Origin of the sequence: Cytobacillus sp. S13-E01 (genome assembly GCF_029193815.1) — a bacterium.
Lineage (GTDB): Bacteria > Bacillota > Bacilli > Bacillales > Bacillaceae_L > Bacillus_BV.
Map to the genome: position 1 here is coordinate 1 of NZ_JARFVC010000035.1, position 44,485 is coordinate 44,485.

The 44,485-nt window shown below is 34.0% G+C and carries 41 protein-coding genes and 5 pseudogenes; 11 read left to right on the plus strand and 35 right to left on the minus strand.

Annotated features, from left to right (window positions below):
* Window positions 1–778, plus strand: a pseudogene (locus PY093_RS17305) (IS1595 family transposase); the annotation flags it as partial.
* 183 nt (window positions 779–961) lie between these two features.
* Here the strand turns inward: PY093_RS17305 and PY093_RS17310 are convergent.
* The 8 genes and pseudogenes from PY093_RS17310 to PY093_RS17345 all read right to left on the minus strand — a co-directional run bounded on the left by PY093_RS17310 (window position 962) and on the right by PY093_RS17345 (window position 6,198).
* On the minus strand, window positions 962–1,222 hold the full coding sequence (locus PY093_RS17310) for a hypothetical protein (protein WP_275647070.1): 261 nt from the start codon (window positions 1,220–1,222) through the stop codon (window positions 962–964).
* A gap of 16 nt (window positions 1,223–1,238) precedes the next feature.
* Window positions 1,239–1,499 (minus strand): hypothetical protein, encoded by a 261-nt coding sequence (locus PY093_RS17315; protein WP_275647071.1) that lies wholly within the window; start codon window positions 1,497–1,499, stop codon window positions 1,239–1,241.
* A gap of 528 nt (window positions 1,500–2,027) precedes the next feature.
* Entirely contained in the window at window positions 2,028–2,408 is a 381-nt protein-coding gene (locus tag PY093_RS17320) for a DUF6262 family protein (protein WP_275647072.1), read from the minus strand.
* Window positions 2,401–3,985: pseudogene (locus PY093_RS17325) on the minus strand (tyrosine-type recombinase/integrase); the annotation flags it as partial. The gene PY093_RS17320 and the pseudogene PY093_RS17325, both read right to left, overlap by 8 nt.
* 138 nt (window positions 3,986–4,123) lie before the next feature.
* Complete coding sequence (locus PY093_RS17330; RefSeq protein ID WP_275647073.1) at window positions 4,124–4,654, minus strand: hypothetical protein; 531 nt, start codon at window positions 4,652–4,654, stop codon at window positions 4,124–4,126.
* 13 nt (window positions 4,655–4,667) lie between these two features.
* Entirely contained in the window at window positions 4,668–5,120 is a 453-nt protein-coding gene (locus PY093_RS17335; protein ID WP_275647074.1) for a LytTR family DNA-binding domain-containing protein, read from the minus strand.
* 453 nt (window positions 5,121–5,573) lie between these two features.
* Complete coding sequence (locus tag PY093_RS17340) at window positions 5,574–5,954, minus strand: retropepsin-like aspartic protease (protein ID WP_275647106.1); 381 nt, start codon at window positions 5,952–5,954, stop codon at window positions 5,574–5,576.
* Entirely contained in the window at window positions 5,938–6,198 is a 261-nt protein-coding gene (locus tag PY093_RS17345; protein ID WP_275647075.1) for a hypothetical protein, read from the minus strand. The genes PY093_RS17340 and PY093_RS17345 overlap by 17 nt, the downstream gene beginning before the upstream one ends.
* Window positions 6,199–6,400: 202 nt before the next feature.
* On the opposite strand from PY093_RS17345, the pseudogene PY093_RS17350 reads away from it, so the two are divergent.
* Window positions 6,401–7,561, plus strand: a pseudogene (locus PY093_RS17350) (IS3 family transposase).
* Between the two features lie 679 nt (window positions 7,562–8,240).
* Here PY093_RS17350 and PY093_RS17355 read toward each other — a convergent pair.
* Both PY093_RS17355 and PY093_RS17360 read right to left on the minus strand, forming a co-directional pair.
* Window positions 8,241–8,519 (minus strand): hypothetical protein, encoded by a 279-nt coding sequence (locus PY093_RS17355; protein WP_275647076.1) that lies wholly within the window; start codon window positions 8,517–8,519, stop codon window positions 8,241–8,243.
* A 164-nt stretch (window positions 8,520–8,683) separates the two neighbouring features.
* A complete protein-coding gene (locus tag PY093_RS17360; protein ID WP_345774248.1) occupies window positions 8,684–8,839 on the minus strand; it encodes a PspC domain-containing protein in 156 nt (51 codons plus the stop codon).
* A gap of 282 nt (window positions 8,840–9,121) precedes the next feature.
* On the opposite strand from PY093_RS17360, the gene PY093_RS17365 reads away from it, so the two are divergent.
* Window positions 9,122–9,892 (plus strand): class I SAM-dependent methyltransferase, encoded by a 771-nt coding sequence (locus tag PY093_RS17365; protein ID WP_275647077.1) that lies wholly within the window; start codon window positions 9,122–9,124, stop codon window positions 9,890–9,892.
* Between the two features lie 323 nt (window positions 9,893–10,215).
* Here the strand turns inward: PY093_RS17365 and PY093_RS17370 are convergent, their stop codons facing one another.
* The gene (locus PY093_RS17370; protein ID WP_275647078.1) at window positions 10,216–10,680 is read right to left on the minus strand and encodes a coiled-coil domain-containing protein; all 465 of its coding nucleotides are present in this window, start codon (window positions 10,678–10,680) and stop codon (window positions 10,216–10,218) included.
* 153 nt (window positions 10,681–10,833) lie between these two features.
* Between PY093_RS17370 and PY093_RS17375 the strand changes: the two genes are divergently transcribed.
* Window positions 10,834–11,187 carry an MFS transporter gene (locus PY093_RS17375; RefSeq protein ID WP_275647079.1) on the plus strand — a complete coding sequence of 118 codons (354 nt, stop codon included), beginning with the start codon at window positions 10,834–10,836 and terminating at the stop codon, window positions 11,185–11,187.
* Between the two features lie 214 nt (window positions 11,188–11,401).
* Window positions 11,402–11,515, plus strand: a complete 114-nt coding sequence (locus tag PY093_RS17380) for a LysM peptidoglycan-binding domain-containing protein (RefSeq protein ID WP_275647080.1) — start codon at window positions 11,402–11,404, stop codon at window positions 11,513–11,515.
* Between the two features lie 315 nt (window positions 11,516–11,830).
* Here the strand turns inward: PY093_RS17380 and PY093_RS17385 are convergent, their stop codons facing one another.
* Window positions 11,831–12,538 (minus strand): DNA alkylation repair protein, encoded by a 708-nt coding sequence (locus PY093_RS17385; protein ID WP_275647081.1) that lies wholly within the window; start codon window positions 12,536–12,538, stop codon window positions 11,831–11,833.
* Between the two features lie 391 nt (window positions 12,539–12,929).
* Between PY093_RS17385 and PY093_RS17390 the strand changes: the two genes are divergently transcribed.
* Window positions 12,930–13,817: an AraC family transcriptional regulator gene (locus tag PY093_RS17390; protein ID WP_275647082.1), complete on the plus strand. Its 888-nt coding sequence runs from the start codon at window positions 12,930–12,932 to the stop codon at window positions 13,815–13,817.
* Window positions 13,818–14,077: 260 nt separating this feature from the next.
* Here PY093_RS17390 and PY093_RS17395 read toward each other — a convergent pair whose 3' ends face one another.
* The 9 genes and pseudogenes from PY093_RS17395 to PY093_RS17435 form a co-directional block, all read right to left on the minus strand.
* A complete protein-coding gene (locus tag PY093_RS17395; protein ID WP_275647083.1) occupies window positions 14,078–14,620 on the minus strand; it encodes an RNA polymerase sigma factor in 543 nt (180 codons plus the stop codon).
* A 113-nt stretch (window positions 14,621–14,733) separates the two neighbouring features.
* Window positions 14,734–15,945, minus strand: a complete 1,212-nt coding sequence (locus PY093_RS17400; protein ID WP_275647084.1) for a hypothetical protein — start codon at window positions 15,943–15,945, stop codon at window positions 14,734–14,736.
* A 12-nt stretch (window positions 15,946–15,957) separates the two neighbouring features.
* Entirely contained in the window at window positions 15,958–16,791 is an 834-nt protein-coding gene (locus PY093_RS17405; protein ID WP_275647085.1) for a hypothetical protein, read from the minus strand.
* Window positions 16,788–17,477 carry an ABC transporter ATP-binding protein gene (locus tag PY093_RS17410; protein WP_275647086.1) on the minus strand — a complete coding sequence of 230 codons (690 nt, stop codon included), beginning with the start codon at window positions 17,475–17,477 and terminating at the stop codon, window positions 16,788–16,790. Before PY093_RS17410 ends, PY093_RS17405 begins: the two co-directional genes overlap by 4 nt.
* Window positions 17,478–17,479: 2 nt before the next feature.
* Window positions 17,480–17,860 (minus strand): GntR family transcriptional regulator, encoded by a 381-nt coding sequence (locus PY093_RS17415; RefSeq protein WP_275647087.1) that lies wholly within the window; start codon window positions 17,858–17,860, stop codon window positions 17,480–17,482.
* A gap of 280 nt (window positions 17,861–18,140) precedes the next feature.
* Window positions 18,141–18,647, minus strand: a pseudogene (locus tag PY093_RS17420) (IS3 family transposase); the annotation flags it as partial.
* Window positions 18,648–19,193: 546 nt separating this feature from the next.
* Window positions 19,194–19,757, minus strand: coding sequence for a GNAT family N-acetyltransferase (locus PY093_RS17425; RefSeq protein ID WP_275647088.1), 564 nt, complete (start codon window positions 19,755–19,757; stop codon window positions 19,194–19,196).
* Window positions 19,758–19,862: 105 nt separating this feature from the next.
* A pseudogene (locus tag PY093_RS17430) lies at window positions 19,863–20,424 on the minus strand (MFS transporter); the annotation flags it as partial.
* Between the two features lie 121 nt (window positions 20,425–20,545).
* Window positions 20,546–21,307, minus strand: coding sequence for an MBL fold metallo-hydrolase (locus PY093_RS17435; RefSeq protein ID WP_275647089.1), 762 nt, complete (start codon window positions 21,305–21,307; stop codon window positions 20,546–20,548).
* A 131-nt stretch (window positions 21,308–21,438) separates the two neighbouring features.
* Between PY093_RS17435 and PY093_RS17440 the strand changes: the two genes are divergently transcribed.
* The gene (locus tag PY093_RS17440; protein ID WP_275647090.1) at window positions 21,439–21,849 is read left to right on the plus strand and encodes an Lrp/AsnC family transcriptional regulator; all 411 of its coding nucleotides are present in this window, start codon (window positions 21,439–21,441) and stop codon (window positions 21,847–21,849) included.
* A gap of 895 nt (window positions 21,850–22,744) precedes the next feature.
* On the opposite strand, the gene PY093_RS17445 is transcribed toward PY093_RS17440, so the two are convergent.
* The 13 genes from PY093_RS17445 to PY093_RS17505 form a co-directional block, all read right to left on the minus strand.
* Entirely contained in the window at window positions 22,745–23,854 is a 1,110-nt protein-coding gene (locus PY093_RS17445; RefSeq protein ID WP_275647091.1) for a DUF4145 domain-containing protein, read from the minus strand.
* A gap of 297 nt (window positions 23,855–24,151) precedes the next feature.
* Entirely contained in the window at window positions 24,152–24,454 is a 303-nt protein-coding gene (locus PY093_RS17450; protein ID WP_275647092.1) for a hypothetical protein, read from the minus strand.
* A gap of 129 nt (window positions 24,455–24,583) precedes the next feature.
* Window positions 24,584–25,231 (minus strand): hypothetical protein, encoded by a 648-nt coding sequence (locus tag PY093_RS17455; RefSeq protein WP_275647093.1) that lies wholly within the window; start codon window positions 25,229–25,231, stop codon window positions 24,584–24,586.
* Window positions 25,224–25,931, minus strand: coding sequence for an OmpA family protein (locus tag PY093_RS17460; protein WP_275647094.1), 708 nt, complete (start codon window positions 25,929–25,931; stop codon window positions 25,224–25,226). The genes PY093_RS17455 and PY093_RS17460 overlap by 8 nt, the downstream gene beginning before the upstream one ends.
* Complete coding sequence (locus PY093_RS17465) at window positions 25,931–26,770, minus strand: hypothetical protein (protein ID WP_275647095.1); 840 nt, start codon at window positions 26,768–26,770, stop codon at window positions 25,931–25,933. Before PY093_RS17465 ends, PY093_RS17460 begins: the two co-directional genes overlap by 1 nt.
* Window positions 26,771–26,902: 132 nt before the next feature.
* Window positions 26,903–27,481, minus strand: a complete 579-nt coding sequence (locus PY093_RS17470; RefSeq protein WP_275647096.1) for a MotA/TolQ/ExbB proton channel family protein — start codon at window positions 27,479–27,481, stop codon at window positions 26,903–26,905.
* A gap of 606 nt (window positions 27,482–28,087) precedes the next feature.
* Window positions 28,088–30,223 carry a DUF262 domain-containing protein gene (locus PY093_RS17475; protein WP_275647097.1) on the minus strand — a complete coding sequence of 712 codons (2,136 nt, stop codon included), beginning with the start codon at window positions 30,221–30,223 and terminating at the stop codon, window positions 28,088–28,090.
* Between the two features lie 138 nt (window positions 30,224–30,361).
* The gene (locus tag PY093_RS17480; RefSeq protein ID WP_275647098.1) at window positions 30,362–31,264 is read right to left on the minus strand and encodes a phospholipase D-like domain-containing protein; all 903 of its coding nucleotides are present in this window, start codon (window positions 31,262–31,264) and stop codon (window positions 30,362–30,364) included.
* 32 nt (window positions 31,265–31,296) lie between these two features.
* Window positions 31,297–33,120: an ATP-binding protein gene (locus PY093_RS17485; RefSeq protein WP_275647099.1), complete on the minus strand. Its 1,824-nt coding sequence runs from the start codon at window positions 33,118–33,120 to the stop codon at window positions 31,297–31,299.
* A complete protein-coding gene (locus PY093_RS17490; RefSeq protein WP_275647100.1) occupies window positions 33,107–34,735 on the minus strand; it encodes a DEAD/DEAH box helicase in 1,629 nt (542 codons plus the stop codon). Before PY093_RS17490 ends, PY093_RS17485 begins: the two co-directional genes overlap by 14 nt.
* Window positions 34,736–34,912: 177 nt before the next feature.
* Entirely contained in the window at window positions 34,913–35,719 is an 807-nt protein-coding gene (locus tag PY093_RS17495) for a hypothetical protein (RefSeq protein ID WP_481769317.1), read from the minus strand.
* A complete protein-coding gene (locus PY093_RS17500) occupies window positions 35,716–39,162 on the minus strand; it encodes a hypothetical protein (protein ID WP_275647102.1) in 3,447 nt (1,148 codons plus the stop codon). Before PY093_RS17500 ends, PY093_RS17495 begins: the two co-directional genes overlap by 4 nt.
* On the minus strand, window positions 39,159–40,034 hold the full coding sequence (locus PY093_RS17505) for a DUF4007 family protein (RefSeq protein WP_275647103.1): 876 nt from the start codon (window positions 40,032–40,034) through the stop codon (window positions 39,159–39,161). The genes PY093_RS17500 and PY093_RS17505 overlap by 4 nt, the downstream gene beginning before the upstream one ends.
* A 740-nt stretch (window positions 40,035–40,774) precedes the next feature.
* Between PY093_RS17505 and PY093_RS17510 the strand changes: the two genes are divergently transcribed.
* Window positions 40,775–40,972 (plus strand): hypothetical protein, encoded by a 198-nt coding sequence (locus PY093_RS17510; protein WP_275647104.1) that lies wholly within the window; start codon window positions 40,775–40,777, stop codon window positions 40,970–40,972.
* A gap of 159 nt (window positions 40,973–41,131) precedes the next feature.
* Here the strand turns inward: PY093_RS17510 and PY093_RS17515 are convergent, their stop codons facing one another.
* Window positions 41,132–41,416: a hypothetical protein gene (locus PY093_RS17515; protein WP_275647105.1), complete on the minus strand. Its 285-nt coding sequence runs from the start codon at window positions 41,414–41,416 to the stop codon at window positions 41,132–41,134.
* Window positions 41,417–42,110: 694 nt separating this feature from the next.
* On the opposite strand from PY093_RS17515, the gene tnpA reads away from it, so the two are divergent.
* The 3 genes from tnpA (at window position 42,111) to tnpC (ending at window position 44,433) form a co-directional block, all read left to right on the plus strand.
* On the plus strand, window positions 42,111–42,437 hold the full coding sequence (tnpA, locus tag PY093_RS17520) for an IS66 family insertion sequence element accessory protein TnpA (protein WP_275645859.1): 327 nt from the start codon (window positions 42,111–42,113) through the stop codon (window positions 42,435–42,437).
* On the plus strand, window positions 42,431–42,787 hold the full coding sequence (tnpB, locus tag PY093_RS17525) for an IS66 family insertion sequence element accessory protein TnpB (protein ID WP_275645858.1): 357 nt from the start codon (window positions 42,431–42,433) through the stop codon (window positions 42,785–42,787). Before tnpA ends, tnpB begins: the two co-directional genes overlap by 7 nt.
* Before the next feature lie 68 nt (window positions 42,788–42,855).
* Complete coding sequence (gene tnpC / locus PY093_RS17530; RefSeq protein WP_481769292.1) at window positions 42,856–44,433, plus strand: IS66 family transposase; 1,578 nt, start codon at window positions 42,856–42,858, stop codon at window positions 44,431–44,433.
* Window positions 44,434–44,485 lie beyond the last annotated feature (52 nt).

The window sequence follows — 44,485 nt, forward strand, 5'->3', positions numbered from 1 at the left end:
TTTGAAACAAAAACGCGTAAGCACAAGCTTTATGAATGTAAAAAGTGCCGGTATCAAGCTACTGTCACTGTCGGAACTGTGATGGAAAAAACAAGAACTGACTTAATTAAATGGTTCTTAGCCATCTATATGATCGCTCATGATAAACGTGGTGTATCTGCGACAAGGCTTTCAGTAGAACTTGAAGTAACGTATAAAACCGCTTGGCTTATGCTTCATAAGATTCGCCAAGCAATGAGAAAACGTGATGCAAACTATACGCTAGCAGGAATCGTAGAGCTAGATGATGCCTTCTTTGGTGCGCCGTCCGAAGGCGGAAAGCGCGGGAGAGGCACAGACAAAACCAAGGTATTAGTAGGTTTATCCTTGAACAAACAAGGACATCCTCTTTTTCTAAAAATGAAGGTCGTCCCTAACATAAAGCGGGAAACCTTGATTGATTTTGCAGAGAACAACATCCAAAAAGGTTCAACAATTAGCAGCGATGCCTATCATTCGTACCGATCACTCAAAGGTGCTGGTTTTAAACATGAGTATCAAGTATTCAATGCCAAAGAAAGTCCAGACCATCTTCACTGGCTACACACTGTTCTTTCAAATGCTAAAGCATTTGTTGGTGGAACGTATCACGGACTTGACTCCAAGCATCTCCAATCCTACCTAGACGAATTTTGTTATCGATTTAATCGAAGAAAATTCAAAGGTGAATGGTTCCATCGTTTAGGGGCAACTCTGTGCATCAACAAAAACAGTTACCTATTCTGAGCTAGTGGGATAATCATTAAAAAATAAATAAATGAAAGGACATAACATATTTAATATGACTAATATGTTATGTCCTTTCTTGTTCAACTAACGCTCCCGATAGTTTAAGTGTAACACTTCACAAAATAATTGTTTCCTTTCGGGTTATAGTAAAACAAAAATAAAAAATGCCATCCTTTGCATAGTAAAGGATAGCTTAATAATTTTGACTAGAGTGTTTAAAATATTCTATAAAACACGTTTGTTTGTCATCGGAAAACGAGTAGTAGATAATAAATTTATCTATTAGAGCTTTATGACTTCCTTTCCATTCAGGTTTATCTGCTCTTGTACTTGTACCTAGTGTAATAATTTTATCTTCAATACGCTCTAACAAGTTTAATTTGTATTCAATGGTTTCACTATAAGAAAAATGCTTACTTTTAATATTTTCAAATGATTCCTTTGTGTTCTCCAACCAAATAAACCTCATATTATACTTGACCGACCCGTATCATTTCTCGCATTTCTTCCGAAGTATAATAATTACCTTCTTCTATATCCTTTTTAGCCTGTAACAATTTCCGCTTTAACTCTGGGTCTCTGTCAACATCTTCAGCTACAGTTGTTTCAGAGTCATCTTTATTATCAATCGCTACAATCTTATACTTTCGCCCGTTTAATTCAAAGGACTGGTCTTTATCTTGAAAAATATCTTCCAATACCTTTGCTGCCTGTGCATCCACTTTTTTCATACAATCGCCTCCTTACTTTCATTTTACCACTTTTTCAATGATTTCATAAATGACTTCTATACGTTCTGCCGGATCGACAACTCCTTGTTCAGCTCTCGCTCCCGTTAATTAAAAAGTGGAAACAACGGATAGAATAACAAGTTACCTACATAAATCACCATAAGGAATCCAATTAAAACTCCTAAACAAAGAAAAAGGATGCTGTGCATTTTGTTTTTTATCCAACCGAAAGAATATCCAATAGCCAAAGTTAAAGGTATAAAGGTCAAACCAACTGTCATTTGTCCAATCGAAAAACCTGCTAAAAAGCTAAAAATTAAATTCCAACGGCTGAAAACCAGTAAAATTGATACTTACCTCTGATAGCAAAAAATATTGACACTATTGCAATAAACAAGGATGAAAATGCGATTACAGAAAAAATTAGCATAATGCTCCCCCCTAATCCCAAATATTTTACATTCACCTCGATATTCCTTGTTGTACTAACCTGCCCGTTAGTTGAAGAAGGGAGAACGCTGTTCTCCTTTATAACTTTTTATAGACATCTGCATATGCTACTTTCAGTTGCTCTCTTAATTGCCTGTTTTCCTCTTCCAATTTTTTATTTTTTCTTTTTAGGGATGCAATGAGAGCATCTTTGTTGTTTTCGTTCATTTCTCGCTTTACTTGTTTAGGAGTAGGTACTTGTGGCTGTTGATTTCGTAATGTTTCAATTCTCGAACGGAAGTCCTTGTTGTTATACAGTGTTGCTTTTGATACATCAGCTTCACTGGATACACTGTTAAAGTTTATTTTTTCATTAGCCTTTATAAGCCTTTTAATGGCTTCATCTACCTTTTGATAGGTATTAGCTTTACGATTGACATGAATGGCTTTCAGGTGGGCAGAACGGTCATATTTAGCCATTCTTAGCACCTACTTTCCGTTTCATGCGTTCTTGTCTACTAAAGATAACATTTCCTTCTTGTAAGGTACTTAAGATGTTTTGATAGCGTAGAAGATTCTTTTCATTTTTCACTGCAATATCTTCTCGACCTCTTTGTTTCGCTATCTCAATAGCTTTTGTAGCTGTTTTGACATGAAGTTCATACTTTTGTTGATCTAACTCTGAAAAACCTACCGCTAAGTCTTTACAAGGGGTTTGATTATCACCACACGTAAGACAAGGAGGGGCTTCCATTATGAGGGCAACTTCCGTTCAAACGAGCGTGACACGTACCATAAGGGTTGTCCATCGCATTTAACTTATGGTCTTGCAATAAGGCATCTAATATGTCTGTTGGAATATCTTCTCCTACTTTAATTTCTTGCACTTCACCGTTTAAGTCAAAACTGAATACTCCTTGCTTTATGACTGACTCGAATGCCTTTCTCTTTGTATCATCCAATAACTTAGCATATCGCAAGGTCATTTCTGGAGAGGCGTGAGCCAATAACTCTTGTACTGTCAGAATACCTGCACCGCCATTCAACATTTTCACTCCATAAGTATGTCGAAACTGGTGTGTTGTGAAATGAAACAGGTTGCCATTCTCGTCAGAAATATTCTTTTGTTTAGCTAATTTATTTAACTGACCACTAATAAATCCTTGTGAAAACGGCATACCTTTCCTTATCCCTCGATAGCGAACAAAAATATACCCTTCGGGATTATTGTCTTTATTGCTTTGTTCCTTTGAATTCTCGATAAGAACCGCAATAATTCCTGCTAATTGTTCATCAATCGGGGTTCGGTGACCTTTTACATACACTTTTTCAATATCAGTTACAATTGAATATTGACCATTTAGTTTAATTAAGCAATCAGAAGTTAACTCTAATACATCTGATATTCTTAACCCTGTTTTAAAGGCAACCCATACAACAGACTGAGCATCTTTATGCAAGTAATCAATATAAGTAAAGAGTTGCTCTAATACATGGTCAGGAATATAGTCAATATCGTCAATTGGTTTTTTTCGCGGCTTCGGTCTATCATCAGGGAAAATTAACAACCGAGCGTGCTTTTCAGGAGCTATCTTATATTCGAAGCGTTGAATATCTTCTAAAAACTTTTGTAAGATTGATAAGGCTAATCCTACAAATTCTTCTGGGTTAGAGTCAGAACGCTTATTTAATTTTGTTAATTGAAGTAGAGATTCAATGTACTTCTCAATATGTGAACGTTTTAATAGTTTAATGTCATCCCATGATGATTCAATTGAAAAGATAAAGTTAAAAAACTTAGAAAAAAAATTCAAATAATTCCTTGCTGTTGACCATGAAAACTGGTTATTACTTGTAAGTCGTTGCTTAAAGTACCTCTTAACCCCTTCTCTTATTTTTACGTCAATTGAATTAAAATTCAAGTAATAATGACCAGATGTTCTGTTATATTTAATTCCATACTTATCGTGTAAATTGCGAACATCCCATTTGTCTTTCTGCCATTCTTCCCTTGTGTCAGTAAACTTAAAAAGTTCTAAGTAAATATTCCTAAAAAAAATCCCAATGAAAGTAAATAAAAGAGAAATGATTAGCTGATAATTCACCATATTGTTGCCATAAGCAGGGCATAACAACCATCTTTTCTTTTCCACTACATCACCCCCTATGACAATGGTATTGTTCGGAACACAAGGTTATTTCTTTTCAGATAATAGCTGAATTTTGAAGATATTTGTAATGCCTGTGCGGTCGGTTAAAAGTGTGATTGAAATCAAATCACCTTCTGACAAATCAGAAAGTCGGATAACAGCATCCTGCCGATATATACTCACTTCTCCCCATACCTCATATTGAAACTCACCTCTATAATTCTCATCATTGAGAGAAATACCTTCAACCAATATAGAGTTCTCGCCAACTTCTTTTACTTCTGCATAGAATGTCTGAATATCAGAATGTGACATCACCCATATATCTTCTTCGTAATCTTTATAGGCATTAACATATCCCGCAAAATAGCTAATCAATATGGCAATGAGTAAAACTATTATGGTCATAACAATTGCGACTACTGTATTTGGAGGAACCATTGAAGTACGTTTGCCCTCGGTTGCTCCTAAAGCCTTATTGATATGGCGTTTATAGACTTGAAAATAGACAATAATGGTAGCGACTAATATAATTAGAATTGCAAACAGTGCGAGAAAATAAATAGGAAAACCCATGTAATTGCCTCCTCTATATTCCGAAATATTCTTTAAAGATGTAGTAATAGCTTCTTGTTACATCAACACTTTTACCATTAGTCATTGTAAGGATGAACTTCGACGAAAGAGTAGGTGTAATTCGTTTAACCTTATTTCTAGCAATTACAACAGAGTTACTTATACGCAAAAAATCCGTTGGGTCAAGCAAACTGACAATTCGGTATAATCGGTCGGTAGCTTGATATAGTGCTTCTTGCGTTTGTACCTCAACTGCATGACCGAACGATTCGATACAAACAATATCCTCTACCGATAAAATGATCCGCGCATTTGTTCCTTTTTCTCTCACAGTCAGATTATCAATGAAGCTGTTGGTTTCGCTTAATACCAAGTCGGCAGTATCATCTATTTCAATTCCTCTTTTTTCGAGTGCGGATTTGACTTCATCATAACGCTCATTACTAATGTCAAGTTTGATTTTCAAATTGCAACCTCCTTTCGTTCATCGTGATACATAGCCATGTTTCAAAAGTAGTGTAACAATCAGATTTTCGTATTTCAATATAAGAGGAACACTTTACAGATATAGCCACATAGATTACACAACTAAGTTGTTATTAAATAAAAAAATGAATTCCTAAATAATTGGAAGCTCTATTTCGTATTATAATCTTCTTCAACTAAAGGCTATCCGTTTTTCAACAAGAACTTAGCATCGACTTAACTTAATTCTCCTATAAACCAGAGTTCTCCTGAATGGAGTGCATAACTTAAGAGAGCTGTCACAATTCACAACAGCACCATTCTGGAACCTCTAACTATTCTTTAGCAAAAAGTATTATCTATTTCAGAAATGCACCCTTTAAGTTTATTTTCTAAAGTAGTTAAACAAACTTAACATAAAAGGGACCCCATATCTAAATAATACCTAGGTCCCTTAGTTGCTTTTATTCATTTGTAGTTGTGACAAGTCAATAATATAACCTGACTTCATCAATAAATCTAATCCAAGTAAACCATTAATATCATCATATCCAAAATCATTAAAATCTAACTCCATCTCTTCTACAGTAAATTCACCAACTTGGATTTTGTCTACTCTTTTCCTAAAAGCGTGCTCTTTTCCACCGATTCCGTAATAGGTTACAATCCTATCCTCCAAATCCACTCCCAGACCAATTTCTTCCACAACATGCTGTGAAATAAGAGTTCTAGCTGCACCTGTATCAACTACCATATTTTCAATCACTATACTCTTTCCTTTGAAAGTCAAACTAATACCTACTAAAAGTAATCCATATTTATATTTGATTTTCATTGTAGTCAAATCTCCTCAGCCCAACGTCTTGGCGGATTTCAAGAACAATATCCTCGTGTATTGTATGATAGACTAATTCATCACCTTTTGATTTTAATAGTTCCTTGGTTGCCATTTCATCCGATACTGGTGAAATAACAGCCATGTCATCAATAACTTCTTGCCCATTCTTTATATGAGAAGATAACGATTTTAATTTTACAAATTGATTCGGATATAACTTTCTAACTTCGGACCATTTCACATTGAGCACCGCCTTTCTAATTACTATTATTATAACATCCGCTATCTAAATTTTGTATATGCGTCTTCCTCTATTCAATAGATAGTTGTAGAAGTGACAGCCCGGTTCTGCTATCGCTCCCTTTAGCTTTATATAAGAAGAATATAATGTATCCGTACCATTGGACACTAAAAAAACAATAAAATAAGATAAAGATAATGGTATGAGCAAAAAACGAAGAACTTACAAACCTGAAGAAAAAGCGAATATCGTTTTAGAAATATTAAGGGAAGAAAGTACAGTTAATGAGATTGCCCAAAGTACGGTGTAAGCCCCCAGTTAATTAGCAGATGGCAGACAGAGTTTTTGGACAATATGCCCGCGGTCTTTGACAAAAAAGCTTCGGAAACAGAAAAACTTAAACTAGAACATGAAACCGAAAAGGAGGAACTTATCAATCAAATTGGCCAACTTACGGTTGAGTTGAATTGGCTCAAAAAAAAACAACAACAGGCCTCGGATTGGAGGAAAAAAAGGAACTAATTGAGTTTGAAAATAGTAAGTTATCCATCAAACGTCAATGTGAATTGCTAGATTTGTCAAGGTCTACAGCTTATTATCCCATTCAAATTAAGCAACCGACTCAGGAAGAAATCGACATCAAAAATGCTATAGATCAAATACATTTTAATGAGCCAGCATATGGTTGTCGCAGAATCCAAAAGAATTTGGAAGGGCTTGGTTTTACTATTGGTCTAAAACTAACCCGCAGATACATGCAAGAAATGGATATCGTAGCTTTTTATCCTGGTCCAAACCTGAGTAAACGGGATTTAAAGGAACGAACTTATCCCTACCTCCTTCGGAATGTTAGCATCACTCGTAGGAATCAGGTTTGGGGGATTGATATTACGTATTGTGGTACACCATCAGGTTTTATGTATCTTGTGGCTATTATTGACTGGTATCTATGGAAAGCTTTTCATAGTGGTATTCCCGGTTTATAGTGGGATGGGCATTGAGCAATGTCATGAAGACTGATTTTATTATTCGGGCTATCAAGGGGGCGATCAGAGAGCATGGAAAGCCTGAAATCATAAATAGTGACCAAGGCAGTCAATTTACATCTAAAGATTACATTGACTGTATCAAAGGTTATGAGTCCATTAACATTAGTATGGATGGCAAAGGAAGAGCAAAGGATAACGCAAGGACAGAACGTTTTTTTCGTTCTTATAAATGGGAGAGGCTTTATCTACTCTATCCTGAAACAGTGCCTGAATTAAAACAGATGACAAGAGAATACATCGCTCATTACAATTGGCATAGGCCACATCAGGCATTGGATTATAACACGCCATCCAACATTCACTTTGCCGATTGATACGCTTGGCAAGGATTACTGAACCACAGCGTAGCTGCTTGCCCTTTTACCGTGTGCCACTTCTTAGTGAGCACTGGAAGGGGTCGGGGCCCCGCCAGTGGGAACTTAGAAAGTGATTGTCCGTGGTACGCTGTTGATGCGGATGGTTGCCGTAAAGGCATTTTTTTATCCATCCGCCGGCTGGGAACTACCACGGACACAAATGCGGTCAAGGGTGGTGGACTCAGGATAAACCACTAGATATCTAAGGTAAGGCAATCAAAACCCAAAATATAGAGGGGAGGTTTATCTTAAAAAATTGGATTTTGTGTCTTGACAAAGGGATACATTACACTTTACACTATGTTCTAAATTTAGACCCTTAAATTCGGAAGTTTGTCAGTTCCTTTCAAATGGAACATTCTCACCTTATCTAGTTTTTCAGCCATGCGGCATATCAGTTAGCATACCTTTTCCAATGGAATGGCTCTAGCCTTCCTTCTGCCGACTCTACCTGTGCTTCGAACCCCATGAACTGTCATTCATGACGCACGCAGGAGTATTGATGAGGTCGTTTCAGAAAACATGGTTTCATCATTCCAACCTTCGGTTGTAAAGTTGGAATCTATCAAATGAATTCCCTGCATTTCACGCTAAAAAGCGCTTATAGCAGAACTTGTCGCGCGCACCACTTAGTCTATCACTTCATATTTTTGTAATAAAGATTTACTGATAAAAAATAAACAATCGCTGAACCGAAAATAAATATTAAGAACTCCTTTAACTTTTTCGCTCCCATTATTAAATCTTCATTATAAAAAAATTGCATATTTTCATTTATAGAAATAGGAGTTGTAAAAACTGATAATATTAAAGCAAGAACAGTGAAAACACCATATATATTTAGCACTTTTTTTATAGTAATTTCCTTTTTTGTAACTATTTCAATATTTCGAGACGTTTGTGGATTTATTTCCAAACTGCTATTCCCCCCATTATTCAATGTTTAAATTACTATACGAATAAACACTAAGAAAGGTTTCTTAACTGCTGGGAGTTATTGAACAATACAGTCCCATAGTTCAAAAAAGAAACTCTAATCTCTTCTTGAATTAGAGCACCCGTTAATGCATTAAGGATTTTTTATGGTAAAGCCAACAAGTAAAATATATACAAAAATAGAAACAGGTGCAGTACGAAAAATATTGCCCTTAAGATTAAAGGTGATATATTAAAAGACTCAGCAATCCCTCCACATACCCCAAAAATCATCCTATCAGTAGTTGACTTTTGTAACATTTAAATTCCCCCTTAAGTCTAACCTGTACTTTCAATCTATATTTAAATTATATACGAAATAGTCTGACAAAATCACTTGTTGTAGAAATGCTCCAGTTAGCGGCAGAAAGCCTTTTTTCATCATTATCCCGTATCAAGAAACACAAAGTCCATCCCCGTGTATCTAGTTAATAAGTTTTACTTATAATTTATTATAAAAATATAAAATTATCCTTATGCTAAATTTTGTAATATGATAATAGTGAAAAATGAATCAAGCAAGTAAACGAAGGAGGGAAAACCATGGAAATTAAACAAAATGTTAAAGATCAGTTTGGTCGTAGCGCTAATTATTATGTGAATAGTGACCTACATCGTAAAGGTGGAGATTTGAAAAGGTTGGTAGAAATGGCTAATACAAATGGAAAGGAAGTTGTCCTTGACGTAGCTACAGGTGGTGGTCATACAGCAAATGCGTTCGCTCCTCTTGTCAAAAAGGTAACGGCTCTAGATTTGACACCGGAAATGTTAAAAGCGGCTAAAGGTTTCATACAAGAAAACGGACATAATAACGTAGAATTTGTTGAAGGTGATGCTGAAAACATGCCCTTCCCTGACGAATCTTTTGATATAGTAACTTGTCGTATAGCCCCACATCATTTCCCAAACATCAAAAATTTTATTAGTGAAGCTTATCGTGTTCTAAAACCAGGTGGCCAATTCTTATTGGATGATAACGTTGCTCCTGAGGACGCAGAATTCGATCAATTCTATAATACAATCGAAAAAATGAGAGACTATAGCCACTTTCGAGCATGGAAAAAGACTGAGTGGCTCCATATGCTAGAATTAAACGGATTTGAAACACTAGAATTATATCGTTTCGAAAAATGCTTTGAATTTGAAAATTGGTGTGACCGCATGCATTTATCAGATACAGAAAAAGATCCTTTAAACAAATTTATGCTAAGGACATCTGATAAGGTAAAACACAAATTTCATATCAAATTTAATAATACTAAAATCGAATCATTTATTGGCGAGGCTATTATGTTAAAGGCTATAAAAAGTTGAAGTTAGTGTACGATTACCAGTTAGCGGAAGATAGAAAAACAATTTACTAGAAACCTGCCTACTCTAATAGCACTATTGCTGCAGTTGATACAGTACTTCGAAAATAAAAAAATAAAATAAGTTATTTACGGATACTAGCTTTTCAAGGCTTTGCAGAGCTTCAACTGGTCATCTAGGCTGGGTCATGAAACCTAGTCCCGTAAACAACATAAATATACAATATGTGAGGAAAAAGTCACTGGTTTGTTTTATTGTGGGATCAAAGAAGTTAGTTAAGTCTATGATTAATTACGAATTTGAATAAAAAGTCTTAATTGTGAGGTTTAATGATTTTTCAGCTTATAAATTTGTCTTGAATGCTCTGAAATCATTTGATCATAGTATTCAAGGTCATGTTTTGTTGCCATGGAGTTTTTGATTTCTTTAACTTCGATTACGACTGAATCTACCTTTGTTTCAAGAGAGGCCATTCTTTCGTTTGTTTCGCTAATTTTTACATTTGTAGCTGCTACGGTATTAATTAATTGATGTAATAAATCACCTTGTCTTTTTTGTTCATCTGTTAGCCTTTCATCCATCATGTTTACCTTACGATCAAGGTTGTTTACCTTTTGATCAAGACTGTCTACCTTTTTATCAAGGCTGTTTACCTTTTGATCAAGACTGTTTACCTTTTGATCAAGGCTGTTTACCTTTTGATCAAGACTGTTTACCTTTTGATCCACCATGTCTATTTTTTGATCTAATGAATCTAGTTTGTCCATAATCTTGTTCAATGTTTTTTCCATCTATTCTCACCTCCTTCATTTTATTATTAATTATTATAGCAGATTTATGTAGAGAATTGTCGATAGAATAGGTGCGAAGAGACTTATTTGGAGAAATTGGTCTGGCTTTAGTCGGTTGGCTGCTTAGCCGATATTATCCCAGAGAGAACATTATTGAAACCTTTCTATGACAGCAGGTACTTTTTTACTAGTAGCTATTCTGTTTCAAGCACCACTTCTAACAATGCGATTTCGATTTTCTCTTTAGTCTGTTCGATTGGAATTATTACAACTTCTTCCTTCGATTTGGCCCTAGAGTCGCAGGGATATATTACTGGAAGTGCATCTGCACTAATGGGTGTATTACGATTTGTTCTAGGCTCGATCACTTCACCACTTGTTGCCGTTGCGGGAGAATATTCAGCCATTCCAATGGGAGTAGTCATCTTATCAGCAAGCTTACTAGCTATGCTGGCCTACTTCGGGCTGGTTCGAAGAGCATCATTACAAGTACAGACGGCAAAATAGTAATCTAGTTCATATCTAATCAAACACCTCTTATGTTGTACCGCTAACGCTGTATGACATAGGAGATGTTTTTATAATCCTACTTTCCCTATTAAAATAGCCGATCATTTTCAAGGTATACTAACACACATTTTTGGCTGATATAGACAGAAGTTGTCCCCCCATTTTCTTAATTGCATATACTATAGTATCACTCTGTAAAGGAGGTTTTATCGTGGAATACCTTTTATATACAGTTGTTGAAGGTGATACGTTATGGGGGATTGCTAAACATCATGGCGTAACTGTCAATAGAATAAAAGAGTTAAAAAATTTGACATCAGGTTGACCAAGTCATTCCTTATCTTAAATCACAAGGGTATGAATTAGTAACAGTTGGCAAAATTTTATCATAATAGGAGAAATATGGTGACGGTGTTGGTGTTTCTACTTCTATCACTCTTTCGATAAAAAGGAGAAAGTAGCTCAGTCCATGAGATGTGGTCTACTTTCCTAACGGGGTTAATTGTGCCAAAAAAGGTCCTAAGTTTTTTTAGGACACCCTTAAGGAAGAGGTAAATAGTAAAAGCCAGAGTATTTGACCTCTGGCTTTTATTGTCCTCAATTTTATTATGATGTTAGTCTAGATATCCCACAAATGAATCTAACACCTTACATATTTCCGTTTAAAACCTAGCTGCCCTCTATCGATACCTTTTTGAATCGTTTCAGACGCAAGTAGGATACTACTTTTTTTATTATCCCGTTTGAGTTCAACAGGTCCAACTGCCTCTGCAGTTTCAACCGCCTTGTCATGTAGAGGCACGTAGGAAATCCCCACTGTGTAGACAAAATTGTTCATAGAGGATTTCGTCCGTACTGGCGAATCATGAATCGTCTTTTCCACCTGATCAAGCATACTAGCAATCTTACTTGGATCAAATTCACCGTCTTTACGATTCCCCAACAGCCAACAGTAACAGCTCCAGCCTGCTGACATTATAAGTTCTTCACCACTAGCAATCCATTTATCGGCAACAACTTGAGCAATATCGGCTTCTGACAAAGTTACAGCAACCACATAATCTGACAACATATAAAAATACGCCCCATCGATCCAACGATCAAAATCAGCCTCAGTCATTGCCATTGGGTCTGCAATGATACCAGCAAAATACATGGCATCATAGTTTCCGGTAGCGTAAAGCTGTTCAGCTAAAGGCTGATTTTTCTTTATTTTCTTTGCAAGCGGCTTCATTGCTCCTGTAGCCACGCCAAAAAGGGGCTCATGTGCTCCATTACTTATGTAAGTCTTTTTTGTTCGTTCCTTTCCGAGCGCTTCCAATTCCTGCATAACTGTTTCAAAATCCAAAGGTTTGCACTCCCTTCCCTTATGTACTTCCTATCCATTGTAACCATCCATTAGATTCTTTATCAAGGGAATATTGGTAAGGATGTACTGCGACTCTCTTCTATTTAATGCTAGAAAAGAAAGGTTTCATTTATATTGTGAGGATTACGAACCGACCATATTATTCCTGAAAGCACTGCATGATTTCTATCCATTGCCCACCTAATCTAGATTTCAACTCTTCATGGTTTAGCAATCCTATTTTCATATACTACCTTCTATCTCTTAAAATAGTTCTACTAGTATACTATCCTAACCTGAACTTATCAGTGTATGATGAAAATAGCAAAAAGTGTTAAGAAAGGTAAATTATGTACTGTTATAGTGGGTATAGGGAGGGGAAGAACAGCTAATGGATTATATAGCTTGTATTGGTCGAACGCTAGATTTCATTGAAGAAAACCTGCAGGAAACAATTACACTTGAATCACTTGCAGACATTGCATGCTTCTCTCCTTATCATTTTCATAGAGTATTCCAAGCCCTCGTCGGAGAATCCGTCATGGAGTATGTCAGAAAAAGACGGCTTACACGAGCTGCCGAACTACTTTACTATTCGGATGATAAGGTGATCGATATTGCAATGGAGGTTGGTTTTCAATACCACGAGTCATTTAACCGGGCTTTTAAAAAGTGTTATGGCGTTTCTCCTAATCAGTATCGAACGGCAAATGCACTATCTGGTCCGTTACTTGGAAAAGCCTTCCTCAAGAAATTAATTGTTCAAGGAGGACTAATAATGGAACCAAAATTAATCACGAAGCCTTCGTTTCAGATCATTGGGTATGAATTGAAAACAATAAACATTGACGGACAAAACAATAAAGACATTCCTGAATTTTGGCAAGTGTACCTGCAGAAGAAATTATATGAGAACATTCCAAATCCTATAAACTGCAAAGAGGAGTTAGGAATCTGCACGGAATTCTCCCCAGAAACAGGTAAGTTTGTGTATGTCATTGGAATGGAGGTACCAGAAGGAACTTCGGCACCTGAAGGATTAGCGTACCGAACCTTTCCAGAGATGGAATATGTAGTGTTTTCAACGCCGGAGTCAGATGATTCCACATTTAGCACGTCCATTCAATCCACCTGGAATTATATATTCACAGAATGGTTCCCAGAGTCAGGCTATGAACATGCAGGGGTCCTAGATTTTGAGCTTTATGATGAAAGATGCCACAGGACGGATAAAAAAGTTATCGATATTTATATACCGGTGAAAAAACAGACTGTGTAAGCATAAAAAAAGGATGGTTCATTGCTTCATTATAACAGCATGTGAACCATCCTTTTTTAAAAGATAAGAAAGTATAAAAGTTTGTACCTAGTTTTAGTGTCTAGCTCCGGGCGCCATCGGCTCGAGGTCATAAGCCAATCCCTTCCCGAAGGCAAAAAACGCCTTCAGTCAGGGCTCGTCTTATGCTTGTCGCCGAAAGGCGGGCGCCCTGCGCTTTTCTTATGAAATAGTAAGAATATGGATAGGATTCGGACTACACCCTAATACATCTCCCTCAACAACCGCTTCGCCCGAAACATCCTTGATTTGATTGTTGAAAGGTTTATATTCAAATGATGTTCGATTTCTTTCAAAGTTTGGTTCTTAAAGTAATAGAGCGTTAGGACCTCTTGGTATTTTGAAGGAAGAAGTCTTAATTTGTTTAAGAGTTCTTCCTGGTCACTACGATTCAACAACTCTGATTCAGGTGTACAAACTTCTTTATCAGTAAAAAATTCGATATGTTCATCCGGAAAATCCGGTCTGCGATACACTTTTCGTAAATAATCTATACAATGATTGGTAGCAATACGATACATCCAAGAATAAAAGGAGCAATTACCGTTAAACTTTTTTCGAGCTAAATAGCATTTAATAAGAATTTCATGGGTAAGGTCTTCCGCTACATAGTTATCTTTGACATAAGAAAGTGCAAGGCAATAAACTTTCTTTTTATATTCCGTATAAAGCTCATTTACATTAGTTTCATTCATACTTTGGTCATCTTTGACTAGAGAATTGGCTATATTTAATTTTGTTTTCAAAATACCCCTCCTCTTTTATAGAAAAAGAGATTATGCAACCCTGTCCAAGGAAAATTCTTCTTACGTTTCAACGACTCTAAAAAACAGGAAGGAATCTACAGTTTATCTATCTACTATTTCACAAATAGTTCATACAGATATAATTCGAATTTTCCCTGTTCTCTCAATGAAACGACTTGACCGCTAAAAAGGTTTTCACCTGTTGTCAAGTCTGTGACGATTACATCCGCATTTACGTTTGAATTCATTTGTGAGGTAATAGCATAGAGTTTACCATCTTTAACGTTTATTACCGGATTGTGTACATTACCTTCTTCACTTGACAGTTGGATACGAAAGGCTTTAGTAGCTTGATTGTCTCTTAGACTAAATGGAGTTACTACGAGCTCTTGCCCATCTATTTTCGTAAAATAAAGAGTAGAACCATCATAGAAGCTAAGTTGGTTCTCATTCATTTTTAAATCTGATACATTCAGACTTTCTTTTTCTTTTGTTGCTAGGTTATAGGATATGATTTCCTTGTTGTACTCTTCTACCCTAGCAGATTCCTTCTCTTCAATAATTTTTTCTACTGTTATTTCAAAAATTAGGTGTTTATTCGCTTTTGTAGGGCTTGATTCAATTAATCGTACGTTGGTGTAGGTATTACCTTGCTCCTGAGGAACTTCAACAATTGATTCTTGGTTGCTTATTTTTTGATTTTCTATATCAATTGTATAAATATAGTTCGCATTAAAGGAGTTATCATTATTTCTCAACATGTTTCTGGTGATAAGGTACAATTCACCATCAATCATTTGTACATCTTCTACAAAAATATTATCTAATTCTCTTGCTTTTGGGACTTCAACCGAGAAAGAGTTGGTCGTATCATCCTTTTTATTTAATATGGATATCGTAAATGTAAAATCACGGGATCTTAACGAACCCATATCATCATTTAACTCTGCATAAGCAAGAACCTCATTGTTTTCAAAATAGGACTCAGCCCATATATTTTTGCCTCGCATGAAGGTACGATATTCTTCATGTAACTCTTTTATCACAGTTGGATAATTTCCTATTACTTGATCTAGAAATGAACGACTGTTGTAGACAGACCCTTCAGCGTTAATTTTTACGTTCGAACTTACATAGTTCATTGAGGACATATCTGTATAAGATCCCTCCAACACCAACGGCTCTATCTCTTTGGGATCACCGCTTAGTGTTTGAATCATAAATACAGGCAAGTTTTCAGCTGACCTCGCAGAATTCACATAGAACGTTCCTATACTAAGCATAATTAGAACGATGATTGCAGTGGTTTTCCAATACTTTCTCATGTTACACACCCCTTAAACGGTAATCTTTTTCGTTAATAAAAATCTACTCATCCAAATAGAAGCCGCGAATACAATCACACCCATCAAGATGACAAGTACAAACAATTCAATTGGATAGAAAAAACCATTAAGAACAAACTCGTGTAATAGAATTGGCAGAATCAAAACTACGATAGCGGCACCGCTATACAGTACACCAGCAACAATCCCTTTCCACCTAAAACTTCTTTCAAATAAAATCGCAGTGAATAGAACGGATACAACCATTAATCCTGCTCCATAAAATAGGATAAGTTCCACAAAACTACTTGGAATAATAATCGATAATTCAGGCATACTGATCAACACTTGATGGACACCCATGTCGCTCCTGAACTCATCCGGAACCATCGCTTTCATTACCCACATCTCAATTGGTAGTAGGATGAGTTGAATGGCAACTAAACCAACTGTTAGGATAAGGATTGTCGTAATCTTTGCATAAAAGATATTCAATCTTGTTGTTGGTAGCATTAATAATCGGTAAATAAATGTGTTTTTTCCAAACCAATCACGATACCAAATCAGGAAGATGTAGAATGCAACACCAGCCACGCATATCGCGATTGGACCCAGGAACCAGACGCTTCTTACGACTTGTAAAAAACTCATTTGACCGAAAGATTCCAGAAACTGAACCTTCGTCATCATCTGTTGATACATTTCTTCATTCGCTATTTTTAAATATTTTCTTGATTCTATAATCACACCTATCATTTGCATAACAAATGTAATACCAAGTAAGACTGCAAATAGTTTGGCAACACGGTTAAATTCAAAATTCACTAACTTCAGGTAATTTTTCATCTCTGATACACCTCTCTCATCACATCAATGACAGACTTCCCTTCGTTTTCACGTGCATCTTCGGCACTAAACTCTTTTGTCACCAATCCGTCATCGAGTAGAACAACCTTATCTAGTAAATGTTCAATATCTCCTATTTCATGTGTCGTAATGATTACCCCTCGATTTTCAATCAAGTGACTCGTGAATACATTGGCAATTTCCTCACGACTGAACATGTCAATTCCAGAGAACGGCTCATCCATTAATACATAATCCACGTCAAGTGCTAGACCAAGTAAGAGATTAACCTTTGCCTTATTTCCTTTCGATAAGGAAGAAATTCGGTCGCTTTGATTTAATCTGAAAAAACCAAGTAATTCATTGGCACGCTCCTGATTCCAACACATATAAAAGTCCTTCATAAACTCCATCGACTCTGCAATCGTCATGTGTGGAAGCATCGTTATCGTATCAGGAATAAAGGTAATTTTTTCGAACGATTGCGTATGTAGTGGTTCCCCATCGATTAAAATTTGACCTTTACTAATAGGGGTAAGTGCCATAATCGCATTTAAAATGGTTGTCTTCCCAACTCCATTTATTCCAATTAAGCAAGTGATTTCACCCTTATTCGCCGTAAAAGATACACCTTTTAAAATTTTCTTACGTCCGTATTTCTTTTCAACACCTTTTACTTCAATCATCGTTAAGCCTCCTTATCATCAATAGACGTGTACTTATCTCTAACCAGGTCAAGAAGCTCCTCAACTGGCGCATTAATCGAACGTACAGATGTGACAAACTGATCAACGGCTTCGATAAGCAGCTCCTCTCTGACCTTACCTAATACCTTGTGATCTGTTGTAATTTTACTTGGGTAATTCTTCTCTGTATAAATCAACCCTTGTTCCTCCATTTCCTTATACGCCCGTTGCGCTGTATTAGGATTTACTTTCATCCTACCTGCAAGCTCTCGTCTTGACGGGATTTCTACTCCAGGCTCTATTTCCCCAATTGCGATTTTTTCTTTAAAATAACGAACAATCTGCAAATAGACCGGATCACGATTATTAAAATTTACATTCATTGAAACAACTCCTATATGAACTTATGATATCTACCTTACCAAAGTGTGTGTATTAAGTGGTTCATACATCATAGGTGTATTATATGGTTAGTACACTTAACTTGTCAATCCTGTATTGTGAAATTCTTCTAAAACTACTTCTAGCATAGGTGTATTAAATCTGAACCTTTGCCGTTTCTTTCCGCTTTAGGCACTTGCTTTCCGCGGGGAGGAAGTCGAGCCTTCTCGACGGTTTTGAACTGCCCCCCGTCAAGTAGACAGTGGAAATAATAAAAATGATTTAAGCGGCTTTAGTTCTATATTCCATAGGGCTAAGGCCGTTTAATCGTTTTTGGTATCTTTCATAATTATAAAAATGGATGTACTCATCTATCGCTGTAGTAAGTTCCTCAAATGTCTTATATTTATGTAAATAATACTTCTCACATTTCAGTGTCCCAAAAAAGGACTCCATTGGTCCATTATCAATACACCGAGCAACTCGTGACATGCTTTGTGTCATCTCCGCCGTATCTATCTTAAGTTTGAACCCTTTAGAGGTGTAGTGGAATCCACGGTCACTATGGATAAGAGGATGTTCTCCATTCAATAGTGCAGTGGCTTGATCAAGTGTCTTGAATACAAGTTGATTGTTATTGGAGTGTCCTAGAACATAACGTATAATGAATCCGTCATAAAGATCACGAATCGCACTTAAATAGGCCTTTTTTGATAGGCCATACTTAAATTCTGTAACGTCCGTTACCCATTTTTCATTTGGTTTTTCGGCTGTAAACTCACGATTTAATGGGTAATACATATAAAATCCTCCTCCCGATAAACTGAACATGCTTACATTGTTGCCGAAACAATAAGCTAACAAAAAAAGGACCCCAAAAAACATTATCATATCATTAGATAGAATATCGCCTTTATGGATCCTGCCTGCATTACGAGTCACATGTCCGGTTTGTTTATTTTGTTATTTGAACCTATTATATTGAATTTAAAAAACATAACGAGGGTGAAAATAAATCCAAATGTTGGTATATAACATTTGGATTCATAAATGATTTGCACTTGCCTCCATATCTTATTAAATAGGATTAGGATAATCTCTAATATTTTACTTGGATAACTCCTATATTCATATACATTTGAATACACTTTAATATATTACACTTACGAACTTTGTGCATTTGTAACAGATGAATTGACGACGTTCTCTAAATAAAACCAGTTATTCAAAATGAGGTAAAAAGCTCTGAAATAGTCTACAAAAAAAGGCTAGATATCTAGCCCTATCTTTCTTCTATAATAAACAGGAGTTTTGTTCATTTTAATCTTTAAACAATTAATTAAATTTTGTTGATGTGATTTGAACTTCTAAGAAAAGGAAAAGTGAATCTCCTGTAAATGTCTTTACTAAATCATAAAATTTTTCTTTAGTAACCTCTTTTTCTCCATTTACCATAGCCTCATATAAACACCAGCGATCCTTATATAAGAGTCCTGAACTTTCATAACCATTCCGCTCATAAAACTTTTTCCTTGTTACCCTTTGCTCAAAATTAATTGCACTTTCATCAATAACTTCTATATTGAGTATTATTTGGTTTTTTGAGTATTTCTCTTTAATTTGAGATAGTACCAGGCTACCATAGCCTTTTGACCTAACATTACCATCTATTGCCAAATACAGAACATATGTTAAATTTTTATGGGTAATTAAATAAGTAAACCCTACAAAAATATCCTTATCGTAAATAGCAAGAAAATCTACACAATTTAGATTTGCTTTATAGAATAACAAATCCATAGGATGTCGTTCAACTTCAGGAAAAGATCCATAATATAAATCTTTTACTTTCTCGATGTCTTTTGAGTTTTTATTTATTGATTCTAATAATAGTTCCATACTATCAAATCCTTTATTTTTTTCTTTCTTCACATAAAAAAACTATTTTCTTTAAGTTTTAGGATTTCAACCCTTCCATGTTCTCCATTTGTTTTAGCCAGCCACCGCCAATATTGCACCTGTAATTAAACATAATTGGACAGTTTCTATTCACCAAGTATATCTACCATTTTTCCAAACATAAAAACTTGGATAACAACTCCGAAAATTGAGCTGATTGTAATAATAGCGGCAATCCCTTCGGCGTGAAGGCAAATTTATGATCTGAAAATAGACTAAAACAGTTTCATATGCTGATAAATCGAAAGCAAGTACAAATACAATGATTAAGGCAGTAAAGTAACGTGGATTAAGTGATCTCTTGAAATCGCCTATAAAGTTTGTTTGCTTTGTATTAGCAGAAAATCCTGCAAGCTGTTCCTTTGTTAGCGGCTCTTTTAAAATAAATATGGAGAGATGCATGCTAAAAAGGCAATGCCTGCCGCAAAGAAAAAGGCATACGTATACCGTATTCTGCAATAAAGCCACCGATGGCAGGTCCAATAATAAAGCCAGTACTAATGGCGGCAGAGATATAGCCTATCGCTTTTGACCGTTCCTGAACAGATGTAAAATCTGCAACATATGAAGTAACACCTGGCACAATAAAGGCGGCACTAACTTCCCCCTAGAATCTTTGGAAAAGTGCTTCATAAAAACGACGAACTTATTCTTAATTGGTTTCAACTGACATGATTGTCTTTCCACTCATATAAAATTAAAACTACAATTTCTGTCTCCTCTATTCTTTAAAATGAATATGTTTCTCCGTCTTCAGGTACTAAAACATTCGAGGAGATTCCTTTTTCATTAATAAAGTTTTTTAATTCTTCTTTTGATAATGTCCAATGATTGACAGCTTCCATATGGACAGAAATGATTTTTGCATCTGGAGCAGCTTTATAAACTTCATAAATGTCATCTTTACCCATAATTAGAGAACCACCTTCAGAGAGTTGAACATCCCCGCCGTTGACAACAATGATTTCTGGTTTTTGTGTTTCAATTACTTCCTGAACAGCTTCATACCAAACAGTATCTCCAGCTACATATAAAGTTTTCTCATTTGAGTGTTTGAAGACAACGCCGCACACTAGACCAGTAACCTTTAGGATTTCGCCTCTTCCATGCTCACCTTTTGTTTTAATTAATTGGATTCCTTCAAAGACTGTATGCTCTTGTAAAACCTCTACATTTTGGAAGCCTGCATTTCGAATTTCAGTCGCATCTTCTTCATTTTGGGAAAATATTTTAATCTCTTTGGGCAGCGCTTCTTTAGCAGCATCATCCCAGTGGTCATAATGTAGATGAGTGACAATAACAGCATCAACATTATGAATGATATCGTCAATGGATATTGGTAAACTAACTAAAGGATTATTTGAGTTGTTTTGTCTTAATGAAGGGAAAGGCGGGTAAGTGCCTTTTTCTGATAACATTGGATCGATTAAAAATTTCTTTCCCGCGTATTCAACGACAATTGTTGCATTACGAATTTGATGTATATTCATATATATTAACCCCTTTATATTTTAAATTTCATCTGAACAATGTAGAGTCTAAACTATGGACACATAACAGATACATAGATTAAGTAAAGTCTTTTCGCGGTTTGACTTTATTTATGAAAGGAGTTAAATAAATGTTAGATAACACAGATATGCATATTTTGAAGGAACTAACTAAGAACAGTCGGATTACAATGAAAGAATTGGGTGAAAAAGTCCATTTGACTGGACCGGCTACTTCAGCTAGAGTGGCAAAATTAGAGGACAATGGGATTATTGAGGGGTATACCATTAAAGTGAATCAAGTAAAAATGGGGTATATTGTTCACGCAATTATACATATTTATACGAAAAACACGAATCATCAACCTTATCTGTCGTTTATAAAAGAACAAGTTCAATTCGTCATAAACAACTACAAAGTCAGTGGAGAAAGTTGTTACCTTCTCGAATGTAAATTCCCAGGCAATGAAATATTAGATGAATTCTTGACAGGTTTGAGCAATTTGGCGAGCTATAAATTATCCATTGTTATTAACAAATAGTATCAATAAACAAGCGACATTGTGAAGGAATACAGTTAAGCAAACGGAGGCATTAATCCAAGAAGGATCGATGCCTTTTATGTTGAAGCTACTTATTGAATGTAGTGTATTGTTTAAAGGAAATCAAAGATCGGTCACTCAAAGAAAAATCCCTTTTTAATAGACTTAGAAAAAGTTCTTATTATTCAAGAAAAGCCTTCGTTACTTCCTTAAGATAAGTTTACATCAGTTATCCGTTCAACCTTAATTGCAACTAGTTCTTTGTGGTAATAATTTAAAAAGCTACTTATGGTCTTTTTACCTTAAAAATCAAAAAGAAAACCTTAAAGGCATAGAGCCATTCAAGGTACTTGTAGTGTTTCTACTCTATTTCAATTCCATCATAAGCATCCCCAACCCATATTATAAATTAAGCTATACGTTACATATTTAATGCGAAGTATAGGTCTACTACGTAATACAAGAGTTTATCTGTCCCGTTGCAGAAGATGATCTTTAGTGAAATTCGATCAAATTTTTTGTGATTTTGGTCACAAAAAACCCTACCTATAAAGGTAGGTTCATAATTCTTATTTAGGAAACTACGATAAATTAAAAGAAACTAATAGAAAGGGATGGTGATTTAGTTTTGATAGAACAAGATCCGTCCCAGTGTTCAATTCAGCAATTAACTTAATAGAGTAGAAAAATTAAGATTCATGACGAACTCTATGTGAATCCGCCTTTTCGATAACTAGATGTTTTCGTATTTTCACCTCTGAACGGAACTACTTGGCGCAAAATTTATCAGAAAATAGTTCATACTTTTATCTTTTACAATTTTTTTCTCCAAACTTAGGTTCTTCCCACCACTTTCTATGTAAAATAAAGGATAAATGTAACTGCGTATCAAACACTACTTATTTTTCAATTGCTCAAAAAGCTTCTCTACATTAACTATCCCTACATTTTTATATTTTCCTAAAATGACGAGTTCCATTGGCAGTTGTCCGACAGTTAGCATTTCGTCTTCGTTAAGCTGTCTGATTAAGCTTGGAATCCCTTGAAATTCTGTTGTTGTAAGTGGTACTTTTTTTAATTCATCGGTTAAGACAATGTGTTCTGTCTTATAAAATAGTAACAACTCACCATGACGATCTAAATTAATGTTTCTACGAGTCTTTTCTTCTTCAATAAAGATCTTTAACTCCTGAAAAAACAGTTCGTCATTTTTTTCATTGTATCGTTTTACATGTTTATGTAGACCATCAAGGTTGTTAGGAAGCTCACTCATGATACGCGCTTGCTGTTCGGCACCTAATCTTATTAGAAAAGTTTCAGACTTTTGAAATCGTTGTGGTAATAAGAAGGCGTCGCGAAGGAAATAGGGAACTTCTATACTCTCATTTTTATAGATAATAGTTCGAATTGTCGTAAATCCAGGTTCTTTCAATTCTACTTTTGTCGGTGTCGTCAATACTGGAACTTCTTCTTCATTGGCTACTTTTTTAGCTGAACCCTCTTTCATTGATGATAATAATAGTTCCTCTAGCGCCTTCAACCTGACTTCTAGTTCTGACGTATCATATGTTTTTTCTTTCGGAGCGGAAGGGTCTTGATAGTCAGGTACTTGAATGGAAAGTGGTGCGTACACTTCTATGTACCATTTCACTATTTTATATAAAGCCTCCCAAGAAAGCAGAGCTTCAGAATAACGAAATAAACGTGAATCATGTGATGCCTGATTACCAGTTTGACGAACATGATGTAAGGCGTCACGGACCTCTGAAGTGAATACACCCTGTTCATTTAAAAGATCTAGTCTATCTTTTAAAGTAAGAAATTGATCATCTTTTATTTCTTCATGCTTCATGACTTGTAATAATATATTCTCCACAAAAACTCTAGCATGCGTTAACATTGTCCGCGGACTATTAAAGATACTATTCTCTAGTTCACGAGCGAGAAATGCTAGTTCATTGGAGATTGGTTCTAGAAATTGGTAGAAGTAAGTAGTGTTTTTCATATGAGACTCCTCTTAGTTTTTTTTATTAGTTACATTAAGTATATCACCCAATCGTTTTTAACTCATTTAATTAATAGTCTATAAAAATAACTAATTATTGGATCAGTGATCCATTAAAATATCCTCTCTTTACGATTCATAAGAGAGGATAACATAGATTTTACAAATCTTCAGATTTCAAAATTTCCAATTAAATATTGATCCATATGCCGATCAAATTTATCATGCCATAAGTTAGGCTTGGTATCTCTTCTATTATGGGTGAGCTTTGTGATCATAATTTTTTTCTCTTTTAAATCATCCTCGGTGACTATGCATTCTTGGTGAAATCACTCTTTCATACGTTTCTTTCGTGTAAAAATAGGCTGCATTTCCCGTTTCTGCAAATTCTACAACAATAAAATCATCGATGTCCATTATCGCCATGGGTGGTTGCTCAATGATTTCAGCATCTTTCATTGTTTTTACAAAACGACCCCAATATTTAAATCGTTGATATTTAGTATCCTTTGCAAAGAAATGTTGTAGATCGTTGCGAATCATCAAGCGCTTTACCTTATCAATCTGTTCTTTTGAAAAATCTTCCCATGAAGTAAACATATATCGAGGGTCACTTATTCGATGAATAGCTTGATCCAAGATCTCAGTGTGGAAGTTTTCGAACTCAAATGCTTCTAAATATCGTTTTAGTATACTCTTGTAATCATTGATACTCAATTTAGCTAAGTGTCAAATAATTTGAGCTGGTCCTTCTCTTGTTATAAATTCCTTTCTGCCTATATGAAACATTAGTATGTAAGTCCATAATAGGGTTTCTAATTTAGTATTAGCTTGAATTCTCCACTCTTTAAATGATTCTTCTACTTTCTTTTGTTCATATCCAATTTTTTTAGCTATTTCTTGTAAATATTTTTCTTTTCCAAAGGCTTCTTCATATTGACTTCTAATCCTGGAATCGAGAGATAAAAACGAATCATTTTCTATTTTAAATGTTGTTTTTAATAATTGAAAAATATGAGGATCTTTTGGATATACATGAAAGTGATCCCAAAGCCTCCGACCGATAAAACGTTCATAACGGTGCTCAAGAATTTTAACAATTTTTAATTGAGTTGTTTCTTCTTCACGATGATAAGGAAACTCATAAGTGAGAATCCTTATATCAATATTTTTTAATCCTTTTGCAAATGCTAGGATTTCGTTTTGATTTAAAGAGAGATTACGAATATTCTCTAACAGTCTTGGAAGTCTTTTGACAGCGAGATGGGTTAAGTATTCCTCGTTGTATTTAGCATATTTTTCTTCGATTTTATCTGCCACTTCTCGTAACCTTTTTGAGTCAAAGTGAAAAGCAAGCTGGGTTTGAGGACTATTCATTTGGGTTCACCAACTTTTGGATTTCCTCAAATACTTGTTCATCTTTTAATCTGAATTTAAATTCGACACGGCGTGATTTTTCTGGATCTATTTTCCCTTCCTCATTTAACATCGGTTCACTAAATGATCGTCCGTTAGAAGTTAGGAGACTTCTCATTTCATTTTTATGTTCAAAGTCTGGAAAGTCCTCAGATAGAATTTCTTTCACCACGGCAAATGAGCGTGTTTGTGAAAGGTCAAGGTTGTAAAGATATGATCCTTCCTGATCGGTATGACCCTCAACAATAATCTGAGAAATATGGTCTCTGAACTGTTCAGATAATAATATGCCGATGTATTCGGGGATAAACTCCCTCAAACTTTCTCCACCAGCAGGGGTTACCTCATAACTGTTATAACCAAAAAATACACCACTTGAAAAGCGGATAACGCCGGTTTTAGGATCAATGTCCATCCTTAAATTAGAATGACTAAAAGCCTTTCTTAATTCCTCAATTATCTCTGTTTTTATCCCTACAACCTCTTCTATTAATTCGTCTTTCTTTTCCATCGATGTCTGATGATCAAATAAGTTCACCATTAAAAATAAAGCAAAAATCAGGAGTAATCCACTCATTAAATCAGTAAACGACATCCAATGACTACCGGTTTCTTCCGTTTGTTTACTTACAGTTGGTATTCGAAAGTTTCTGCGAGACATTAGCTCTCACTCCGTGATGTGGTATTTGTTGCTTTATCCAATACCTTATAAAAACCATCAAAACTACTATTAACTTTTTCAATATCTTCTTCCATGGTTTCAATAACTGTTCGAATATTACTTACTCCACGCTCTAAATACTCAACTGATTTGGCCAATTGTTTATCGAACTGATCAAATGTCCGCCCAAGCCCCTGATGCATATGGTCGACGAAGCTTTCCATTGATCCGTTTAGTCTTTCATTTACTTCACTGAATAATTTTCTGTTTTCTGTTAGCTGCTCCTCATTGGTACTCCAGAAATTCCTTAATTCATGTACTCGTTGATCCATTTGGTCAAGTTGTCCTTGCAACGAATTGATAAAATCCTGTTTGGATTCCTCCATCCCCTGGGTTTCTTCCAAAATTAACGCAAGTAACTCTTCGAAACGGAGCTGCAATTTTGAACTGTTTTGATGATTTTCATTAATTCTATTTAAAATGCTCTCATACTGTTCGGTAAAGACATTACTATAACTGCCTATTTTTTCTGTTAATACCGATGTATTTTCAGCCATAGTAGCTTGGTTTGTAGCCGATTCTTTTAATTCTTCCACCAATCCATTAAGCTCGTTTTGTACTTTTTCTTGCCATTCGATCGTTTTCGTCAATGTATTCCCTAGCTCTTTCATATGATCCCCTGTAACCTCATTTAAAGAATCAAGAAAATAGCGAATCATCTCATTCATTTTTTCATGCTGAACATCTTTTGTATTATTTACAATCTGTTCCATGATCTCATTACTTTTTTCTAAATGTGGACTTAATCCCGCAATAAGGCTATTTGTCATTTTCGTCATTATTTCATCAGAAAAAAATGTTTTGAAATCGTCATATTGCGTTGATTGAATTTCAACAAGTTCTTGTAATAAATTCCCTTCAGATTTAACTGGGAAAACCTGATCTAATGATCTTCGAAGAGTGTGAAATGATTAATTAATTAGCCTATAAAAATAGAGTTTATCGATGAATTGGATAATAAGCGATATTAGAATCCCAACAATCGAGGAAATAAATGCAACGTTCATTCCACCTAACAGTCTTTCAATTCCACCTTGTAATTCATCTGATGGCCCATCTGGATTTAAGCCTTCCATTCCCATTGTTATGCCTATAAAGGTACCGAGAATCCCAAGTGAAACGAAAGTCGCAGGTATACTCTCAGCTATCTTTCGAAAACCTTGTTTGGTTACCAAGTCTTCTTCTAAAAAATATTGGTACACATCAGGTATACCCTTAGACTGACGAAAATCTTTATAAAATGAACTCCAACTGTCTTTAATCACCTTAGGAATTGTCTTTTGATCTTCGAACCATTCATTTAACTGCTGAGCCTTTTGTTCAGAGTCTAAATCTTGATATGTCTCATTGTTAAGTTCATTTTGAACTGCCTTTGTTGCATTTGTAAAAAAACGATATTTATAGAAGATATTAATGAGATAACCACATGCCAATATAATTAAGAAATATATGTATATACTTCCAAACAGATTAAACTCAGATGTTTCCATTGTTGCCTCCTGTTAATCCTTACTCTACTACTTCAGATGCCGGAGAACATTGTTAAGTCCTTGTAAAATTGATGAAAACTACTTCAAGCTGCAAAATATGTATAATATAAATTCTTTTCTTAATTGTGTAAATTTATGTAAAGTAAACTTAATTAAATTTTGTCCATGATCTAATAAGTTATAAATATAGGGTGCTTTTGAATATAGATTCTCTTCTTGTACATTTAAAGAAATAGTAGTAAGTTGGTGCATACTTAGATCATTTTTAATAAAATCTAAATCCAATGAAGATACTTCAGATTAATTTGATAATCTATGAAGTCTATTTATTACTAGAGATTCTCATGTCCCTTCTCATTTAACACAAGCTATATAATTAATGTATTAACAATTGTAATCAAACTAATAGTCGCAAAAAAGAAGTAACTACTTCCACCTGGACAAGTATGGATAGTTACTTCTTTTACGTATGATACCATATAACCTTTGATTGCGACTAAGCCAGATGGTTAAATCACCCAGGTCAGCTTAATCTTTTGAAGTTGTTAAAGAGATTTTCTATAAATATACGGATAGGGAAGGATTCTAGAAGTTGAATCTCGATTATTATCCTTCTAACCTTTCTAATTCCCTTTTTATTTCTTTTTTAATCTCTATATACCTTCGCTTGAGGAATTGCTCATAGTTACTAGAAACACTTTCAAGATCTGTATCTGGAAGACAATGCCCCCATTTTGATGTCTCTTCTACATATTTTAAATATCTATCCGGCGAATTATCACGTATTCTAAGATTCGAAACTGATGAGATATATGTCCTATTTAAAGGACTATTCAATATATGTTTTTTATCAGCTCTTATTTTCTTGGATGATTCGTCTATTGTAGTTGCATCTCCAAGAGGTATAATGTGATGGTCATGTATCTCTAATGGAATGGAAACTAGTCCCTTTTTTATTAATTTACATGAGGATATATCCCATGTATTAAGCCGAATTTCCTCTTCTGAAATTGGTAAAAAATCCTTTGGTTGCTTACTTAGTATGAATTGAAGTATCCCAATACTAACACTACTTCTCAACTCATTGTTCTCATCTTTTAATAATAGTAGTTCTTCATTAGAATATCCTTCTTCTGATAATACTTTTTCGTACAAGTATTTAAAATTGTTGTTGCTATTTTCACTAACCCAAGCATTTAAACTTTTAATATCTTTAATACTTTGTGAGTTTTGAGCTTCTCTATAAGCTCCCCCAAATAATGAAGCCCAGTACCAATATTCTATTTTATCTAGTTTGTCTTTATTTTCCCAAACATCATCTTCCTTTAACAAAAAAGCAATTGGTAAAATCATTAATTCGTAGGTTAACTTATTTATTTCTGTAATCCCTAATCTCATATTTAAGAATGCTAGAGATCTAATTAACGATTTTAGTACGATTTGAGTATTATCATTTATTTGTTCATAATTAAGTCCAAGGATTTTATTTCTTTTTATATAATCAACTTTCAGTTCCTTAATTTCTCTATTTTCAAAATGAGAAATAATAGATAAGAGATTTAGATACATTTCTTTAAAACTTTTTGATATTTTATTATCAACGATAGTTTTCATGTTTGTTGCAATAAATTTCTTAGGTTTGTCACCTATAATATCCTCACATAGTGCCTTGGAAAGATCAATTTCCTCTTCTAAATTTCTCATAATTCTCTGTGATAAAGATCCTTCATCACTATACCCAGATCTTGCAGATTTAGCTACAATCAAATCAAATGTGTTTAAATCCGTACCACCTTCATTTATATTTTCAAATATTGAAATTGCTCTACTTATTTCATCTGATGGTAGTTGTATAATCGGTACCTCTTGATCTAGTAATTCGCTTAGAAATTTATTGACTTTTTCAGTCCATTTTGCACCTAAAATTGACCAAGCATCCCTAATCTTCTCTTCATCATCAAGATACTCACTTATCATTGGGTCAACTGGTTCAAGAAGAGTAATAATATCCAGTTCTCCATCTTTGACCGCAGCCTTTAATTCTTCAATTCGAGAGTTTTTTATAAACTCTATAACATATTCATGTAGTGGTTTTTCTTCTTCTTTTCTTTTGCTATTAAACACAGAATAGAGGGGAATTAGGCTTGCTTCAGCTGCTAGTTTAGCAGTAGCAACCTTTAGTTTATTTGATTTAAGCAAATTACCATCTTGATCTTTCGGTGAGAACCCTGGGTTATACCACTCATTAGTTTTCGTTTTATATATTTTTTTAAATTCAATAAATTCTATTACTTCAACTGGCTCAAGAAGCTTAAATCCATTGAACCTTAGATTTTTCCATCCAAATATGTCTGTTTCATTATTTTTTGGAATAACCCTTACAAACCACCTATTATTTAGATCTGTGTACATCTTACTCCATGTATCAACCCAGTTTTCCTTTTCGTTATAGTAATCAGATAATATAGTTTTTAAACTTGATACCCTTTGTTGACCATCTAACAAATAAAAACAATCATCTTTTCTTTCGGAAAAATTAAGAGAAGTCGGGAAACATAGCTGCTTTGCTGCAAAATCTTCCTTTTTACCTTCTAGAATTAAAAGACTTCCTATTGGCAAATGTGTTAAAAATGATGATAATAAACTTTTTTGTTTTTCTTTTGCCCATTCAAAATCTCTTTGAAAGTCCGGTAATATTAATTTCCCGTCATCATTTTTATCAAATAAGTCACTTAATTTCATATGTTTCTCCTTTGTATTAAAGTTATTGTTTCTCGTTAGTCTAATTTTTTTATGGATAGTTAACATTAGAATCTTCGATTGAGTTTATTAAATAGTCTTATATTTATAAGCCTTGTCTTATGACAAGGCTTATATTCGTTATATTATTCTTCTAATTCTTTGAGAGTGATTTGGACGATCAACGGAAAACTCCTCAATACCTAGCTCAGTAATCCAGTTAAATAAATTACTTAAAAAAACCTTTACATCTTCCCTTAGCGGTCTTGGATCATCAAGCAGAGCACCATGTAACATAGAACTTAATTGCCCAAAATATGCTTCATTTTCAATACTATCAGTTAACCATCTATACGGTTTTGATTTAATGAACTGTTTTTTTATTAATACTATATTACTACTATTATGGTCATTAATATTTAATGTTTGGGAATCTAATAAATTTAAATTAAATGGTGATTTACTAACTAACATATCAGATACCCATAATACTTTAATTGGAGGCAAAATTGTGTTAAAAATAATTGAATTCCATTCATTTTCTGTATTGTGCTTTTTCTCATTTAATGAAATCTGTAAAAGCATTTCTTCAAATAGTTTGTCTGTAACCTCAAAAGATTGGTTAAATAGTTCTTTTATTTTTTCTTCTTCTAAAGGAGTAATTTCTAATAAAACAGCAGTTTCAATATTATGATTAGGATTTAATCCAATTCCAGATGGTGTTAAATTTGCACTACCCAGAATTACTCTCCTTTTATCAAAGAGGTATATTTTCGAATGAAGGTCCAGGTTAATAAAAAGTCTCCAGTTATTTGTTTTACAGTAATCATAGATTTCAATATCAGTAGCTCCTGAAAGAATATCATCTAATCGAAATCTTACTAATAGTTTTTTCTCTCTTACGGTAGAATTTAAGTTTGTATCAATATATTTTAAGCCTTGGAGTTTAGTAAATGCTGATATTATAAGCATTTCATTTTCAGTATTTTTTAATTGTTCTTGTATATTTAGTAATATATCAGAGTTATGAAAAATTCTATCCATAAGTTTTATTTCCTTTTTTAGTAGATTGATTACTAGTATTTTCTAAGGAAGCTTTTTGCCACCCGACCCCAATCGTTTCTCGCATTTTGAGCATTATCCTTCATAAGCCCATCAGGAAGTTCATCTTCATATCTTGCCCAAGCCATTAATAATAACCTTAGCCCTTCTGAAGCTTTGTGTAATCTTTCACCTAATTCTTTTTCAGGTATATTATCTGTATCTTCCTCTAGTACCTCAACAAGATGTTCGTAGCCTGGATGTCTTGTGTTTAAAATAATATTGATTGCCCCGCCTCTTGGTCTAACTGTAAATAGAGCGTCCGATTCTAATGCACTTGGTGCAAACAGATATTTTAAATTGTTAGAAACGGTAGTTGCTGCTAACTGTTTAGCTGTTTCCTCATCAACGCCTGATTCTACTAACTCTTCTTCTATTTCAGTTTGTTTTTGTTCAATAGGGTGTTCCTCATCTTTATCACTTGATCCAACATGTCCTAACTCTTTTCTTTGAACAGTTAAATCAGTTGCAGTTTTCTCTGCATTAGTATCCTTAGTTTTATGTCTTTCATTATTTTTCATTCCACTTGTCTGTTGTTTTAAAAGATCCCTAATTACTGACAATTGGTTCTTAATATATATTGCAATTTCAAGCAGTGGTGCTCGTGGATCTCCTTCTTCTTCAAGCTCTGCTTTGACCTGATCATAAGATTTTCCGGATTTCAATAGACTCTCTAAGTCTTTGTCTTTGTCTACCATATTCAAGATATCTGCAAAGTTTCTAGCAGATTGCTTATTATTAGTCACGCCCATTAATTCATCTAAGGAAGGTGGGAACTCAACTTCCACACCCCACCATCTTTCAGTCGGATTATATTGTAAAACTAGACTTTGGTCTATCTCTAGTTCTCTACCAGCTCTAACAACAGATATTCCTACATTCTTAGCAGCATGTTTTCCAAATGGGGATGCCCCTGCATTGGTTTTTAATCTAGCTTCTTCCTTAGCATATGATAATCTTACAGCTACATCATGCAATTCATCATCAAACGAAATTGTAAATGTTCTTTCATCAAATGGGTTAAACATTGCCTCATTATTGTAAGGCTCTGGACAACTTGTTTTATCCATTAGATAAATGGGATCATTAGGTAGAGCGTATTTATCTAGTGTATATTCCTCAATATTTGATATATCAAAAGAAGACATACGAATTTTAGCAGTATTTTCATTAATAAATTTTCTATACATTCTACCAATTAAAGCTTCTGAATTGTCAATTAAAGTTACAGCCTTACTCCACATCATTCTATCTAGATTTGACCAGACTACTAATGTACCTGATTTACCAAATTCCTCACCAGCTTTCAACCATAGTGAAGGTATGGTCTCTTTTATAGGCTCCGGCATAATACTTCTTTCACCTTTTTTGACCTCTTCAATATCTAAATAAATATGATAAGCATTTTCAATACCATTTTGCCAACTCCACACATCAACTCGTCTACATTGAGAAATTGAGGATGCAGGAAGACCCATTCCAAAACGGCCAATACCCGATCTATTTGTTTTTCCTAGACGCGTACCATTTCCAAATTGTAACGCCATCCTTAAGACTTCAGGGCTCATCCCAGATCCATTATCCAAAATAGCAATCTTATCTATTCTTTTAGTTCTTCTAGTTGCAAGCTCTTCTTCTCTTTCACCACAAATTAACTGAACAAGGTTAGCGTTTGCTTGAATACTGTTATCTATAAGCTCTGCAACAGCATAGGCAGTATTTTTATAACCATTATCCCTCATAGCTTCTATTGCTAGGTGTGCTGGTACATAAGATTGATCGCTACTAATTACCGTCATTCCAAACATCCTCCCAATTATTAAATGATTCTGCTACTGAACCAAATCCAGGCAGTTCCTTATCAACAATAGTTACTATTTCCGCTTCCTTGTTTCCACCTGCTTTTAGTCCTCTTATTGCTCGTCCTACCATTTGGCTATATAACACTAGCGAAAATGTTGGCCTAGCAATAATTGCTGCACTAGTTTGTGGTGCATCAAAACCTGTTGTTAAAACACCATAGTTACACAATATTTTTGTTTGTTCTTCATTATCTTTATAATTGTTGATAAGCATTCGTCTTTGTGTTGGTTGAGTTTCTCCTGTGATTGAAAAAGCATTATGTCCCCTAGCCTTTAGGACGCTAGCTAATAAATTCGAACTAGAAACACTAGGAGCAAATAATATTATTCGCTTATGCCTTTTTATCATTTTCTCTACTTCGTAAATTATTTTAAGATTTCTTTTTTCGTCATCACCAAGTTGTTTTAATATCTGTAATGGAATTTCTAAAGCTTTGGTAAGACTTTCTATATCTATTGCAGAGATTTTCCCACCCTCATAAAATAAATTATTATACTGTACCTTTGCAAGGTAATTCTCTTCAATTAAATAGTCTACTGGATTGTCAAAACCTTCAATTTCAAGTTTAACTTTTCTTTTTGAAAAGAACTCAGAAAGTTCCCTATCAGCATCTACGTTATTCCAAGTTCTTCCTGGTGTGGCAGAAAGACCTAATAACTTATTTTCGCTACCTACATAGAATAAAGTATTTAGTATTATTTTATAAGTAGGAGCAATCGCTTGATGGGCCTCATCCATTATTACTAAGGAGATTTTATTTCCAAGGTTCCTTATAAAATCAATTCCACCGATATTATTTACAGATCTGACCAACTTTGATAGACCAGCTACAATAAAGCCATCGTTAATATCATTTATAGGAAGTTCATGAGCTCCCCAAAATCGATATACATTAAGGCCTCTATTCCCTAAAAAACTCCATGATTTATTAAATTCCTCTACTGCTTGTTCACATAATTCCTCACTAGTTGCTAGCCAAATAACAACAGTTGGCTCATTTTCTCTTAAGTGTTCAGAAATAATATTCATTGCGGTACGTGTTTTTCCAGAGCCCGTTGGCATATGGAGTAAAACTCTATATGGTGGATTAGTTAGTTGGTTTTTCACATCTCTTGCTGCTTTTCTTTGATGAGGGAAAAGAGAGTAATTACTATTAACACTACCAAAGTCAGGCTTTATAATCTTTTCTTCTTCTATCGGTTCTGGTAAATTAAAAAATTGAAATAATCTTTTCTCATCATCCGATCCTCGTTTAATAGATCTTATTTTTAATTTTTTATAAAGATCAGCCTTTGTGTTTGAATACTTAACGCCAATAAGGTTAGCTAAAATTTCAGCTTCCTTTTGCCTTAATAGATCAAAAAGGTATGAACGAAAATTTTTATTTAAGAGAAGTCCTTCTGCACCGTATAAATCTAGAATCAGTTTTCTTAAATATTTATTATATGAACGTGTGTCATCAAGGTTTGAAAGTATTCTTATTGTCTGCGTTCCTAATATGTCCTGCAGAGTTTCTTCATCTGCTCTTGAAAATAGATCTCTGAAATCCAAGAAAACACCTCATGTCTCTTCTTTACTTATTGTAATATAATTTAGGGCCAAATTACTATTGGAAATTATTCCTCCCATAAAGTTGGAAATAGTAGTAACGTTTACCATTATATCAAACTTACTAAACTTTTAAATAATATTCAAACAAAAAAAAATAAAGACTCCGTTACGGAGTCTTTATACGGTACATACACATGGAATAGTATCGTCTTCATTTTTAAGGAAATTTTCTATTCCCTCTCTGTCCATCAGTTCTCTATATTCCTTTAATGTGTAAGGACCTCCATCTTTTTTAAGTATTGAAACATTTTTTTCGAAATGTAGTCTAAAATTTTCTTCCATTTGCTCCTGCTCAAGGTATCTTTCTGGCCATACTTTATAAAGTTGTGCATAATGTTGAAATCCACCTCTAACACATCTCCCCCCACAATTTGCATGAGAGAAACCCATTTCATACATACGAGGTAATTTAATGCCCCATTCATTCTGAATAATTTCTTTAATGTTGATGTCCTCACTAAAAGTATCAATCATTGGAAATCTTGTTTCAATTGGTTCAATAGGACGATGTTTATAAAATTCTGTTAAATTTACAGCACGATGTTGTTCATGTGGACCAATACCGAAATATAAGATAGGTTCTAAATTTTGGTCGTCCCTGAGCTCTTCTAAAAAAGTAATAGTTTGAAATACTTTTAGTTCCTCGGAACACTTTGCCAATCTTGAATTTCCTAAAAATCTATAATCATAAAAAACCTCTTCAGGTGTTCTACCATCGACTCTTTCTGTTATTTCAAGGCCAATATAATCAGAAACTTCTTCCATAAATCTATAATTATCTTCATCTTCCCACAACGTATTAGTGAAAAATAAAATACTATTTTCTATCCCGTATTTTTGTACCATTTGATAAGCAACATATGCACTAGATGCACCACCACTATACATTGCGACATGTACTGGCTTTCGACTCAAATAAATCACCTCTTATTAATAATGTGTTCCTCAACCAACATTAAAATTAAATATTCAATTTCTTCCTTTGTTATATTGCGTCCACCATTACTAATTATCCTTGATACATTACTATATACTGTATTTGCTTTAGTAGATAGTTCTACTCTTTCAATTGCTCTGTTTGTATCACCAACAGTTAGTATTTTATATTCTTTATCACTTTCAAAGTCCTCGGTTAATCTATTATATTCACTAGATATTTGGTGATCAAACATTTCTCTAGTTGTATCAGTCCAGTTCTGAATTTCTATTCCAATAAAATTAATGATTAGATCTTCAATCCAATTTCGTTCGTTTTGTATAGTTAAAATTGAAGAAATTAATTTATTTTCTTTTTGGACTGGAATTGTTTTTTCAGAAGCCCATTCTTTTAATTGTTGATAATTGTCACAACCAACAAGCATTAATAAATTTCTTTCGAGGTTTTTTTTCTCTATACTAATAAAAGAATTTAATTCTTGTACACAAATGTCTACTAGGTCGATACTATCATTAAACTCATTATAAATCATCTCAAATGCTTTAGTTGGATCCACTTCTCCATGCTTTATACACATTTTAAAAGATAATAGTCTTTCATTTAACTTATTTGTAGTCTGTGTATACCTTGGTAGTGTTCTTAACCACTTTAACATAGCCTCGTTGGCTGCTAATATCTTATGTGTATTGTTAAGATCATTATAGAATTCTTTAAAAATTGTAGTAATGTTCTCTATTAATTTATTGTATCTATTGTCCAATTGAAAATATATAAATTGATAGTTACTAGAATCCTCAACCATACTAAATAATATTTCGCCATTAACATTATCAATGAACATTCCATTTCGATAGAACAAAAGTTCGTCCCATTTATCTCTTAAGAGTGCTATAAGGAGAATTGGAATTAAGGGCTTTCTAATGCCGAAAGGTTTTTCAAACAAAACGTCTGTAAGCAATGATAATTTACCATTTGGATTCTCATTAATTATAGAAAGAAGTCTATTTCTTATCTTATTAAAACTAGAGTTTTCAATTTTATTTAAATCCTTAAAGTTGAATTTATTATTTTTAAATGTTGTAGCAAATATTAAGTAATCTGGTCCGTTACCATCAATATTAATGTTATATTCACTGAAATTATTGATAATATTATCTACAACCTTATACCCTGCTTTTTGTTGAACATTGTTTATTTTTCTCCTGTTATAGGAATCGTTTCTTATTTCAGGTGTATCAGGATAAAGCTCAAACATTAACTCCGATAATCTAATTCCTAATACTATTTCGTTATTAATATGAGCTCTATCATTCTTTAGGATCCAGAACAAATTACTATCAAATTTTTGATAAACACTCATGAAATCATTAATTACAAAGAGTAAATCCTCTTTTCTTAGTAGAAGTTCAGATTTTAAATCTTTATCTTTTTTTAAAAGTTCTTCATCATCAAGTAATTTTTCAACTAGATAATAATCAATTACCTGTTTTTCTATAAAATCGAAAGTATAAGTAGAAATACAAAATATTGAGTGTTCATCTCGATATAATTGTAAGGCCTTAACTACACGTTCATAGTCATTTGAAGATTCTAGGATTACGTAATTAATAATAGCATCAGCTTCTTTTTTCCTTCTATCTTCTGCACTATCAAAAACATTATTCAGTATATCTGAGCTATAAACTAAATTAACTGAAGCAAAACGCGTAATACTTTTTTTGTCATTATAGTCATTAGATAAATAAAATTTTCTAGTTAAACTGTCCTCTAAAATAGATAGCTTTCTCTTTCTTGAGATATTAGTAGAATCTAACTGTTCAATTATTAATTCATCTATATTAAAAGAACTTCCCTCAAATACTTCCCAATATCCTAAAACTCTATTGTATCGTATAGCTTTATAGCTTTCTAAACTACTTAGGATTTGTTTGATTACTAATTCTTTTTTTTCCATAGCAAAACTTAGAAATTCACTCGTCGTTTTAAATTTAGACTGTAATCCTGTTATATTCCAAAGTGTTATGAATTTTAGTATATTTAACTCATCAAGTTTTTCTATGTTATTAATTTCAGGAATTTTATTTGTTATTTTCTTGTATAGGACCATAGAAGGGCTATCTTGTTCAATATCTTCTATATCTAAACTAGGAAAGAAGTAATCAAATAATTGATGAGGCAAATAGTAATCATTTGAGTTATTAATATGTTTCAATAACCCTCCTTTATCATAACTTTCCAAAAAAGTAAAAAGGGTTCTCTCATTTTGTCCGTGCAGACTAGATAAGAAAGGTAATAGATAAAGAGTAACTGGATGTATAGGTTGTACTCCTTTAATAACTATATTCTCTATTTCTACTTGATTTAATTCCGGAAATAATGGGTATTTTCTTAAAAAATTTTTAACTTCGATATCTGTTTTGTTCTGTTTTATATTTAAATTATTCAGTGTCGACGCGGTTAATCTTATAAATGTTGCTTTGTCACTTTCAATGTGATAAAGCTTGAATCTTTTTTCTATTCTTTGGAATTCATTTTTATATTCATCATTAAACTTAAGAAAATATTGTCTCAGATTCTTATGAGTTATTATTAAAAGGTGCATATCATCTGAATAGTGATCAGATAACTCAGCTAAATCCTGTAAATCCTGCATAGTTTCATGAATTTCATGTACCTCGAGGTTCTGTAGAAATCTACCAAACTCATCATAAACAATGAAAAGGCCTATACCTTCTTTTGATAATTCATCTAAGACATACTTTATTTGCCCCATAAAATCTTCATGAAAATCAACTAAAAATTGTGCTCCTGATGTTAGTGTTGGAAAAACATCAGAAAACCACTGAATTTCTTTTTTTTCTTGTGTTAAAACTTCCATTCTCCATGAAGTAATGTCATAATTCCTTTCGGAAAGTAATACTTTAAATTGTTTGAATGTTTTAGGATATTCTTTTTTCCATATATCTAAAGTTTCTATTATTTTAGTTACAACTCCTGGAATAGTTATATCTATACCACTGTTGTTAATAACAGTCATAATTGATGAAATTATGGCTTGTCTGAATTTCCCCTCATAACCATTTAAGATAACTGGAAGATATCTTTTGTTTGAATTTCTTACTATTCCAAGTTCCTTATATATATCATCATCAACATTATTAAACTTTTCAAGTAATAAATTAAATGTATTTTTATTAACATTTTTTGAAACTATTCCACTTAAGATTGTTCCTAGAAGAGACTTACCAGTACCGTATGGACCTATAATAATATGAGAGTGGTTTTCTTCAGTATGATTGAACCCTTTAAGAATTCCTAATAATGAATCTGCATGGGATGGTGTAGGTAGGTATCTTTTAAAATACTCTTCTTTATTAATATCAAATTTAATATTTACACTCGATTTAAAATTAATATTTTTAGTTTTCATAATTTCTCAACTTTCTTATTTAATTCATATTTTAAATAATCATAAGCTGTCACATTAGGTAATTTTATAGTGTCAAGATTATTTGTTCTTGAGAAAGTTATTGGGAACTTTGGGTGCTTTGTTAATAAATTAAGTGCATTTATAGTATTAGTTCTATTCATGTTGAAAATTTTCCCCCATAGTCCTGCTTTGTAAGAAATTTCTTCTACAGATATCGTATCAACTTCTTCTGTAGATTTATAATCCAATAATACATACATTAATGCTATTGTACCAATTGATTCAATATCGCCTGATAACTTATAAACATTTCCTTTTTTTTCATTTAATAATTTTACTTTATTTATAGGACTCTGAATAACTTCTTCAGGATCATCAGTACTTTGTCCAGCTGTATATAATTTAATTAAGCAATCGACATCTCTTTTTAATGATTTTTCTGACACACTCTTAACTTCGTTTGCTCTAACCCAAATAATAAATTGTTCCAATAATTCCTCTTTTGTTATTATGGTTTCATTAAGTATATTAAAAAACCAATACCAGACAGTACTAGGTTCCTTTTCTTTAGACAGATGATAGTGAATTATTGATGCTGAGTCATTAAATTGTATATATCTGTCATATTGGTAGAGTATCTTTCCGAATTCAGTAGTATGGTGGATTTTTTTTCTCTCTTGATTAAAATCCTCATCTACTACTTTTGTAGCGACTGTCCAAAATCTTAAGGACTGAACCATGTTTTTCCCTAAACCAATTTTTTCGAATGCTTCGTTGTCATAAAAGAAACGACTATCTTCATTTAAATGTTTTATAGCTTTATTTAACCATCTATCACGCAAATAAAAACTTTGATGTTGTCCGTAACCCATATTATCAACTTCCTTTTATATTTATTCACATCACTTCTGGAGGAATTGTTCCAGTAGTTCATTTAGTTCAAAGAAAGACATCTAGAAAGCTAGATGTAAATGTTTAATAGAATTAAATTAACATAAGTAGTTATAGAACCAAAAATACAAACGTACGTTTCTATAAAGAGAATTATAGCATTATTTTATATCTCATTACAAATTATTTAAACTATATTAACTCTCATATTTTATTATATCAATTTCTTTTAAGAATATCATTACTAGTTTGTACTTTCCTTTATTTTATATATCATTCGGAAATGACATTTAGGAATATTAAATAAACTAAGTATTTATTCATAAAATCAGATAATTCATAATAATACTACAAACTCTAAATCTCTCATGTTTCTTTATTAATTTCTTAACCAATTATATCTATTGTATCTTATAACAAATCATAGGTTATGATAATAGAAAAAAACATTAAATTACTCTTGTTCATGGTTTAAATTCATTAAACTGAATATAATATATATAAAATAAAGTAATATTAAGAGGTGTTTTATATTTCTCGACTAACATGTGTTAACTGCAAAATTATATTATTTCCGAAGAAGTAATCAAAACTGCAAAACTGATGAACTTCAAAAGTATGGATCAGAAGTAAAAATTACTGTCCTGAATGTTTTTTAGAAAAGGTAAAGTATGGTTTTGGTAATTATGAGATAGGAAACTGTGAGGTATGTAATAGTTCAATGGTACTACAATTTGATGACCAAGAAACTATTTCGCTTGTGCGTGAAGATTTTTCAGTACATTTTATATGCGAGAAAGTAAAAAAAGCAATTGAAAGAGATGTTCAGGGCGAAATTGAGGTCTTAGATGAAGAAAATCATGAATGGCTAATTTTGTACACTATTCAACCAGATCCTGATGAAGCTGACTTTGGTTAAGTTAAATAATCTAATTGCAACAGTATTTGACAGAGTAGAATGAAACCCTATTCTGTCTCTACTTTTAATTCGTAACTAACTCAATTTTCCAGTTATATATTATATTTTTACAGTTTAGTTAATCATACTAAAGAATATAACAATTAACTATTGAATGTTTTAATTATACTTAATTAATTTTCTAACACCCCAGACACCTTTTCCTTTCCCATTCTTAGCATAAAAAATATCCGATTCATCACCAGCATTCCCTTTGAAAATTTTGCAATCGCTTGAATGTAAGTAAATATGTTTTCTTATTTGAGACTTCCAATCAATGTATAATTCTAGATTTATTTTATTTCTTTTTTGGACCTTTATATATATATCGTTTAGAGAGGCTACCCCTCCAAGTTCCTGTAATGAACTTAATATTTCTTCAAGCCAAATACTCTGCTGTGCCACTATTTGCTCACCTCAACAATTTTTGAATGGTAGTACTCCTTTAGTAAAGCTAAATAACTTAAGCGTTATTATTGGTTTCTTTATTTTACCCTGAAATTCACTATAAAATTTATATCAAATAAACTGATCCGAAACTATACATATCATACCTACGCATTTCTTCAATTCTAGTTTTCTTGCTTACATTTACCTAGGGTTTAACTGGTATATTTACCCTCTGTTTTATTTTTATTCTATTTTGTGTTCTTTTGAACGTTTAATTTCTGCTTGGATCTTATTTTCTACGTTTTTCATATTTTGTTAGTATTTTATTTTTAAAGTAATTTGGTGGATCCTCTTGAGAATATTTAAGTATCCTTAGAATATGTTTAGAAGAATTAAATTTGTTGCAGATAAAGTTCTATTTGGAAATATATCTTTGTCCTTCTTTTAATAGGAACCTCAACAAATCAAGGTTGTAGTTTCTTAGGATCATCAAAATTTATATTTTTTATTTTATCAATATGTAAGTAAATTGCATTTCCAATTTTTTGGCCCTCCCCACCAGGGTATTTCCTTTCTCAATCTCCAAACAAAGCTCATTGGCTTATTTCCTTCATGTTTTTATAATCGTAAGCGTCAAATACAGCCCACATTCTATTAATAGTGAGTCCATGAGATAATCTCCCTAGAAATCATATTGGGAGGTTTTTCTATGACCCTTAAGGAAAAAAGAATAGAATGGAAAGCACGATACGAAGAATGGAAACAGAGTGGAGAGAGTGTAGTGGATTGGTGCCAACATCAAGAAATTAAAGTCCACCAAATGTATTACTGGATACGGCAATTTGAAAGTAACAGCGGTTCCAAACAGACACCCGTTGCGGCACAATGGTTCACTGTTCAGGTTGATGAAGAAGCACCCCCTTCGGGGCAGGGTTCTGTTCTGCTTCATTTTGGTACGATCACAGTTGAGGTACCAACTGGAGCCAACATGGATCTATTATCAGATGTTGTCCATGTGCTTAAAAACCAATGTTAACCAATACCCAATTTCAAAGGGTTTATCTAGCGCGGGGTAGTACAGATCTTCGCAAATCGATTGATGGGCTAGCTGTCATCGTGAAGGAATGTTTTGAACTTGATCCCTTTTCGCCCAGTCTATTCGTTTTCTGTAATCGGAAGCGAGACAAGTTAAAAATCCTTCATTGGGAAAATAATGGGTTTTGGCTTTATTATCGCCGGCTGGAAAAAGGTACCTTCCATTGGCCATCGGAAAATGATAAGACCCCCAAGAACATCAGCCCTCGCCAATTTCGTTGGTTGCTAGATGGACTATCCATCGAACAAAAGCAAGCCCATCAGGAAGTAAAAGCACGTATTATTCTATAAAACTAGTTAAATACAAAATAGGGGGAATTCGGCTGGTCAAACCGGATTCTTTTCCGTATACTAGGTGTATGGAAAAGACAGCGCAAACTTCAAAAGATACAATTGAATATTACAAAGCGCTCAACGAGAAACTCGAAATGGAAAAGGAAGAGTTGGAAGCTAAACTAAAATGGTACGAGGAACAATTCCGTCTGAGCCAACAGCGCAGATTCGGGGCTTCTAGCGAGAAGACCGACCTGGATCAACTTTCCCTTTTTAATGAAGCCGAAGCTACATTCGACCCGAAGGTTGAAGAACCAACCGTTGAGACGGTTACATATAAGCGTAAGAAACAGCGTGGAGAACGTGAACGCAAATTCGAAAACCTGCCTACAGAGACGATTCACTATCGTTTGTCTGATGAGGAACAGGTTTGTTCGTGCTGCAGTGGTACAATGCATGAAATGAGTACAGAAGTACGCAAGGAATTAAAGGTTATCCCACCACAGGTCAAAGTGGTTGAACATGTTCGCCATGTATATAGTTGCCGCCACTGCGAGCGTAATGAATTAGAAACACCTATTGTGACGGCGGAAATGCCGAAGTCAGTTTTCCCTGGTAGTTTAGCATCCCCTTCGGCGATGGCATTTACCATGACCCAAAAATATGTTGAAGGCATGCCCCTGTACCGCCAAGAAAAGCACTTGGAGCGATTTGGTGTGTCTATTTCTCGTCAAACGCTAGCCAACTGGACCATCTATGGGGCAGAAACATGGCTTAGTCCGATTTATGAGGAGATGCATGCGAACCTCCTGCAGATGGAATGGCTACACGCCGATGAAACAACCCTGCAGGTCTTATCTGAGCCAGATCGTCCACAGGCGTCGACATCCTATATCTGGCTGTATCGCTCAGGTCATGGGAATACGCCTATAGTCCTGTATGATTACCAGCAAACACGGGCTAGCAAGCATCCTCAGCGGTTTTTGGACGGCTTCCAGGGATATCTGCATGTGGATGGGTATGCTGGTTACAATAATATACCGGATGTTAGGTTGGTCGGGTGCTGGGCGCATTCCCGCCGAAAATTCACCGAGGCCCTTCGAGCGCTTCCTGAGACCGCAAGCACATCTACCGTCAAGGCAAAGGAAGGTTTGGCTTATTGTAACCAATTATTTGAAATCGAGCGCAAACTAAAGGGCGTAAGTCCGGAGGAGCGCTTCGACGCACGACAGGAACTCAGCAAACCAGTGCTAGAGGCTTTTTCGGCATGGTTAAAAGAACTAACACCCCGTGTATTGCCAAAAAGTGCACTTGGTCAAGCTATCAAATATTGCCGTAATCAATGGGATAGATTAGTAGCATTTTTAGAGGACGGACATTTGGAGATTGATAACAACCTAGCCGAAAGATCTATTAAACCTTTTGTAATCGGCCGCAAAAATTGGTTGTTTAGTAATACCGCAAGGGGAGCAAAGTCTAGTGCGATCATCTATAGTGTTGTAGAGACAGCAAAGGAAAATGGATTGAACCCATTCTATTATCTTAGCTATCTATTTCAGGAGCTTCCCAATATTGATACGACAGACAAAACAAAATTGGCCGAATTCCTGCCATGGTCACCGACACTTCCCGAGAATTGCCGGGTTCTTGTTAAATCTAAATAAAGCATAAATCAAATCCCCATCTGAAAACAGGTGGGGATTATTTGACGCTTAC

Excerpts from the sequence above, each read along its gene's own strand:
- PY093_RS17400 (WP_275647084.1), bottom strand. The coding sequence starts at position 15,945 with ATGAGAAAGTATTGGAAAACCACTGCAATCATCGTTCTAATTATGCTT.
- PY093_RS17480 (WP_275647098.1), bottom strand. The coding sequence starts at position 31,264 with ATGGATAGAATTTTTCATAACTCTGATATATTACTAAATATACAAGAA.
- PY093_RS17450 (WP_275647092.1), bottom strand. The coding sequence starts at position 24,454 with ATGTTTACTTCATGGGAAGATTTTTCAAAAGAACAGATTGATAAGGTA.
- PY093_RS17505 (WP_275647103.1), bottom strand. The coding sequence starts at position 40,034 with ATGGGTTACGGACAACATCAAAGTTTTTATTTGCGTGATAGATGGTTA.
- PY093_RS17500 (WP_275647102.1), bottom strand. The coding sequence starts at position 39,162 with ATGAAAACTAAAAATATTAATTTTAAATCGAGTGTAAATATTAAATTT.
- tnpC (WP_481769292.1), top strand. The coding sequence starts at position 42,856 with ATGGAAAAGACAGCGCAAACTTCAAAAGATACAATTGAATATTACAAA.
- PY093_RS17365 (WP_275647077.1), top strand. The coding sequence starts at position 9,122 with ATGGAAATTAAACAAAATGTTAAAGATCAGTTTGGTCGTAGCGCTAAT.
- PY093_RS17465 (WP_275647095.1), bottom strand. The coding sequence starts at position 26,770 with ATGACGAAAATGACAAATAGCCTTATTGCGGGATTAAGTCCACATTTA.
- PY093_RS17410 (WP_275647086.1), bottom strand. The coding sequence starts at position 17,477 with ATGATTGAAGTAAAAGGTGTTGAAAAGAAATACGGACGTAAGAAAATT.
- PY093_RS17475 (WP_275647097.1), bottom strand. The coding sequence starts at position 30,223 with ATGAAATTAAGTGACTTATTTGATAAAAATGATGACGGGAAATTAATA.
- PY093_RS17320 (WP_275647072.1), bottom strand. The coding sequence starts at position 2,408 with ATGGCTAAATATGACCGTTCTGCCCACCTGAAAGCCATTCATGTCAAT.
- PY093_RS17440 (WP_275647090.1), top strand. The coding sequence starts at position 21,439 with ATGTTAGATAACACAGATATGCATATTTTGAAGGAACTAACTAAGAAC.
- PY093_RS17330 (WP_275647073.1), bottom strand. The coding sequence starts at position 4,654 with ATGGGTTTTCCTATTTATTTTCTCGCACTGTTTGCAATTCTAATTATA.
- PY093_RS17415 (WP_275647087.1), bottom strand. The coding sequence starts at position 17,860 with ATGAATGTAAATTTTAATAATCGTGATCCGGTCTATTTGCAGATTGTT.
- PY093_RS17445 (WP_275647091.1), bottom strand. The coding sequence starts at position 23,854 with ATGAAAAACACTACTTACTTCTACCAATTTCTAGAACCAATCTCCAAT.
- PY093_RS17425 (WP_275647088.1), bottom strand. The coding sequence starts at position 19,757 with ATGGAACTATTATTAGAATCAATAAATAAAAACTCAAAAGACATCGAG.
- PY093_RS17315 (WP_275647071.1), bottom strand. The coding sequence starts at position 1,499 with ATGAAAAAAGTGGATGCACAGGCAGCAAAGGTATTGGAAGATATTTTT.
- PY093_RS17405 (WP_275647085.1), bottom strand. The coding sequence starts at position 16,791 with ATGAAAAATTACCTGAAGTTAGTGAATTTTGAATTTAACCGTGTTGCC.
- PY093_RS17470 (WP_275647096.1), bottom strand. The coding sequence starts at position 27,481 with ATGGAAACATCTGAGTTTAATCTGTTTGGAAGTATATACATATATTTC.
- PY093_RS17340 (WP_275647106.1), bottom strand. The coding sequence starts at position 5,954 with ATGAAAATCAAATATAAATATGGATTACTTTTAGTAGGTATTAGTTTG.
- tnpA (WP_275645859.1), top strand. The coding sequence starts at position 42,111 with ATGACCCTTAAGGAAAAAAGAATAGAATGGAAAGCACGATACGAAGAA.
- PY093_RS17460 (WP_275647094.1), bottom strand. The coding sequence starts at position 25,931 with ATGTCTCGCAGAAACTTTCGAATACCAACTGTAAGTAAACAAACGGAA.
- PY093_RS17510 (WP_275647104.1), top strand. The coding sequence starts at position 40,775 with ATGGTACTACAATTTGATGACCAAGAAACTATTTCGCTTGTGCGTGAA.
- PY093_RS17370 (WP_275647078.1), bottom strand. The coding sequence starts at position 10,680 with ATGGAAAAAACATTGAACAAGATTATGGACAAACTAGATTCATTAGAT.
- PY093_RS17455 (WP_275647093.1), bottom strand. The coding sequence starts at position 25,231 with ATGAATAGTCCTCAAACCCAGCTTGCTTTTCACTTTGACTCAAAAAGG.
- PY093_RS17485 (WP_275647099.1), bottom strand. The coding sequence starts at position 33,120 with ATGACGGTAATTAGTAGCGATCAATCTTATGTACCAGCACACCTAGCA.
- tnpB (WP_275645858.1), top strand. The coding sequence starts at position 42,431 with ATGTTAACCAATACCCAATTTCAAAGGGTTTATCTAGCGCGGGGTAGT.
- PY093_RS17435 (WP_275647089.1), bottom strand. The coding sequence starts at position 21,307 with ATGAATATACATCAAATTCGTAATGCAACAATTGTCGTTGAATACGCG.
- PY093_RS17390 (WP_275647082.1), top strand. The coding sequence starts at position 12,930 with ATGGATTATATAGCTTGTATTGGTCGAACGCTAGATTTCATTGAAGAA.
- PY093_RS17360 (WP_345774248.1), bottom strand. The coding sequence starts at position 8,839 with ATGTTACAAAAGTCAACTACTGATAGGATGATTTTTGGGGTATGTGGA.